At 74.2% G+C, this 53230-nt stretch carries 59 protein-coding genes and 3 pseudogenes (1 of these 62 cut by a window edge); 21 read left to right on the top strand and 41 right to left on the bottom strand.

What is annotated here, in order from left to right; genetic code table 11:
* Positions 1-72 carry the start of an excinuclease ABC subunit UvrA gene (locus tag AB0G11_RS44305; RefSeq protein ID WP_357592917.1) on the bottom strand. Its footprint begins 2220 nt before the window's first position, so the window shows 72 of its 2292 coding nt (coding positions 1-72); its start codon is at positions 70-72; the stop codon falls past the left edge of the window.
* A 101-nt stretch (positions 73-173) separates the two neighbouring features.
* Between AB0G11_RS44305 and AB0G11_RS44300 the strand changes: the two genes are divergently transcribed.
* Both AB0G11_RS44300 and AB0G11_RS44295 read left to right on the top strand, forming a co-directional pair.
* Positions 174-863, top strand: coding sequence for a MerR family transcriptional regulator (locus AB0G11_RS44300; RefSeq protein WP_357592915.1), 690 nt, complete (start codon positions 174-176; stop codon positions 861-863).
* An 81-nt stretch (positions 864-944) separates the two neighbouring features.
* Positions 945-2051 carry an ABC transporter substrate-binding protein gene (locus AB0G11_RS44295; RefSeq protein ID WP_357592913.1) on the top strand — a complete coding sequence of 369 codons (1107 nt, stop codon included), beginning with the start codon at positions 945-947 and terminating at the stop codon, positions 2049-2051.
* 18 nt (positions 2052-2069) lie between these two features.
* On the opposite strand, the gene AB0G11_RS44290 is transcribed toward AB0G11_RS44295, so the two are convergent.
* From AB0G11_RS44290 to AB0G11_RS44265, 6 genes are all read right to left on the bottom strand, one after another.
* Positions 2070-2471, bottom strand: a complete 402-nt coding sequence (locus tag AB0G11_RS44290) for a hypothetical protein (protein ID WP_357592911.1) — start codon at positions 2469-2471, stop codon at positions 2070-2072.
* Entirely contained in the window at positions 2468-2869 is a 402-nt protein-coding gene (locus AB0G11_RS44285; protein ID WP_357592909.1) for a hypothetical protein, read from the bottom strand. The genes AB0G11_RS44290 and AB0G11_RS44285 overlap by 4 nt, the downstream gene beginning before the upstream one ends.
* A 1-nt stretch (position 2870) precedes the next feature.
* Positions 2871-3407, bottom strand: coding sequence for a dihydrofolate reductase family protein (locus tag AB0G11_RS44280; protein ID WP_357592907.1), 537 nt, complete (start codon positions 3405-3407; stop codon positions 2871-2873).
* A gap of 97 nt (positions 3408-3504) precedes the next feature.
* On the bottom strand, positions 3505-4149 hold the full coding sequence (locus tag AB0G11_RS44275; RefSeq protein WP_219514606.1) for a response regulator transcription factor: 645 nt from the start codon (positions 4147-4149) through the stop codon (positions 3505-3507).
* On the bottom strand, positions 4140-5237 hold the full coding sequence (locus AB0G11_RS44270) for a histidine kinase (RefSeq protein WP_219514598.1): 1098 nt from the start codon (positions 5235-5237) through the stop codon (positions 4140-4142). The genes AB0G11_RS44275 and AB0G11_RS44270 overlap by 10 nt, the downstream gene beginning before the upstream one ends.
* Positions 5221-5838 carry a DedA family protein gene (locus AB0G11_RS44265; RefSeq protein ID WP_357592905.1) on the bottom strand — a complete coding sequence of 206 codons (618 nt, stop codon included), beginning with the start codon at positions 5836-5838 and terminating at the stop codon, positions 5221-5223. The genes AB0G11_RS44270 and AB0G11_RS44265 overlap by 17 nt, the downstream gene beginning before the upstream one ends.
* A gap of 100 nt (positions 5839-5938) precedes the next feature.
* On the opposite strand from AB0G11_RS44265, the gene AB0G11_RS44260 reads away from it, so the two are divergent.
* Together AB0G11_RS44260 and AB0G11_RS44255 are read left to right on the top strand one after the other, a co-directional pair.
* Positions 5939-8683 carry a DEAD/DEAH box helicase gene (locus tag AB0G11_RS44260; RefSeq protein ID WP_357592903.1) on the top strand — a complete coding sequence of 915 codons (2745 nt, stop codon included), beginning with the start codon at positions 5939-5941 and terminating at the stop codon, positions 8681-8683.
* Positions 8680-9783, top strand: coding sequence for an SWIM zinc finger family protein (locus AB0G11_RS44255; RefSeq protein ID WP_219514593.1), 1104 nt, complete (start codon positions 8680-8682; stop codon positions 9781-9783). The genes AB0G11_RS44260 and AB0G11_RS44255 overlap by 4 nt, the downstream gene beginning before the upstream one ends.
* On the opposite strand, the gene AB0G11_RS44250 is transcribed toward AB0G11_RS44255, so the two are convergent.
* The 4 genes from AB0G11_RS44250 to AB0G11_RS44235 form a co-directional block, all read right to left on the bottom strand.
* Positions 9776-10945, bottom strand: a complete 1170-nt coding sequence (locus AB0G11_RS44250; protein ID WP_357592901.1) for a hypothetical protein — start codon at positions 10943-10945, stop codon at positions 9776-9778. The genes AB0G11_RS44255 and AB0G11_RS44250 overlap by 8 nt on opposite strands.
* Positions 10942-11442 (bottom strand): SigE family RNA polymerase sigma factor, encoded by a 501-nt coding sequence (locus tag AB0G11_RS44245; protein ID WP_357592899.1) that lies wholly within the window; start codon positions 11440-11442, stop codon positions 10942-10944. The genes AB0G11_RS44250 and AB0G11_RS44245 overlap by 4 nt, the downstream gene beginning before the upstream one ends.
* A gap of 58 nt (positions 11443-11500) precedes the next feature.
* Positions 11501-11872 (bottom strand): hydrophobin family protein, encoded by a 372-nt coding sequence (locus AB0G11_RS44240; protein ID WP_219514576.1) that lies wholly within the window; start codon positions 11870-11872, stop codon positions 11501-11503.
* A 79-nt stretch (positions 11873-11951) separates the two neighbouring features.
* A complete protein-coding gene (locus AB0G11_RS44235) occupies positions 11952-12524 on the bottom strand; it encodes a TetR family transcriptional regulator (RefSeq protein WP_219514573.1) in 573 nt (190 codons plus the stop codon).
* Between the two features lie 89 nt (positions 12525-12613).
* Here AB0G11_RS44235 and AB0G11_RS44230 point away from each other — a divergent pair, with 89 nt between their 5' ends.
* On the top strand, positions 12614-13399 hold the full coding sequence (locus AB0G11_RS44230) for an SDR family oxidoreductase (RefSeq protein WP_357592897.1): 786 nt from the start codon (positions 12614-12616) through the stop codon (positions 13397-13399).
* Positions 13400-13407: 8 nt separating this feature from the next.
* Here the strand turns inward: AB0G11_RS44230 and AB0G11_RS44225 are convergent, their stop codons facing one another.
* Genes AB0G11_RS44225 through AB0G11_RS44215 form a run of 3 tightly spaced genes read right to left on the bottom strand, consistent with a single transcriptional unit; the run spans position 13408 to position 14798 of the window.
* Positions 13408-13803 carry a VOC family protein gene (locus tag AB0G11_RS44225; RefSeq protein WP_219514571.1) on the bottom strand — a complete coding sequence of 132 codons (396 nt, stop codon included), beginning with the start codon at positions 13801-13803 and terminating at the stop codon, positions 13408-13410.
* Positions 13804-13806: 3 nt separating this feature from the next.
* Positions 13807-14418: an SRPBCC family protein gene (locus AB0G11_RS44220; RefSeq protein ID WP_357592895.1), complete on the bottom strand. Its 612-nt coding sequence runs from the start codon at positions 14416-14418 to the stop codon at positions 13807-13809.
* Positions 14415-14798, bottom strand: a complete 384-nt coding sequence (locus tag AB0G11_RS44215; protein ID WP_219514564.1) for a metalloregulator ArsR/SmtB family transcription factor — start codon at positions 14796-14798, stop codon at positions 14415-14417. The genes AB0G11_RS44220 and AB0G11_RS44215 overlap by 4 nt, the downstream gene beginning before the upstream one ends.
* Positions 14799-14867: 69 nt before the next feature.
* Here AB0G11_RS44215 and AB0G11_RS44210 point away from each other — a divergent pair, with 69 nt between their 5' ends.
* Entirely contained in the window at positions 14868-16139 is a 1272-nt protein-coding gene (locus AB0G11_RS44210) for an RNA polymerase sigma factor (protein ID WP_357592893.1), read from the top strand.
* A gap of 66 nt (positions 16140-16205) precedes the next feature.
* On the opposite strand, the gene AB0G11_RS44205 is transcribed toward AB0G11_RS44210, so the two are convergent.
* The 3 genes from AB0G11_RS44205 to AB0G11_RS44195 all read right to left on the bottom strand — a co-directional run bounded on the left by AB0G11_RS44205 (position 16206) and on the right by AB0G11_RS44195 (position 19146).
* The gene (locus AB0G11_RS44205) at positions 16206-16976 is read right to left on the bottom strand and encodes a putative protein N(5)-glutamine methyltransferase (protein ID WP_219514509.1); all 771 of its coding nucleotides are present in this window, start codon (positions 16974-16976) and stop codon (positions 16206-16208) included.
* Between the two features lie 126 nt (positions 16977-17102).
* Complete coding sequence (locus AB0G11_RS44200) at positions 17103-18530, bottom strand: aminotransferase class V-fold PLP-dependent enzyme (RefSeq protein WP_219514506.1); 1428 nt, start codon at positions 18528-18530, stop codon at positions 17103-17105.
* Entirely contained in the window at positions 18523-19146 is a 624-nt protein-coding gene (locus AB0G11_RS44195; protein WP_357592891.1) for an XRE family transcriptional regulator, read from the bottom strand. The genes AB0G11_RS44200 and AB0G11_RS44195 overlap by 8 nt, the downstream gene beginning before the upstream one ends.
* Before the next feature lie 239 nt (positions 19147-19385).
* Here AB0G11_RS44195 and AB0G11_RS44190 point away from each other — a divergent pair, with 239 nt between their 5' ends.
* Positions 19386-20207, top strand: a complete 822-nt coding sequence (locus tag AB0G11_RS44190; protein ID WP_357592889.1) for a nitroreductase/quinone reductase family protein — start codon at positions 19386-19388, stop codon at positions 20205-20207.
* Here AB0G11_RS44190 and AB0G11_RS44185 read toward each other — a convergent pair whose 3' ends face one another.
* Genes AB0G11_RS44185 through AB0G11_RS44175 form a run of 3 tightly spaced genes read right to left on the bottom strand, consistent with a single transcriptional unit; the run spans position 20208 to position 23765 of the window.
* A complete protein-coding gene (locus AB0G11_RS44185) occupies positions 20208-21431 on the bottom strand; it encodes an MFS transporter (protein ID WP_357592887.1) in 1224 nt (407 codons plus the stop codon). It abuts the gene before it with no gap.
* Positions 21428-22498 (bottom strand): MerR family transcriptional regulator, encoded by a 1071-nt coding sequence (locus tag AB0G11_RS44180; RefSeq protein ID WP_308126117.1) that lies wholly within the window; start codon positions 22496-22498, stop codon positions 21428-21430. Before AB0G11_RS44180 ends, AB0G11_RS44185 begins: the two co-directional genes overlap by 4 nt.
* A 52-nt stretch (positions 22499-22550) precedes the next feature.
* Positions 22551-23765: a PP2C family protein-serine/threonine phosphatase gene (locus AB0G11_RS44175; protein ID WP_308126116.1), complete on the bottom strand. Its 1215-nt coding sequence runs from the start codon at positions 23763-23765 to the stop codon at positions 22551-22553.
* A 351-nt stretch (positions 23766-24116) separates the two neighbouring features.
* On the opposite strand from AB0G11_RS44175, the gene AB0G11_RS44170 reads away from it, so the two are divergent.
* Positions 24117-24425, top strand: coding sequence for a hypothetical protein (locus AB0G11_RS44170; protein WP_357592885.1), 309 nt, complete (start codon positions 24117-24119; stop codon positions 24423-24425).
* 1 nt (position 24426) lies between these two features.
* Positions 24427-25641, top strand: a pseudogene (locus tag AB0G11_RS44165) (alpha/beta fold hydrolase); the annotation flags it as partial.
* Positions 25642-25730: 89 nt separating this feature from the next.
* On the opposite strand, the gene AB0G11_RS44160 reads toward AB0G11_RS44165, so the two are convergent.
* A complete protein-coding gene (locus AB0G11_RS44160) occupies positions 25731-26687 on the bottom strand; it encodes an NAD(P)-dependent alcohol dehydrogenase (RefSeq protein WP_219519839.1) in 957 nt (318 codons plus the stop codon).
* A 69-nt stretch (positions 26688-26756) separates the two neighbouring features.
* On the opposite strand from AB0G11_RS44160, the gene AB0G11_RS44155 reads away from it, so the two are divergent.
* Positions 26757-27377, top strand: a complete 621-nt coding sequence (locus tag AB0G11_RS44155) for a helix-turn-helix domain-containing protein (RefSeq protein WP_357592883.1) — start codon at positions 26757-26759, stop codon at positions 27375-27377.
* On the opposite strand, the gene AB0G11_RS44150 is transcribed toward AB0G11_RS44155, so the two are convergent.
* A complete protein-coding gene (locus AB0G11_RS44150) occupies positions 27374-28207 on the bottom strand; it encodes a TetR/AcrR family transcriptional regulator (RefSeq protein ID WP_357592881.1) in 834 nt (277 codons plus the stop codon). The genes AB0G11_RS44155 and AB0G11_RS44150 overlap by 4 nt on opposite strands.
* A gap of 18 nt (positions 28208-28225) precedes the next feature.
* Here AB0G11_RS44150 and AB0G11_RS44145 point away from each other — a divergent pair, with 18 nt between their 5' ends.
* Positions 28226-29947, top strand: coding sequence for a right-handed parallel beta-helix repeat-containing protein (locus AB0G11_RS44145; protein ID WP_357592879.1), 1722 nt, complete (start codon positions 28226-28228; stop codon positions 29945-29947).
* A 19-nt stretch (positions 29948-29966) separates the two neighbouring features.
* Here AB0G11_RS44145 and AB0G11_RS44140 read toward each other — a convergent pair whose 3' ends face one another.
* On the bottom strand, positions 29967-30362 hold the full coding sequence (locus AB0G11_RS44140) for a hypothetical protein (protein ID WP_357592877.1): 396 nt from the start codon (positions 30360-30362) through the stop codon (positions 29967-29969).
* A gap of 100 nt (positions 30363-30462) precedes the next feature.
* Positions 30463-31029 (bottom strand): hypothetical protein, encoded by a 567-nt coding sequence (locus tag AB0G11_RS44135; protein WP_219517711.1) that lies wholly within the window; start codon positions 31027-31029, stop codon positions 30463-30465.
* Between the two features lie 56 nt (positions 31030-31085).
* On the opposite strand from AB0G11_RS44135, the gene AB0G11_RS44130 reads away from it, so the two are divergent.
* From AB0G11_RS44130 to AB0G11_RS44115, 4 genes are read left to right on the top strand one after another with little or no spacing between them, the layout of a single operon-like run.
* Entirely contained in the window at positions 31086-31910 is an 825-nt protein-coding gene (locus tag AB0G11_RS44130; RefSeq protein ID WP_219517710.1) for an alpha/beta hydrolase, read from the top strand.
* Positions 31911-31970: 60 nt separating this feature from the next.
* A complete protein-coding gene (locus tag AB0G11_RS44125; RefSeq protein ID WP_219517708.1) occupies positions 31971-32309 on the top strand; it encodes a YciI family protein in 339 nt (112 codons plus the stop codon).
* The gene (locus AB0G11_RS44120) at positions 32306-33493 is read left to right on the top strand and encodes a sigma-70 family RNA polymerase sigma factor (protein ID WP_357592875.1); all 1188 of its coding nucleotides are present in this window, start codon (positions 32306-32308) and stop codon (positions 33491-33493) included. Before AB0G11_RS44125 ends, AB0G11_RS44120 begins: the two co-directional genes overlap by 4 nt.
* 28 nt (positions 33494-33521) lie before the next feature.
* The gene (locus tag AB0G11_RS44115; protein ID WP_219517706.1) at positions 33522-34136 is read left to right on the top strand and encodes a PadR family transcriptional regulator; all 615 of its coding nucleotides are present in this window, start codon (positions 33522-33524) and stop codon (positions 34134-34136) included.
* On the opposite strand, the gene AB0G11_RS44110 is transcribed toward AB0G11_RS44115, so the two are convergent.
* The 3 genes from AB0G11_RS44110 to AB0G11_RS44100 all read right to left on the bottom strand — a co-directional run bounded on the left by AB0G11_RS44110 (position 34126) and on the right by AB0G11_RS44100 (position 36494).
* Positions 34126-34914: an ABC transporter permease gene (locus AB0G11_RS44110; protein ID WP_219517705.1), complete on the bottom strand. Its 789-nt coding sequence runs from the start codon at positions 34912-34914 to the stop codon at positions 34126-34128. The two genes, AB0G11_RS44115 and AB0G11_RS44110, sit on opposite strands and share 11 nt — an antisense overlap.
* A complete protein-coding gene (locus AB0G11_RS44105) occupies positions 34911-35849 on the bottom strand; it encodes an ATP-binding cassette domain-containing protein (protein WP_308126185.1) in 939 nt (312 codons plus the stop codon). Before AB0G11_RS44105 ends, AB0G11_RS44110 begins: the two co-directional genes overlap by 4 nt.
* A 75-nt stretch (positions 35850-35924) precedes the next feature.
* A complete protein-coding gene (locus AB0G11_RS44100; protein ID WP_357592873.1) occupies positions 35925-36494 on the bottom strand; it encodes a WHG domain-containing protein in 570 nt (189 codons plus the stop codon).
* 58 nt (positions 36495-36552) lie between these two features.
* Here AB0G11_RS44100 and AB0G11_RS44095 point away from each other — a divergent pair, with 58 nt between their 5' ends.
* A complete protein-coding gene (locus AB0G11_RS44095) occupies positions 36553-37050 on the top strand; it encodes an FBP domain-containing protein (RefSeq protein WP_219517703.1) in 498 nt (165 codons plus the stop codon).
* A gap of 22 nt (positions 37051-37072) precedes the next feature.
* Here the strand turns inward: AB0G11_RS44095 and AB0G11_RS44090 are convergent, their stop codons facing one another.
* Together AB0G11_RS44090 and AB0G11_RS44085 are read right to left on the bottom strand one after the other, a co-directional pair.
* Positions 37073-37357, bottom strand: coding sequence for a DUF6204 family protein (locus tag AB0G11_RS44090; protein ID WP_219517702.1), 285 nt, complete (start codon positions 37355-37357; stop codon positions 37073-37075).
* Positions 37358-37360: 3 nt separating this feature from the next.
* Positions 37361-37999: a TetR family transcriptional regulator gene (locus AB0G11_RS44085; protein ID WP_357592871.1), complete on the bottom strand. Its 639-nt coding sequence runs from the start codon at positions 37997-37999 to the stop codon at positions 37361-37363.
* 92 nt (positions 38000-38091) lie between these two features.
* Here AB0G11_RS44085 and AB0G11_RS44080 point away from each other — a divergent pair, with 92 nt between their 5' ends.
* Entirely contained in the window at positions 38092-38673 is a 582-nt protein-coding gene (locus AB0G11_RS44080; protein WP_357592869.1) for a GrpB family protein, read from the top strand.
* Positions 38674-38677: 4 nt separating this feature from the next.
* Here AB0G11_RS44080 and AB0G11_RS44075 read toward each other — a convergent pair whose 3' ends face one another.
* From AB0G11_RS44075 to AB0G11_RS44065, 3 genes are read right to left on the bottom strand one after another with little or no spacing between them, the layout of a single operon-like run.
* Positions 38678-40399: an ABC transporter ATP-binding protein gene (locus AB0G11_RS44075; protein ID WP_219517700.1), complete on the bottom strand. Its 1722-nt coding sequence runs from the start codon at positions 40397-40399 to the stop codon at positions 38678-38680.
* Positions 40396-42216, bottom strand: a complete 1821-nt coding sequence (locus tag AB0G11_RS44070) for an ABC transporter ATP-binding protein (protein ID WP_357592867.1) — start codon at positions 42214-42216, stop codon at positions 40396-40398. Before AB0G11_RS44070 ends, AB0G11_RS44075 begins: the two co-directional genes overlap by 4 nt.
* A 31-nt stretch (positions 42217-42247) precedes the next feature.
* Positions 42248-43144 (bottom strand): alpha/beta hydrolase, encoded by an 897-nt coding sequence (locus AB0G11_RS44065; protein WP_357592866.1) that lies wholly within the window; start codon positions 43142-43144, stop codon positions 42248-42250.
* A gap of 95 nt (positions 43145-43239) precedes the next feature.
* Here AB0G11_RS44065 and AB0G11_RS44060 point away from each other — a divergent pair, with 95 nt between their 5' ends.
* Positions 43240-44283: a helix-turn-helix domain-containing protein gene (locus AB0G11_RS44060; protein ID WP_357592864.1), complete on the top strand. Its 1044-nt coding sequence runs from the start codon at positions 43240-43242 to the stop codon at positions 44281-44283.
* A 4-nt stretch (positions 44284-44287) separates the two neighbouring features.
* Here the strand turns inward: AB0G11_RS44060 and AB0G11_RS44055 are convergent, their stop codons facing one another.
* From AB0G11_RS44055 to AB0G11_RS44030, 6 genes are all read right to left on the bottom strand, one after another.
* Positions 44288-44767, bottom strand: coding sequence for a carboxymuconolactone decarboxylase family protein (locus AB0G11_RS44055; RefSeq protein WP_357592862.1), 480 nt, complete (start codon positions 44765-44767; stop codon positions 44288-44290).
* A gap of 90 nt (positions 44768-44857) precedes the next feature.
* The gene (locus AB0G11_RS44050) at positions 44858-46621 is read right to left on the bottom strand and encodes an alpha/beta fold hydrolase (protein ID WP_357592860.1); all 1764 of its coding nucleotides are present in this window, start codon (positions 46619-46621) and stop codon (positions 44858-44860) included.
* Positions 46622-46752: 131 nt separating this feature from the next.
* On the bottom strand, positions 46753-47544 hold the full coding sequence (locus AB0G11_RS44045) for an integrase (protein WP_357592859.1): 792 nt from the start codon (positions 47542-47544) through the stop codon (positions 46753-46755).
* A gap of 10 nt (positions 47545-47554) precedes the next feature.
* The gene (locus AB0G11_RS44040; protein ID WP_357592857.1) at positions 47555-48007 is read right to left on the bottom strand and encodes a cupin; all 453 of its coding nucleotides are present in this window, start codon (positions 48005-48007) and stop codon (positions 47555-47557) included.
* A 114-nt stretch (positions 48008-48121) separates the two neighbouring features.
* The gene (locus AB0G11_RS44035) at positions 48122-48991 is read right to left on the bottom strand and encodes an LLM class flavin-dependent oxidoreductase (RefSeq protein WP_357592855.1); all 870 of its coding nucleotides are present in this window, start codon (positions 48989-48991) and stop codon (positions 48122-48124) included.
* Between the two features lie 17 nt (positions 48992-49008).
* Positions 49009-49908 carry a chlorophyllase gene (locus AB0G11_RS44030; RefSeq protein WP_357592853.1) on the bottom strand — a complete coding sequence of 300 codons (900 nt, stop codon included), beginning with the start codon at positions 49906-49908 and terminating at the stop codon, positions 49009-49011.
* A 146-nt stretch (positions 49909-50054) separates the two neighbouring features.
* Between AB0G11_RS44030 and AB0G11_RS44025 the strand changes: the two genes are divergently transcribed.
* Together AB0G11_RS44025 and AB0G11_RS44020 are read left to right on the top strand one after the other, a co-directional pair.
* Positions 50055-50657, top strand: coding sequence for a TetR/AcrR family transcriptional regulator (locus AB0G11_RS44025; protein ID WP_308126183.1), 603 nt, complete (start codon positions 50055-50057; stop codon positions 50655-50657).
* Positions 50654-50818: pseudogene (locus AB0G11_RS44020) on the top strand (pentapeptide repeat-containing protein); the annotation flags it as partial. The gene AB0G11_RS44025 and the pseudogene AB0G11_RS44020, both read left to right, overlap by 4 nt.
* Before the next feature lie 89 nt (positions 50819-50907).
* On the opposite strand, the gene AB0G11_RS44015 reads toward AB0G11_RS44020, so the two are convergent.
* Positions 50908-51297, bottom strand: coding sequence for a hypothetical protein (locus AB0G11_RS44015; RefSeq protein WP_357592946.1), 390 nt, complete (start codon positions 51295-51297; stop codon positions 50908-50910).
* A 57-nt stretch (positions 51298-51354) separates the two neighbouring features.
* Between AB0G11_RS44015 and AB0G11_RS44010 the strand changes: the two genes are divergently transcribed.
* A complete protein-coding gene (locus AB0G11_RS44010) occupies positions 51355-51969 on the top strand; it encodes a dihydrofolate reductase family protein (protein WP_357592851.1) in 615 nt (204 codons plus the stop codon).
* Positions 51970-51973: 4 nt separating this feature from the next.
* Here the strand turns inward: AB0G11_RS44010 and AB0G11_RS44005 are convergent, their stop codons facing one another.
* On the bottom strand, positions 51974-52318 hold the full coding sequence (locus tag AB0G11_RS44005) for a VOC family protein (RefSeq protein WP_357592849.1): 345 nt from the start codon (positions 52316-52318) through the stop codon (positions 51974-51976).
* A 63-nt stretch (positions 52319-52381) separates the two neighbouring features.
* Positions 52382-53230: pseudogene (locus AB0G11_RS44000) on the bottom strand (DNA-directed RNA polymerase subunit beta); the annotation flags it as partial.

Genomic DNA, 53230 nt, shown 5'->3' with positions numbered 1-53230 from the left:
GCCCCGGACCTGGATGTGGTCGTGGCTGTCGGCCGCGGTGTGATCGTGAGCAGGTGAGCTTCCGCCATTCATGGCTTCAAGTTTGCCATTAAACTGCTGATATAGACTTTTGGCGAGATTTCCTGGGCTTTCACCGGGCGAACCTTAAAATCCGACGTAACCCTGGAGGTGCGGTGCGGCCCATCGACCTGGCCCGGCTGGCGGGCGTGTCGACGCAGCAGATCCGCAACTACGCCGACGAGGGCGTCCTGCCGCCGACGCCCCGCACCCCGGCCGGCTACCGCAGCTTCGACGCCCGCCACCGCCGCGCCCTGCTCGCCTACCAGGCGCTGGCCGCCGGGTTCGGCCGCGACCTGGCCCGGGCCATCATGCAGGCCGTCCACGACGGCCAGGTGCCCGTCGCCCTCACGCTCATCGACGCCGGCCACGCCGAGCTGCACGAGCAGCGCCTGGCCCTGCGCGCCACCGGCGAGGCCCTGGAAGCCGTCGCCGGGCAGGACACCACCCAGGCGCCCCGCTCCGGCCTGCGCATCGGCGAGGTCGCCGCCCACCTCGGCGTGCGCGCCTCGGCCCTGCGGCTGTGGGAGTCGGCCGGGCTGCTCAAACCCCGCCGCGAGCACGGCACCCGCTACCGCACCTACGGGCCGGCCGACGTCCGCGACGCCCGCATGGTCGCCATCCTGCGCCAGGGCCGCTACCCGTTCCCGCAGATCAGGCTCGTGCTGGACGGGCTGCGCCGCACCGGGGGCAGCGCCGCGCTGCGCGCCGCCATCACCCACCGCCAGGCCGAGCTCACCGGACGGGCCACCGCCATGCTCGAAGCCGCCGCCCGCCTGCACGCCTACCTCGGCGGCCACGACTAGACGGCGTGCGCGGCACCGGGCCGATGCTGGACCGGAGATCCCGGCATAATGCAGACAATCTGCACACGGGAGACACCACGCATGGACACGCCACCATCGCAGGCGGAGCGGATCGACGGGCCGGCCGTCCGGATCGGCGCGCTCGTCCCGCTGACCCGGCCCGGCTGGACCGAGGCGGGCCGCCACCTGCACGCCGGGCTCGAACTGGCCGCCCGCCACGTCAACGACGACGGCGGCATCGCCGGACGGCCGCTCGAACTGCTCGTCCGCGACACCGCCGCCGACCCGGGCAAGGCCGAGGCCGCCGTGGAGGAGCTGGCCGGTCTCGGCGTCGCCGCCGTGGCGGGCGAGTACCACAGCGTCGTCGCGCGCGCCGCCGCCACCCGGGCCGACGCCCTCGGCCTGCCGTTCCTCTGCTCGTCGGCGGTCCTCGACGCGCTCACCGAACAGCCCGCGAAAACGGTCGCGCGCCTGGCGCCCGCCCAGTCCCACGGCTGGCGGATCTACGCGGACTTCCTGCTCGGCGCCGGCCACCGCCGCGTCGCCGTGGCCACCGAGCCGAGCCTGTACTGGGCCTCCGGCACCCGCATCCTCCGCGAGCACCTCACACCGCGCGGCGGCACGCTCGCCGAGCTCGACATGCGCGCGCTCACCCCCGCCGCCGCGTGCGACGAACTCGCCGCCCAGGGCGCCACCGCCCTGCTGCTCCTGGTCGGCACCCCCGAGCCCGCCGTGCCGATCGTCCGGGCCGTCCGCCGCGACCCCCGCCTGGCCGGCCTCCTGATCGGCGCCCCGGCCGGACAGCCGGAGTTCGCCGGCTGGGCCGCCGCGCTGGGCGGCGACGGCGCCGCGATACCGTTCCTGCGCTACCTGCCCGAGCGGCTGACCCCGCTCGGCGCCCGCGTCGAGACCGCCCTGCGCGAACAGCTGGCCGAAACGCCGTCCTTCGTCGCCTTCGAGGGCTACGACACGATCACCGTCCTGGCCGGCGTGCTGCGCTCCCACGGCGCCGACCGGGCGCGCATCGCCGACGCCTGGCCGCACATGGACGTCGAGGGCACCCGCGGGCCGATACGGTTCTCCGACGTGCCCGGCATCAACGTCCGGCAGTGGGCGTGGCCGCCCGTCCAGGTCGCCGACCGCGACCCCGGGCACCCCGGCCGCTTCCGGATCCTGCACACCGGCTGACAAGGAGCGCGGGCGGGGTCAGATCGACTCCCGGGCCACGGCCTCGCCGCGGATCCCCGTCTCACGCTCCACGCCGGCCAGGGCCTCCCGGGCCAGCTCCCGCACCGCCGCCCACTCCGCCGCCTCGCCCAGGGCGGCGGGGGTCCACAGGCGCGCGTTCTCCTCCCCGCTCATCTCCTCCAGGCGGCGGTCGAGGCGCTCCAGCTCGCCGATGACGCCCGGGCTCAGGGTCCGGGCCTCCTTCAGGACCCAGAGCGTCGCCAGCGCGCCGTCGTACTCCAGCGCGAGCTCGTCGACCGGGAGCCGGCCGCGCCCGAGCATGGCCGCCTGCCGCTCGCCGTCACGGGCCAGCCACACCAGGATCCTGACGATGATCTCCAGGGCCAGGCCAGGGCCGGGCACGTGGCTGCCGGCGGTCACGAGCGCCCGCCCGTGAACGGCGGCTCGCCCTCCTTCAGCGGCCGGAAGCGCAGCGCCGACCACACCTCGTCCACCGCCACCTGCCCGTTGGGGCGCAGCCCGTACTCGCCCACGATGGGCCAGAGCGTGTCCCGGTTGACGTCGGCCTTGTTGCCCTTCGGGTAGGCCACCCACAGCACCGCGGGCCGGGTGAGCCCGTCGCGGTGCTCGTCGAGCAGCCGGCGCGCCTCGTCCGCGCCGGAGGCGAACAGCACCGCGACCCCCGCCTCGCCGGGCCCGGCGGCCAGGGTCACGTCCTCGGGCAGCGGGTCCAGCAGCGGCCGGTGCTCGGCGTGAGAGATCCACACCGAGGCGCCGGGCTTGATCAGCAGCTTCTCGCAGACGGTCTTGCCGGCCATGTCAGACCCTTTCGTAGGTCAGGTCCAGCACGCCGGTGCCGAACGTGGTGGAGGAGGTCAGCCGCAGCGGGACCCGCCCGGTCGCGTCGTCGAACAGCTTCTGGCCGCCGCCCACGACGAGCGGGTGCACGAGCAGGTGCAGCTCGTCCAGCAGCCCGTCGCGCAGCAGCGAGCGCACCAGCGCGGGGCTGCCGCTCATGCCGATGTCGCCGCCCGGCTCCCGCTTGAGCGCCGCCACCTGGTCGTAGCCGACGACCGTGGTGTTGTGCCAGGCGGGGTCGGCCAGGGTGGTGGAGACCACGTACTTGGGGATGTCGTTAAGCAGCTTGGCCATCGGATCCTCGTCCGGGTTCTGGTGCGGCCAGTGCGCGGCGAACTCCTCGTAGGTGCTGCGGCCCAGGAGCAGGGCCTCGCCCCGGTCCATGAGCGCGCCGACCGACCGGCCCATGTCCTCGTCATAGTAGGGGAAATGCCAGGTCTGAGGTGCTTCGACGACGCCGTCGAGCGACACGAACAGGCCGGCGATGATCTTCCTCATGGAGGGACCTCCTTCTCGGGTGGTCCCCATCCTCTAGCCGACAAAAAATTTTGTCAAGACGGCCGCAGCCCTCCCCGGAGGCGGCTCCGGGGAGGGTCTAGGACTCCAGGAAGTGCAGGATGGCCAGCACGCGGCGGCTGTAGCCGGTGGCGTGCGACAGGTTCAGCTTGTCGAACAGCGAGTTCACGTGCTTCTCCACGGCGCTCTGCGACACGTGCAGCGCCTGCGCGATCGAGGCGTTGGTCAGCCCCTGCGCCATCCGCTCCAGCACCTCGCGTTCACGCGCGGTCAGCCGCGCCAGCGGATCCACCTGCGTCGTGCGCGCCAGCAACTGGCGCACCACCTCGGGATCGAACGCCGCGCCCCCCGCGCCCACCCGCTCCAGCGCGTCCAGGAAGTCGCCCACCTGCGCCACGCGATCCTTCAGCAGGTAGCCGACCCCCGCCACGTCCGCGCTCATCAGCTCGGTGGCGTACTTCTTCTCCACGTACTGCGACAGCACCAGCACCCGCACGCCCGGCCAGCGCCGCCTGATCTCCAGGGCCGCGCGCAGCCCCTCGTCGGTGTGCGTGGGCGGCATCCGCACGTCCACCACCACGATGTCCGGCACGTGCGCCGCCACGGCCGCCACCAGCGCCTCGCCGTCGCCGACGGCCGCGGGCACCTCGTGGCCCTCCTCCAGCAGCAGCCGCACCAGGCCCTCGCGCAGCAGCGTCGAGTCCTCGGCCAGGATCACCCGCACGGCAGCACCGCCGTCACCAGCGTCGGCCCGCCCGGCGGGCTGTCGACCTCGAAGACGCCGTCCAGCGCCGCCACCCGCCGTCCCAGCCCCGACAGGCCGCCGCCGGCGGCGCTCGCGCCGCCCGTCCCGTCATCTCGTACGCGCACGACGAGCATGCTGCCATCGCGGCGCACGTCCACCTCGACCAGGGCCGCCGACGCGTGCTTGGCCGCGTTGGTGACGGCCTCGCTCACCACGAAGTACGCCGCCGTCTCCACCGCCATCGGCGGCCGCTCCGCCAGCTCGCACGACACCCGCACCGGCACCCCGGCCCGTTCGGACACCCCGGCCAGCGCCTCGCCCAGCCCGAACGTGTCGAGCCCGCTCGGGTAGACCCGCCAGGCCACCTCGCGCAGCTCGGCCAGCGCCCGCTGCGCCTCGTCGTGCGCCTGGTCCAACAGCTCAGGGCGGCCCCGGCGGGAACGTCCGATCAGCATCGACAGCGCCACCAGCCGCTGCTGCAGGCCGTCGTGCAGGTCACGCTCGATCCGCCGCCGTTCGGAGTCGACGGCCGCGACGATGCCCGCCCGGCTCTCGGCCAGCTCGGCGATGCGGCGCTCCAGGGCGAGCGTGCGGTCGCCGGCCAGCAGCCGGCTCGCCAGCCAGCGTTCGAGGACGTGTACGCCCACCAAGCCCGACAAGAGCGAAAAAAGTGCGACAAGTCCGACGAGGAGGAAGTAACCGCCGATCGTCCACGACGGCGCCATCCCGTCGAACGGCTCCCCGTGCCCCCAGCTCCACAGCAGCGCCACGACGCTCTTGACGCCGTAACCCACTAGGAACAGCAGCAGCCCGCCCAGCACCCCCACGGGCGCCCGGGCGGCCAGATAGCGCAGCAGCCGGTCCCGGTCGCCCTGGACCAGCGCGTCCAGCTCCGAGACCTCCAGCCGCAGCCGCCTGGCCTCCAGCGCGGCCAGCCGGCGGGCGGCCCCGTCCGCCCGTCCTCCCAGCAACGGCGCCACCAGCAGGAAGATCAGCTCCACCGGCGCGGTGAGCGCGCCCAGAGCCACCCTGCCGGCGACCCGCGCGCCCTCAACGACCGGCCGCATGCCGTCCCTTGCGGCGCTCGCTCAGCCGTACGCCGATGAAGACCAGCACCGCCAGCGCCACGAGGCCGAGCACGATCTTCGACCCGATGCCCGCGTACGTCTCCACCAGGTGCCAGTTCTCGCCCAGCAGGTAGCCGGCCATCACGAACACCGTGTTCCAGATCGCGCTGCCGATCAGCGTCAGCAGCGTGAACTGCATCAGCGGCATCCGCTCGACCCCGGCCGGGATCGAGATGAGGCTGCGGAAGATCGGGATCATCCGCCCGAAGAACACCGCCTTCTTGCCGTGCTTGAGAAACCACGCCTCCGTCTTCTCGATGTCGGAGATCTTCACCAGCGGAAGCTTGCCCGCGATCGCCAGCGTCCGCTCCCGGCCCAGCGCAGCTCCCACCCCGTAGAGCGCCAGCGCCCCCACCACCGAGCCGAGCGTCGTCCAGATCAGCGCGTCGACCAGACCCATCGACCCCTTGCTGGCCGTGAACCCCGACAGCGGCAGGATCACTTCGCTCGGCAACGGCGGGAAAAGGTTCTCCAGCGCGATCGCGATTCCGGCCCCCGGCGCTCCGAGGGCGTCCATCAACTCCACTACCCAATCAACCATGCGCATAAGGGTACGGAAGATCAACTCTACCTGGGATGAGGATCGCTGCCGAGGTTGGGTGCGGAAAACCACACCCATACGTACCGTACACTGTACGGTCGTGAGTCTTCCACAGGATTCGGTACGGCACGCGGTCGTCTTCGAGCCCGGCGATCCCCCCAGGAGCGGGCGGATGGCCTTCCTCGACCCCGGCGGCGACACCACCCTAACCGTCGCCCGCCCGGACGGGACCCACGAGGTCGCGGCCACCCGCGTCCTCGTGGCCGACGCCGTCGCCGCGCTGGCCAGGGCCCGCGCCGACGAATCCGCCCACCCCGCCGCCCGGTTCTGGGGAGCCGCCGCCCTGGTGGCGCTGCAGCTCGTCGCCCGCGGCCGCGTCCTGCCCGGCGTCACCGGCCAGGACCACGACTCCTGGCGCGCGGGCCCGTTCGACGCCGCCGACGCCCGCCGCATCCGCGAGCTCGCCGACGCCATGCCCGCCGAAGCCCGCGCCGTCCCCCTTCCCGCGACCGGCGAAGGAGACACGGGGGCAGAGACAGGGACGGGGGCGGGCGCCGAGCCGCGCCTGCCCGACGCCGAAAGCCACGTACGGGCGTTCCTGGACGCGGTCGCCGACGCCATGCCGCGTTCCCCCGGAGCCGTCCGGGCCACCGGCACCACCGCCTACGCCGCCGCCCGCCCCGTCAAGGTGCCCCGGCTGCGCCCCTGGGCCGAGGAGGTGTCGGCCGGGCTCGACTCCGGCGTGCGGCTGTCGCTGCGCCTGGAGGCCGACGACCCCGCACGCGGCGAGTTCCGCGCCGTCATGCAGCTCCACAGCCTCGCCGACCCCTCACTCGTGGTCGACGCCGCCGACCTGTGGGAAGGCCGCGACCCCGGCCTCGGCGGGCGCGCCAGGATCGAGGCCACCCTGGCCATCCGCCGCGCCGCCCGCGCCTGGCCCCGCCTCGAACGGCTGCTGGAAAGCGCCGTCCCCGACGAGCTCCCGCTGAGCGACGCCGACCTCGAAGAGCTGCTCGCCGGCGCCGCCAGCCGCCTGGACGCCGCCGGGGTCGAGGTCCACTGGCCCAAGTCCCTGGTCAGCGGCCTGACCGCGCGCGCCGCCGTCGGCCTGCGCGACACCGCCCCCTCCGACCTGCCCTCCTTCCTCGGCGGACACCACCTGACCAGCTTCGACTGGCAGCTCGCCCTCGGCGGCGAACGGCTGACCGCCGCCGAGATGGACCACCTGGCCGAGACGCACCGGCCCGTCGTCCGGCTGCGCGACCAGTGGGTCCTCATCGACCCCGGCGTGGCCCGCAAGGTCCGCAGCCACCTCAAGCCGATGACCGCGCTCGACGCCCTCGGCGCCGCGCTGACCGGCACCGTCGAGGTCGACGGCGAGCACGTGCCCGTCGAGCCGAGCGCCTGGCTGAGCGAGCTGCGCGACCGCCTCGCCGAGCCCGCCGACGTCGGTCCGCCGCCCGGCCTGGCCGCCACGCTGCGCGACTACCAGCTCCAGGGGCTGCGCTGGCTGGCCAGGATGACCTCGCTCGGCCTCGGCGGCTGCCTGGCCGACGACATGGGCCTGGGCAAGACCATCACGCTCATCGCCCTGCACCTCACCCGCCAGGGCACCGGACCCACACTCGTCGTCTGCCCGGCCTCGCTGATGGGCAACTGGGAGCGGGAGATCTCCAGGTTCGCCCCCGGCGTCCCGGTACGCCGCTACCACGGCGCCCAGCGCACCCTGGCCGACGACGGCTTCGTCCTGACCACGTACGGCACCATGCGGCTGGACGCCGCCCGGCTCGGCGAGCACCCCTGGGGGCTGCTCGTCGCCGACGAGGCCCAGCATGTCAAGAACCCCGCCTCCGGCACCGCCAAGGCGCTGCGCGAGATCCCCGCCGCCGCCCGCGTCGCCCTCACCGGCACCCCGGTGGAGAACAACCTGTCGGAGCTGTGGGCCATCCTCGACTGGACCACGCCCGGCCTGCTCGGCCCCCTCACCCGCTTCCGGTCCCGGTGGGCCAAGCCGGTCGAGTCCGGCGACAAGGCCACCGCCGAACGGCTGGCCCGCCTCGTCGGCCCGTTCCTGCTGCGCCGCCGCAAGTCCGACCCCGGCATCGCGCCCGAGCTGCCGCCCAAGACCGAGACCGACCGCCCCGTCCCGCTCACCACCGAACAGGCCGGCCTGTACGAGGCCGTCGTGCGCGAGATCATGACGCAGATCGAGAGCGCCCAGGGCATGGCCAGGCGCGGCCTCATCGTCAAGCTGCTCACCGGGCTCAAGCAGATCTGCAACCACCCCGCCCAGTATCTGCACGAGGCCGACCCGCGCCTGCCCGGCCGCTCCGGCAAGCTGGAGCTGCTCGACGAGCTCGTCGACACCATCGTCGCCGAGGACGGCGCCGTCCTGGTGTTCACCCAGTACGTCCAGATGGCCCGCCTGCTCGACAAGCACCTGTCCGCGCGCGGCGTCGGCACCCAGCTCCTGCACGGCGGCACCCCCGTCGCCCGCCGCGAGGAGATGGTCCGGCGCTTCCAGGACGGCGCCGCCCCGGTGTTCCTGCTGTCGCTCAAGGCCGCCGGCACCGGGCTCAACCTCACCCGCGCCGACCACGTCATCCACTACGACCGCTGGTGGAACCCCGCCGTCGAGGACCAGGCCACCGACCGCGCCTACCGCATCGGCCAGACCCGGCCCGTCCAGGTGCACCGGCTCATCGCCGAAGGCACCATCGAGGACCGCATCGCCCAGATGCTCGTCGCCAAGCGCTCCCTGGCCGACGCCGTGCTCGCCTCCGGCGAGGCCGCCTTCACCGAGCTGACCGACGCCGAACTCGCCGCCCTCGTGGAGCTGAGATGACCGACGCCCGCGGCTTCGCCGCCTTCCCCCCGCAGCGGACCGGCGCCCGCTTCGCCACCTCCTGGTGGGGCCGCGCCTGGATCAAGGCGCTGGAGGACACCTCCCTCGACCACACGCTGCTGAAGAACGGCCGCGCCTACGCCAAGACCGGCCAGGTCGGCCCCATCACCGTCAGCCCCGGCCGGCTCGCCGCCGTCACCGAGCACGAGTACGACACCGTCGTCCGCGTCGAACAGCTCACCGACGCCGCCTGGGAACGCTTCCTCGACCAGGTCGCCGCCAAGGCCGGGCACATCGCCGCCCTGCTCGACCGCGACATGCCGCACGACCTGGTCGAGGCCGCCGAGGACGCCGCCGTGCCGCTGCTGCCCACCGTCGGCGACCTGGAGCCCGAATGCTCCTGCCCCGACTGGGGCCACCCGTGCAAGCACGCCGCCGCCCTGTGCTACCAGGCGTCCTGGCTGCTCGACGACGACCCGTTCGTGCTGCTGCTCCTGCGGGGGCGCGGCGAGCGCGAGCTCATCGACGGGCTCCAGCGCCGCGACGTGCCCGCCACCGCCCCGCAGGGCGTCCCCGTCGCCGACGCCTACGCGCTCGGCGTCCCGCCGCTGCCCGACCCGCCGCCGCTGGACGTCACGTTCACGCCGCTCGGCCTGGAGCCTGCCCCCGGCGTCGACGTGGCCGCGCTGGAGGTGCTCGCCGCCTCCGCCGCCTCCCGGGCCCGCGAACTGCTCCTCACCGGCGCGTCCACGCCGCTCACCGAATACCAGGACCGGGTACGCCTGTCCGCCGAGTTCGGGCTCGACCTGGGCCTCGACGCGGCGGTGGCCGCCTGGCGGCACGGCGGCGCCGGTGGCCTGGACGCGCTCGAGAGCCCGTGGACGCCGCCCAAGCAGGACCTGGCCCGCGCCCGCGCGCTGCTGGAGGCCGGCTGGGAGGGCGAGCCGCCGATGGTCGAGGCCTGGCGCAACCAGTGGACCGTCGGCGACCGGCAACTGCGCTACGGCCGCGACGGCCGCTGGTACCCGTTCGCCCGCCGCGACGGCGCCTGGTGGCCTGACGGGCCGCCGGAACGCGACCCGTCGGCCCTGCTCACCTGATCGCCTTCAGATCCACCACGACCTGCTCGCCGTCCCGCGCGTAGACGAGCAGACCGGGCGTCCGGTAGTCGAGGACCGGACTGTACACGGTCGGACCCAGCGTTCCCGACTTCCCGGTGGCCAGGTCGTACAGCACCTCGCTCGTCCGCTCGTGGGAGACCACCACGAAGCGGTCGAGCGCGGGCACCGACATCATGGTCGGGCCCGGCAGCTCACGCCTGCCGCCGCCGTCGCGGCGGGAGGCGGTGCGGCCGTGCACGCACCACGTGACCGCGCACACCCCTCCGGCGACGGACGCCCGGCTGCGCTCCCCCGTGCGCAGATCGACCAGGCCGCCGAACGCGGCCTCCTTGGTCGGCCGGTTGCCGGGCCTGGGGCGGGCGGCCCACGGCCACGCCAGCAGGGTGTGCCCGGCCGAGCCGGCCACCTGCTCGGCTCTGCCGCCGGTCAGCGGCATCCGGTAGACGCCCTCGCGGCCCCACGGCGACCACACCAGCCGGCCGCCCGCGATCTCCAGGTCGATGCCCTGCGGGGCGTTCTTCAGCGTGGCGACCTGGCGCTGCGTGCCGCCGGTGACCGGGGCCGTCCAGATCTCCACCACGCGCACGCCCGCGTGGCGGCGCAGCGTCCACCAGGCCAGCAGCCCCTCACCGACCGCGACGAACGGCGAGGTGACCACGGTGCCGCGCGGCGAGCGCACGTCCACCAGCCGGCGGGCGGTCCGCTTCCTGACGTCGTAGGCCCACAGCGCGTGGATCCTGTCGCCGTCCTCCGTCCGCACCAGCAGCGACCGGTCGTCCAGGTACCGTTCCGGCCGCATGGGCTGCCCGTTCGGCAGCTTCTCGGGAACGGTGCGGACCACGCCCGGCCACACCTTCTCGACGGGCGGCGGCACCGGGTGGGCCCGCGGCGAGGCCGGGGTGGCAGGCGCGAACGTCGGCGAGGGCCGCGCCGCCACGACGCGCTCGCCCGGCGGGACCATCACCGCGGCGACCGCCGACAGCACCGCGACCGTGGCCGCCGCCGACAGCACGGACCCCCTGCGCCGTCGCCGCCGGTGCCCCGTCTCGATCCGCGTCCGCAGGTCGGCCGCCGGCCGCGGCGCGTGCCCGGCCGCCCGCGCGAACTCCTCGCGCAGCCGCCGTTCCAGCTCGGCGCTCACGTCACGCTCCCCAGGCTCTCGACGATCGCGGGGACGTCACCGCGCAGCTTGTCCAGGGCCCGCGACGCCTGGCTGCGCACCGTGCCGCGCGAGATGCCCAGGACGACGGCGATCTCGGCGTCGCTCAGCTGCTCGTAGTAGCGCAGCACCAGCACCGCCCGCTGGCGGCGCGGCAGCCGCGCCAGCGTGTCCCACAGCGGCGACCCCTCGTACGGCCGGTCCCGCCAGGTCCGGTCGGGCGGCTCGGCCGTGACGTGCTCGCGCCGCCGCAGCCGCCAGGCGTTGACGTGCAGCCGGCTCATCGTCGTCTTGACGTACGCCTCCGGGTCGTGCTTGCGCCGCACCCGCTCCCACGCTCCGCGTAACCGCACCAGGGCCTCCTGCACCAGATCGGCCGCGTCGTGCGGATTGCCGGTCAGCACGTAGCCGTAGCGGAGCAGCACGTCCACCCGGTCGGCGACGAACCGCTCGAACAGCTCCTCGTCCTGCACGTCCACGCCCTCCTGTCATGGTCATCCCGACTGAGACGGCCGGAGGGCGCCAGGTGTTGCACCGTCAGGGCGCCGGTCTGGGCGGGTTGGGGAGCTGGGCGATCTCCTCGGGGGTCAGGGCGCGGCAGCCGAGCGCGATCACGCCGCTGAAGGAGTTGTTCTCGCACATCACCGCGACGGTCGCGCAGGTGGCGGCGATCGTGGCGGCGATGACGCGGATCGGGTTGCAGGTCAGGCCGATCTGTCCCTTGGGCAGGGCCGCCGCGGGCAGGCCGAGCAGGCTGAGGAGCAGGGCCGTGCTGGGCGCGGTGGCCGTGGTCGTGATCACGCAGCACTGCGGCGCGGGGTCGGCGTGGGCCGCCGGGGCGGCCAGGACGAGGCCCGCCGCGGCTGCGGTGGTGGCCGCGGCGGCGGCCAGGGTCCTGCGGATGCGCATCAAGAGCTCCGTACGTAAGGGACGATCATTACGATCAGCCACGTACCCCCAACAATGTGTTACGCATCAACAGAACTGGTCAAAGCCGGTCGGCTATCGCGGTGGCCAGCTCGATGACGGCGGCCCGGCGGCGGGCCAGCGCCTCGGCGGGGTCGGGCTCGTCGAGGATCAGGCGGCGCAGTTGCGGCACCGAGAAGTTCCACGCGACCAGGCCGATGAGGGTGAACAGCCAGTCGCGCGCCCGCCGCTCGTCGGGCATGCCGGCCTCCATCAGGGCACGGACGTTGGCCCGGTAGCCCTCGACGCGCTCCCCCTCGCCCGGCACCGGGCCGTCGCCCGACTCCAGCGCCTCCCACAGCAGCAGCCTGACCAGGTCCGGGTTCTCCTGGTAGCGGTCGAACAGCTGGCCGGCGATCTCGGGCAGCTTGCGCGGGTCGAGGTCGAGCGTGTGGCAGATCTCCTGCAACTGCGCGGCCACCACGGCGCCGAACAGCTTCTCCTTGTTGCCGAAGTAGAGGTAGATCGCCTGCTTGTTGGCGCGCGCGGCGGTCGCGATGCGCTCGATCCTGGCCCCGGCCAGGCCGTGCTCGGCGAACTCCGCGCTGGCCGCGGCGAAGATCCGCTGCCTGGTCGCCTCGGCGTCGTACGTCATGGAAGGAATTAAACCATCCGGTTGACATGCAGGCCGAATCACGCCACGATCTAAACCAACCAGATGGTTTATTACTGAAGGAGACCACCATGTCCGTCGCCCCCATGCCCGTCAGCACCCCGCTGCCCGCCGCGCTCGCCGGCCGCACCGTGCTCGTCATCGGCGGCAGCTCCGGCATCGGCCTTGCCGCCGGCGAGCTGCTGCGTTCACTCGGCGCCCGCGTCGTCCTCGTGGCCCGCGACAAGGCCCGCCTGAACGCCGCCGTCGCCCACTGCCTGGCCGTGCCCGGCGCCACGCATGACGACCCCGTGCTCGGGATCGCCGCCGACGCCGGCGACGAGCGGGAGCTGGACCGCGTCTTCGAGCAGGCCGGCCCCATCGACCACGTGCTGGTGACGGCAGGCGGCTTCCAGGTCGGCCCGCTCGACGCCACCCCGCGCGCCGACGTGCAGGACGCCGTCGACAGCCGGCTCTGGGGCGCCTACGCCGTCGCCCGCGCCGCCGCCCCCCGCCTGCCCGCCGGCGGCTCCATCACGTTCACCTCCGGCCTCTACGCGACCCGCCCGCTGCCCGGCATGGCCGCCGCCGTCGCCGCGATCGGCGCTGTCGAGGCCCTCACCAAGGCGCTGGCCGTCGAGCTGGCCCCGCGCCGGGTGCGCGTGAACGCCGTCCGCTACGGCGTGTTCGACACGCCGCTGGCCCGCGGCGCGCTGGGCGCGGCCACCGACGAGGCCGTCGCCGAGGCGGGCCGCGCCTTCCTGCCCGGCCGCCTGGGCACCCCCGCCGAGGCGGCCGCCGCCCCGATCTTCCTGATGTCGGACAACTACGTCTCCGGCGCCGTCATCCCCGTCGACGGCGGCCAGAGCCTCGTCTGACCCGCCCCTCAGGCCAGGTTGAGCTGCCAGGACACGCCGAACCTGTCGTTGACCCAGCCGAAGCGCTTGCTGAAGCCGTGGTCGCCCAGCGGCATCAGCGCCGCGCCGCCCTCCGACAGAGCCGCGTACAGCCGCTCGATCTCGTCCGCCGACTCGCACTGCACGTACAGCGACATCGACGGCGTGAACGTGAAGTCGTGGCGCACCGCGCTGTCGATGGCCATGTACTCCTGCCCCGCCAGCCGGAACGTGGCGTGCAGCACGCTGCCCTCCGCGCCCGGCCCGTCCGGGCCGTAGCGGGTGACGGAGACGATCTCCGCGTCGTCGAACAGCGACACGTAGAAGGTCATGGCCTCCTCGGCCTTGCCCTCGAACATGAGAAAGGTGGTGATTTTCTGGGACATCGACTACTCCGGTTCCGGTGCGTAGAAGGCGGTCGTCGCCTCGGTGGCCGCCGCGACGAGCCCGGCGTCCGCGCCCGAGGCGAGGTACGCCTCGCCCCAGGCCCGGCTGCTGGCGACGATGGCGGCGCGCCCCTGTTCGGTCTCGTGGAAGTGCTCGTGGTCGGGGATCGGCAGGCCCGCCAGATGCATGGCGAGACCGAGCACGGACAGGTCCCAGCCCACCCCCACCGCGCCGGGGCCGTACCGCGACCAGAACTCCGCCGCCACGACGGCGGTGTGCGTCAGCTCGAAACGGGTGCCGTCGCCGTCGGGCGCCAGCGTCACCTCGACCTCCGAGGCGGGCGCGTCGCCGAAGACCCACGTCACCCTCAGCAGCTCGGGCGGCTCGCAGGCCAGGATCTCCCCGCCGGCGTTGCCCTCAAGCTGGTACGTGCCGCCCAGGCGCAGGTCGCCGCTGATCGGCAGCAGCCAGCGGCTGATCCGCTCGGCCGTCGTGAGGGCGTCCCACACGTCCTCGGCCGCGGCGTCGTAGTGACGGGACAGGACGACGGACTTGGTCTCGCCCTTCTCGGTCACCGCGCGGTGGGCGCGGGTGACCTCGTCGATGATGTTCATGCGGACTCTTCCTTCGTGGTGGGCCCGGGCGTGGTCGGCTCGGGCGGGCCGGCGGCGCGGCGGGCGCGCTTGCCGCGGGCCAGCTCCGTCGCCAGGGCGTCGAGGCGCTGGCTCCAGAAACCGCGGAAGCGCTCCAGCCACCGGTCGACCTCGCGCAGCGGCTCCGGGTCGACGGCGTAGAGCCGCCGGGTGCCCTCGGCGCGCACGGTGGCGAAGCCGTTGTCGCGCAGCACCTTGAGATGCTGCGAGACGGCCGGCTGGGAGATGCCGTGCTCGCGCTGGATGACGGCGGTGACCTCGCCGGAGCTGCGCTCACCGTCGGCGAGCAGCTCCAGGATCCGGCGCCGGACCGGGTCACCGAGTACGTCGAATGCATGCACGACCTCACTATTTCAGTCGCAGCTTATATAAGTCAAACCCGGTATAATGTGGCGGGCTAGGGTCGGAGCGTGCAGGACGTCGAGGAGGCCGTCACCCGGGCGTTCCAGGAGGAATGGGGGCGCGTCGTCGCCACCGTCATCCGCATGACCGGCGACTGGGACCTGGCCGAGGAATGCGCCCAGGACGCCTTCGCGCAGGCGCTGCGCCACTGGCCCCGCGACGGCGTCCCGCGCAGGCCTGGCGCGTGGCTGACCACCGCCGCCCGCAACCGCGCCACCGACCGGCTGCGCCGCGAGGCAGTCGGGGCGGCCAAACTCCGCCAGGCCGCCCTGCTCGCCCCGCAGTCCGAGCCGGACGGCGACGGCGGCGACGCCGACGACAGCGGCGTGCCCGACGACCGGCTGCGGCTGATGTTCACCTGCTGCCACCCGGCGCTGCCGTTCGAACAGCGGGTGGCGCTCACCCTGCGCACCCTCGCCGGGCTCACCACGGCGGAGATCGCGCGGGCCTTCCTGGTGTCGGAGGAGGCCATGTCGCAGCGGCTGGTACGCGCCAAGCGCAGGATCCGCCAGGCCGGCATCCCCTACCGGGTGCCGCCCGCCCACCTGCTCCCCGAACGGACGCGTTCCGTCCTGGGCGTGCTCTACCTGCTGTTCAACGAGGGCTACTCCGCCAGCGGCGGCGACGACCTCGTCCGGCGCGGGCTCAGCGGCGAGGCCGTCCGCCTGGCCCGGCTGCTCACCGGACTGCTGCCCGGCAAGCCCGAGGCCAAGGGGCTGCTCGCGCTCATGCTGCTGCACGACGCCCGCGCCGCCACCCGCACCGGGCCCGACGGCGCGCTGGTGCCCCTGGAGGAACAGGACCGCTCCCGCTGGGACGCCGACCGCATCGGCGAAGGCGTCCGGCTGCTGGAGGACGCCCTGCGCCAGGGGCGGGCCGGGCCCTACCAGATCCAGGCCGCCATCGCCGCCTGCCACGGCACCGCCCCCACGGCCGCCGACACCGACTGGCCCCAGATCGCCGCCCTGTACGACCGGCTCGCCCGGCTCGTGCCCTCCCCGGTGGTCGAGCTGAACCGGGCGGTCGCCATCGGCATGGCCGAAGGGCCCGCGGCCGGGCTCGCGCTCGCCGACCGGCTGCGCGAGTCCGGCGCGCTCGCGGGCTACCACCTGCTGCCCGCCACCCGCGCCGACCTCCTCCGCCGCCTCGGCCGCCCCGGCGAGGCAGCCGACGCCTACCGCGAAGCCCTCAGCTCCGCGCCGACCACCCCCGAACGCCGCTACCTGACCCGCCGCCTGAACGAAGTCCGCGCCCAGCAGGACACCACCCGAACGGCCTGACACCGCCCACCAGGGCGACGCCGCCGGGTGGTCGGTGGCCGGTGGAAGGGCCGGTGTCGTGGGGGGTCAGCGGGGGCGGGTGGCGATGATCACGGTGGCGGCCCATGCGTCGGAGCGGGCGACGCGCGGCGCCAGGCCGTGGCGGGCGACGGCCTCCAGGGCGGGCGGGACCTGGCGGTCGCTGGTCTCGAACAGCAGATGCCCGCCCGGGGCGAGCCAGCCGGGCGCCCCGGCGGCCACCCGGCGCAGCACGTCCAGCCCGTCGGCGCCGCCGTCGAGCGCGAGCCGCGCCTCGTGCAGCCGCGCCTCGGCGGGCAGCAGCCCGATCTCCCCGGTCGGCACGTACGGCACGTTGGCCAGCAGCAGCCCGATCCGCCCGCGCAGGTCCGGGGGCAGCGGCTCGTACAGGTCGCCCTCGTGGACGCGGTCGGCGGGCAGGTTGCGGCGGGCGCAGGCGACGGCGGCCGGGTCGAGGTCGGCGGCGTGCAGCTCGGTGCCCGGGACGGCGGCGACCAGGGCGGCGCCGAGCGCGCCGGTGCCGCAGCACAGGTCGACGGCCACCGTGCCGGGTGCGGCGAGGGCGATCGCCTGCTCGACGAGGAACTCGGTGCGCGGGCGCGGCACGAAGACGCCGGCGTCGACGGCGACGCGCAGGCCGCGGAACTCGGCCCAGCCGAGGACGTGTTCGAGGGGCTCGCCGGCGGCGCGGCGCTCGACGAGGGCGTCGAGCGCGGCGGGGGTGCGGGCCGCGCCGGCGAGCAGGCGGGCCTCGTCTTCGGCGAAGACGCAGCCTGCGGCACGGAGGCGGGCGACGACGGCGGGCGGAGAGAGTGACATGAGCGCCTTTCGGGATGAACGGGGCGCTCTCCCGGTCGCCTCAGGAACGGCGGGCCGCGTGAGGTGAGAGCACCCGGACGGAACAAGCGGGAATGGGTCTCACCTCCTCGAATTTCGGCTGCGACACTATCGGAGCCCCGCGGAGCCCGGCAAACCGGTCAGCTCTTTGGCGGCGGTGCGGATCTCGTGCAGCAGCACCGCCAGGTCGTCCTCGGTGGTGGCGGGGCTCAGGACGCAGGCGCGCAGCGCGTCGGCGCCGCCCAGCCGGGTGCCGGTGAGGAACGTGACCCCGCGCCGCTGCACGGCCGCCGGGAGGGCGCGGTTCACCAGGTCGGGATCGCCTGAGCCCGGGCGGTAGCGGAAGGCGGCGATGGAGGTGACGACGGGCGCCATCAGCTCGAAGTCGGCGGCGTCCTCGACCATCGCGCCGAGCGTGCGGGCCAGCCGGGTGGTGTGGCCGACCAGGCGCTCGATGCCGTCGCGGCCAAGGTGCGACATCGTCGCCCACGTCTTCAGCGCGCGGAACGGCCGCGTCTGCTCGGGCCCGTACTCGGCGAACCAGCCCAGCTCGTCGGCGTTCTCGTCCACCAGGTACGACGGGACGAGGCTGAAGGCGGCACGCGCCTCGGCGGGGTCGCGCAGCAGCGCGCAGCCGCAGCCGACGGGGACGCCGAGCCACTTGTGCGGGTCGAGGGCGAGCGAGTCGGCCAGCTCGAGACCGGCGAAGGCGGACGGGTCGGCCAGCACGCCGAGCGCCCCGTAGGCGCCGTCGACGTGGAACCAGAGCCCGTGCTCGGCGGCGACGGCCGCGATGTCGGCGAGCGGGTCGACGGCGCCGCTGTTGACGGTGCCCGCGCTCGCCGCCACGCAGAACGGCCGCAGCCCGGCCGCCACGTCCTCGGCGACCATCGAGCGCAGCGCGGCCACGTCCATCCGGTAGGCGGCGTCGACCGGGACGGTGCGGATGCGCCGGGAGCCGATGCCGAGCAGTTCGGCGGCCTTGCGCAGGCAGCTGTGCCCTTCGGCGGACACGTACACGACCATCGGCGGGCGGCCGGACAGGCCCTCCTCGCGCACGTCCCAGCCGTCGGCGAGGGCGGCGCGCTGCCGGGCGGTGGCCAGGCAGATGATCGTCGCCATGGAGGCGCCGCTGGTCAGCAGCCCGCCGCCGGGCCGGTGCGGGAAGCCGACGAGGCCGGCCAGCCAGCGCACGACCGTGCGCTCCAGCAGCGGGCCGGCGTGGTCGCCGCCCGCGCAGCTCGGGTTGAGCGCGGCGGCCAGCGGCTCGACGAGCACGCCGGCCGGGTTGGGCGGCGAGTTGACCCAGCCGAAGAAGCGCGGGTGCCCGTTGCCCATCGGGTAGGGCAGCACCCGGGCGCGGACGTCGTCGAGCAGTTCGTCGAGGCCGCGCCCGGTCCCGGGCAGGTCCTGGCCGGTGAGCCAGAGGCGGTCGGCGTCGGCGACGGGCCGCCAGACGGGCTCCTCGCGGAGGCCGCCGAGGTGGTCGGCGGCGAGGCCGGCGGCCCGGCCCGCGGCGTGGCGCAGCTCATCCAAGGTGGGTCTCCGTTCGCTGGTCGTGGTGCGTGACGGCGGGCCCGCCCAGCTCCATGGCCAGGTAGTACACGCAGTCGGTGGCGTCGTCGTCGTTGGCGAAGGCGTGGCGGCGGTCGCCCGGGTAGTAGGCCGAGTCGCCGGCGCGCAGCACGTGGGCCCGGTCGTAGACGGTCAGGCGCAGGCTGCCGGACTCGACGGCGACGTACTCGCGCGAGCCTGGCGCGTGCGCGGCGAACTCCCCCGCGTCGACGCCCGGCCCGATCGTGGTGCGCATGAACTCGAACTCCACGTTCGGCAGCACCGGTGACAGCACCCGGCGCTCCCATCCGGACGGGTCGCGCACCACGCGCTGCTCGGCGTGCCGCAGCACGGCCGGCACCTCGCGGACGGGCTCGTCGAGCAGCCGCGCGATCGACGTGCCGAGGGCGGTGGCCAGCCGGTCCAGGACGAGCACGCTGGGGGTCTTGGCGCCCCGTTCGACCTCGGAGACCATGCTGCGGCTGATGCTGCTGAGCTCGGCCAGCCGGTCGATGGACAGCCCGCGGGCTCGGCGCTCGGCGCGGACGCGGGCGCCGAGCTCGGCCATCGACAGGCCGGTGGAGAGAACGCCATCCATGTTGTCCACTATAGGGGTGGTTTGTCCGCGATAGTGGTGATGTTGACAGCTGAGGTGAGGCCGCGTGTAATGATCCGGCAGGTCGCGTGTCGTCGCCCGGTGGACGGCGGGGGCATGGAGGCCGTGACAGCAGGGGGACGATACCGTGACTTCACAGCTCACAGGCAGCGCCTGATCCGACCGCGCCCGCGCGCCCCCTCATCACCGGCATTCCCGCACGCCTGACAGAGAGCTTCAGCATGTCCAACGGCTTCAACCAGTCCATCATCGACCAGTTCCGCGCCAGCAACGGCAGGGTCGGCCCGCCCTTCGAAGGGGCCCGCCTCATCCTGCTCACCACCACCGGGGCCAGGAGCGGCGCCCGCCACACCACCCCGCTCGGCTACCTCGCCGACGAGGGCAACAGCCGGATCTTCGTCATCGCCTCGGCCGGCGGCTCGCCCCGCCACCCCGCCTGGTTCCACAACATCCTGGCCGACCCGCGCGTCACCGTCGAGGACGGCGCGTTCACGTACGAGGCCACCGCGGTCGTCCTGGACGGCGCCGAGCGCGACGAGATCTTCGCCCGCGCCGTCGAGGCCGACCCCGCCTGGGCCGACTACGAGACGAAGTCCGGGCGCACGCTGCCCGTCGTCGCCCTCACCCAGACCGCCGGCGGCCCGCCCGACCTGCGCGGCGGCGACTTCCTCAAGGTCGTCCACGACGCCTTCCGCCGCGAGCTCGCGCTGATCCGCGAGGAGGTGGCCGAGTCGGGCGCCGGCCTGGGCGCGCAACTGCGCATCAACTGCCTCAACCTGTGCCAGGGGCTGCACTTCCATCACACGATGGAGGACACGCGCATGTTCCCGCACCTCGACGGCGCCCGCCCCGACCTCGCCCCCGTGCTGGCCCGGCTCCGCGAGGAGCACCGCGTCATCCAGGAGCTCGTGGACGAGCTGCAGAAGGTCGTCGCGAGCGGCGGCGGCGACGTGCTCGCCGAGGTCGAGCGCCTCACCGCCGAGCTGGAGGCCCACCTCGACTACGAGGAGGAACACCTCGTCCCCGTGCTGAACGGCGGCTGATCAGCCCGCGTAACGCCGCAGCCCCGGCGCGGCCCGCGCGATCAGGGCCACCGCCGCCACCGTGAGCAGCCCGCCGGCGCAGATCGTCACCTGCGGCCCGTACGCGGCCGCGGCGGTCCCGTGCAGCAGGTTGCCGATCTGCGGACCGCCGACGAGCACGACCGTGAGCGAGCCCTGGACCCGGCCGCGCACGGCGTCGTCGGTGTGCGCCTGGGTGATGGCGTTGCGGAACGTGCTGAGCAGGAAGCTGGCGGCGCCGCCGAGCAGCAGCGCCGCCAGCGCCTGCCACAGCTGCCCGGCCAGGCCGAGCAGCACCACCGTCACCCCCCACACGGCGGCGGCCCACGCCATCAGCGCGCCCTGCCGCCGCGCCCGGGTGAACGTCCCCGACAGCAGCCCCGCCGCGAACACCCCCGCCGGGTAGGCCGCGTAGAGCAGCCCCAGCTCCACGCCGCCGCCCGCCGGGCCGCCGTGCACCGTGCCGGCCAGCTCGGGCAGGACCGCCGACGGCATCCCGAACACCATCGCGGCCAGGTCCACCGCCAGCACCGCCACCAGCACCCGGTTGCCCGCCAGGTAGCGGAACCCGGCCAGCACCTGGGCGGGCGTGGAGCCCCTGCCGCCCTCCGGAGCCGGGATCGGCGGCAGCCGGAACACCGCCCACACCACCGCCAGCAGCGCGAGCGCGTCGAACAGGTAGAGCGAGCCCAGCCCCGTCACCGGGATCAGCACGCCCGCCAGCAGCGGCCCGATCACCGAGCCGGAGTAGCGGGCCAGCGAGCTCAGGCTGTTCGCGGCGGCCAGCAGCCCGGCGGGCACCAGCCGGGGCACCACCGCGCCCGTCGTCACCATGATCGTCCCGAACGTGGCGCCCTGGCAGGCCACCAGCGCCAGCAGCACCGCGACCGACCTCAGCCCGGCGGCCTGCTGCGCCCACAGCCCCGCGTACGTCAGCGCCAGTCCGCAGTGCGCCGCCAGCAGCAGCCGCCGCCGGTCCATCACATCAGCCCGAGCCCCCGCCCACAGTGACGCCGTCACCAGCGCGCCGAACGACACCCCGGCCGCCGCGCCCACCGCCGCCGACGAGCCCGTCATCGCGAACAGCTGCGCCGGCACCGCCACCACGCTGAACGACCCGCCGACCGCGCACACCGCCGAGGCCGTCCACAGCCGCCGGAACGCCGGGACGGCCAGCGGCCGGCGGTCCAGCGTGAAGCGGCTCACAACGCCACCACGTCGGCCACGACGCACGCGATGTTGTCGGGCGCGCCCGCCGCGTACGCCAGGGCGAGCAGCGCGTCCAGGGCCGCCTCCGGGCCGTCGGCGCCCGCCAGCGCCGCGTGCAGGGAATCGGGCGCGACCACGGCCGACAGCCCGTCGGAGCACAGCAGGTAGCGGTCCCCGGCCTCGGCCGCGTGCAGCGACAGGTCCGGCTCCGTCCCGCCCTCCCCCGTCAGCGCGCGGGCCAGCATCGACCGGCTCGGGTGCGAGGCCGCCTCCTCCGGCGTCAGCCTGCCCTCGTCGACCATCGCCTGCACCAGCGTGTGATCGTGGGTGATCCGGAACATCTCGCCGCCGCGCAGCACGTACGCGCGCGTGTCGCCGACGTGCACCAGCGCCAGCCGTGACCCCGACCGCAGCAGCGCCGTCAGCGTGGTCGCCGGCCCGCGCGCGGACGCCTCACCCGGGCCGGCGAGCTCCTTGATCGCCTCACCGGCCCTGGCGACCGCGTCGGCGAGCGCGCCGAGCAGGTCCCCTTCCGGTACGGCCAGCGTCTCCAGCGGCTTGAGCGCCTCGATCGCCGCCGCGCTGGCCAGCTCGCCGCCCGGCCCGCGCACCCCGTCGGCCACCGCCAGCAGGCGGGCGCCCGCGTAGGCGGCGTCCTCGTTGCTGGTGCGCACCAGCCCGGACGCGGTCCTGGCCGCGTAACGGACGCCCACGGTGTGGTCGGCGGCGGCGCCCCCGCCGGACAGGTGGTCGACGAGGAACGTCGCCAGCCTGCCCCGGGCCGCCGTCTCGGCCTCCACCCGCGCCCAGTGATCGGCGACCGCCTCGGCGGCGGCGCCGGGCTCCAGGTCGCACACCTCGCGGATGCGGGCCAGCGGCATGCCCAGCCGCCGCAGCCAGGCGATCAGCCGGGCCCGCTCCACCTGGGCCGGATCGTAGAAGCGGTATCCCGACTCCCCGTCGACCAGGGCGGGCCGCAGCAGCCCGAGCTCGTCGTACAGCCGCAACGCCTTCGGCGACAGGCGCACGGCACGCGCGAACGCGCCGATCGTCAGTAGTTCCACATCGGACATGCTGGACCTTCCCCCAGGGGCAAAGTCCAGCGGGCCGTGGCGCTCAGATGGTCATCGTGGCCTGCCGGTCGGCCTGCCACTCGACCGTCACCACCGTGGCGTCGTCCTGGAGCCGGCCGCGCTGGTGGTCCAGGATCGAGTTGATCAGGCGGCGCAGCGTCTCGGGAGCCGACAGCCCGCCCGCCTCGTGGCGCACGATGAAGTCCACGAACCGCTCCAGCCCGAACTGCTCCCCGGCGGGGTTCTGCGCCTCGATGATCCCGTCGGTGTAGAGGAGCAGCCGGTCGCCGCGCTGCAGCTGATAGCGCTCCAGCCCCGACGACAGGCCCAGCCCGAACCCCATCGGCGGCGACGGCAGCTCGCTGTCGAGGCTGGCGACCAGCCGGCCGTCCCGCACCACCAGCGGCGGATGGTGGCCGCGGTTGATCCAGGTGAGCTCGCCGGTGTCCATGTCCAGGTCGGCCAGGATGCCGGTGGCGAACCGGGTGCGGCCGAACTGCTCGCCGATCGCCGCGTCGATCCCCTCGCTCGTGGCCAGCAGGTCCTTGCCGGCGAGCCGGCTGTTGCGGCAGGCGCCGATCGCCATCGTCGCCGTCAGCGTCGCCGACAGGTCGTGCCCCATCGCGTCGAAGATCGACACGTGCAGGTTGTCGCCCGCGATGCCGTAGTCGTAGGCGTCGCCGCCCACCTCGTAGGCCGGCTCCAGCGCGGCGCTGAACACCACCCGGTCGTTGGCGAAGCTGCCGTGCGGCAGCAGGTTCCACAGCACCTCGGCCGACAGCAGCATCGGCTCGCCGCGCACCAGCGCCGCCCACGAGTCGCTGGAGCCCCGCTTGCTCACCAGGATGAGCGCGACCAGCGAGGCGAGCTGCCTGGCCCGCCACTCGACGGTCTCGTCCACGGTCTGGACCGTGGCGCCGAGCACGCCGATACGCTCGGTGCCGTCGATCAGCGGCACCCACAGCTGCACGGCCGCCGGTTCGTCCTCGGCCTTGGCCCGCACGACCTCCACGTCGCGGAAGGACCGCCCCGGCATCGTGGTGTCGATCGACACCGGCGTCAGCGGCACGCCCCGGGCGTCCACCTGGCCCGGCAGCGGCACCAGCGTCAGCTGCCGCAGGTCGCACACGTACACCTTGGTGTGGGTGAAACCGGACAGGGCCGCGTGGCCGGCGATCAGGGGGACGGTGTCCTCCAGCGTGGCCGTGTGGCTGGCACGCAGGAGCCCGCCCAGCATGCGCTCGCCGTCGCTCAGCACCGTGCCGCCTCCCCTCCGACGAGCTCTTACCCGCGCGCGGGCGATCCTGCACCGGCCTCTCCCAGGAGGCCCCGACGCCTGTCGCAGCACCGGCTACGATCACCTGGTGCTCGCGTCCCTGCACCTGCTCGCCGGCGCCCCGGCAGCGGGCAAGACCACGCTGCTCCCCCACCTGCTCGACGCGGCGGACGGGCTGGTCGTGATCGACATGGACGAGCTCCTGGAGGACGGGAAGCTGATCGGCGTCCCCATCGCCGACCCCGCGGCGGCCCCCGCATGGCCGGCCTACGACCGCATGTGGGACCGCATCGTCACCATCGTCCGCCGGGCCGGGCACCCGGTGCTCCTGCTGTGCCCCGTGCCCGACCCGGCGAGCTCGCCCCGGGCGGGCGGTGGGCGCCGCCGGTGCGGTGGGCGTTGCTCGACTGCCCCGACGAGGTGCGGATGCGCCGGCTGGCGGCACGCGGCGCGCCCCCGGAGTGGACCGCCGGCGCGATGGCCGACGCCGCTCAGGGGCGCTCCCTCGCCACCACCGTCTTCACCGGCGACGGCGACCTCGCCGACCTGGCGGCGCGGGTTCTCGCGTGGGCCCGGGACGCGGAGCCTTCCATGCCGGCGCCCGGTGACGGAGAAAAGCCGCATGATCAGACGTTGACGTGACATGGACGATTCCGGGGACTTAGCCGGCAGCAGGCGGACGGGCGCGGGGGCGCGGGCGGTGGCCGGGCTGCTCCTGGTCGTGGCGGTCCTGCTCGGCCTGGTGGCGGGGCTGGGCGCGCTGTGGGCCGCCGCCGAGGCGAGCGGCAACCGGTACGTGGCGGTGACAGCGGCCGCACTGGCGCTGGCGGGCGTCACCTGGTGGCTGTGCCGGGCCGCGCTGCGCCGGGTCGCGGGCCCGCGGGTGCGGCGCTGGGCGCCGATCGCGGTCGCCGTCGTGGAACTGGCGGCCGTCGCCGTCCCCGTCGCGGGCCTGCTGTCCGGCGGGCCGCCGGACCGGCCGATCGCGGCCGCGCCCGGCACCCGCTACTGGGACCTGCCGACCGGCTCGCGCATCGCCTACACCCGCACCCCGGCCCGGGGCGAGCCCACGGGCATCCCGGCGATCCTCGTGCACGGCGGGCCCGGCGCGCCGGACCCCGACCGGCCGCTCCCGGCGCTCGCGCTCGCCGCCGAGGGCTTCGACGTGTACGCCTACCACCAGGTGGGCGCGGGCCTGTCCAGCCGCCTGCCCGACGCACGCGGCTACACGGTCGCCCGGCACGTCGCCGATCTGGACGCCGTCCGGGCCGCGATCGGCGCCGAGCGCGTCGTGCTGGTCGGAGCCTCCTGGGGCGGCACGCTCGTCGCCGCCTACCTGGCCGCGCACCCGGACCGGGCCGCCGCCGCGATCGTGGCCTCGCCGGGACCGATCTGGGCTCCGGCGTACCCCGGCAACCGGCACATGACGGAGAGCGGGCTACGCGACCAGAACCGGCTGCTGTGGGAGCACCACCCGCGCCTGCTGCTGGCCGCCGCGCTCGTCGAGGTCGCCGGGCCGCGCACCGCCCGCGCGCTGCTGCCGGACGAGACGATGGACGGCGAGTTCGGCTCCCTCGTCGGCGGCCTCGACCTGCGGGCGGGCTGCCCGGGGCAGCCGGTGCGGGAAAGGCCGCCGGGGGTGGGGTTCTGGGCCAACGTCATGACCGGCCGCGACGCCCGCCAGGTCGCCGACCCCCGGCCCGCGCTGCGCCGGGTCACCGCGCCCGTGCTGGTGCTGCGCGGCTCGTGCGACTACCTGGCGCCCGCGGTCGCCCGCGAGTACGCGGCCGTGCTGCCCGGCGCCGTCTTCCGCGCCGTCGAGGGTGCCGGCCACGCCATCCCCCTCGACCGGCCGGAGGAGTACCGCGAGCTGGTCACCGCGTTCCTGCGCGACCACCCTGCGCGCGGCAAGGGGGCCGGGGTCCTGGGGCCGGGCCGCCCGGCAGGTCACACGACGCGGATGACGATCTTGCCGCGTACGCCGCCCGTCTCCAGGGCCCGGTGGGCGGCCGCGATGCCGGAGAGCGGGAAGACCGTGTCCACGACCGGGCGGATCGCCCCGCTCTCCACGTAGCGGGTGAGATCGGCGAACAGCCGGTGCTTGGGGTTGCCGCTGAAGAACCGCATCCGGCGCGGCCCGTACACGGTCGAGGCGGCGATCGCGGCCAGCGACGCGAGCGGGCGGTCGATGTCGAAGGCGATGGCCACCATCCGCCCGCCCGGCGCGAGCAGCCGCCGGAAGTCGGGCAGGCGGGTGCCGACGGTGTCGAGGATCACGTCGAAGGGGCCGAGCGCGGCGGGCTCGGTGGTGGCGTAGTCCAGGGCCTCGTCGGCGCCGAGCTCGCGGACGAGATCCAGGCTGCGGGTCCCGGCGAGCGCGGTGACGTGCGCGCCGAGCGCCCGGCCGAGCTGGACGGCGACGCTGCCGACCCCGCCGCTCCCGCCCCGGACCAGCAGCCGCTCCCCCGCCCGCAGGCGTGCCTTGTCGCGCAGCGCGGTGATCGCGGTCGTGCCCACGCCGGGCAGGGCGGCGGCCTCGACCAGGTCCAGCCCGGCGGGCGCGAGCGCGAGCTGCCGGGGGCGGACGGCGACGTACTCGGCGGCGCTGCCGAAGGTGCGCGGCAGCCCGCCCCACACGCGGGTGCCCGGTGCGAGCCCGGAGACGCCGGGGCCGAGGGCGGCGACCTCGCCGGCGAAGTCGAGCCCGACACGTTTGGGGAATCCGCGCTCGATCGTGTCGGTCACCAGCCTGACCCGCCCGGCCCGGCCGTACGACTCGCCGCCGTTGACGCTGGCGGCGTGCACCCGCACCAGCACCTCGCCGGGGCCGGGCTCGGGGCGGGGCAGCGTGCCCTCGTAGAGCACCTCGGGGGGCCCGTAACGGTCGAAAAGAGCGGCGCGCATGTTCGTCATGGCTGGGAGGCTAGCCAGCTAACCGGACGCTACCGCCCACTTACGGGTAATGTGAGAGACATGTCCGACGGTTCGTCTCGGATGTTGCGCGCCGACGCCTCGCGCAACCGCGGCCGGATCCTGCGGGCCGCCCGCCACCTGTTCGCCACGCGCGGCATCGACGTGCCGATGGCGGCGATCGCCCGCCGGGCGGGGGTCGGCACGGCCACGCTCTACCGGCGTTTCCCCACGCGGGAGTCGCTGGTGACCGAGGTGTTCGCCGACCAGCTCGCGATGTGCGTGGGGGCGCTGAGCGAGGCGCTGGCCGACGACGACCCGTGGCGCGGCTTCCGCACGGCCGTGGAGAAGGTGTGCGCGATGCAGGTCGTCGACCGGGGGTTCACCGCCGCGTTCCTGACGGCCTTCCCGGGCGCGTTCGACCTGGAGCGCAAGCGCGCCGAGGCCGAGGACGAGCTGGCCGAGCTCATCCGGCGGGCCAAGGCCGCCGGCCGGCTGCGCGCCGATTTCGTCCTGGCGGATCTCATGCTGCTGCTCATGGCCAACGGCGCGGTGGTCGCCGGGGCAGGGGACGCGGCCGCGACGGCGTCGCGGCGGCTCGTCGCCTACTTCCTGCAGTCGTGGGAGGCCGGGCACGCGGGGCCGCTGCCGCCCCCGCCGGCGGAGCTGCGGTACGTGGGTTAGGCGCCGCTCTTGCGCTGCCGGTAGGCGCGCTGGCGGCAGGCCCGGGAGCAGTACGCGCGCGGCCGCCCCGATTCCGGCTGCTCCACCGGTTCACCGCACACCTGACACCGGGTTTCGTCACGCCTTTCGTCACGTCTGGCGGTGATGAGCAGCTCGATGCCGTCGAGCAACCGGGCCAGCCCGAACTCGAACGGGTCCTCCGGGTGGTCGTAGCCGCCCTCCTCCCACAGCCGGGTGAGCGTCGGATAGCGGTCCAGCCGGGCGAAGAGCGTGTCGCGCGAGCCCCACCACTCCTCCTCGCTCACGCCGCTGCTGCGCTCGGCGTGCGCGGTCTCGGCCAGCACCAGCGCCTCGGCGTCCACGAACCGGCCCACCAGCCCGACCGCGGCGATCATCTCGGCCGGGGTGAGCCCGGTGCCGGCGACCGTGCTCAGCATCGCGTCGTAGTAGGCCACCGCGTTGGGCCCGGGCACGTGCCTGCTGCCCCGGATCTCCGCCAGCCACGGATGGCGGCTGCGCAGCTCCCAGCCCTGCCGGGCGCACGACTCCAGCCGGGCCCGCCAGCCCTCCCCCTCGGGCGCCGGCAGCCCGGCCATCACCGCGTCGCGCATCAGGTCCACCAGGTGGGCGCGGCCGGGGACGTGCCGGTAGAGGGACATGGTGGTGAAGCCGAGGCGCTCGGCGACCTTGCGCATCGACAGCCCGGCCAGCCCTTCGGTGTCGGCGACCTCGACGGCGGCGCGGACGATCCGGCCCAGGCTCAGCCCGGCCCCCGGCCCCTCGTCCCACAGGAGCTCCACCCCGCGGTCCGGATCAACTGCTTCGCTCATGGTTTAGGGTATATACCCGTGTACGCCATAAACAACGAAATCCTGTACGTTTCCCCGCACGGCGACGACGCCGCCCCCGGCACCCTGGAGCGTCCCTTCGCCACCCTCGGCCGGGCCGTCGGCGCGGCCCGCGCGCTCACCGGCGACGTCGTCATCAGCCTGCGTGCCGGCACCCACACCCTCGCCGCCCCGCTCGAACTCACCGAGGACGACGCCCGCCTCACCGTCCAGCCCCACGGCTACGGCACCGCCGAGCAGGAGCAGGCCGTCATCAGCGGCGGCCGGGAGATCACCGGTCAGGTGGTCGGCGGCGTCTGGACGGCCGACGTCGGCGACCTCGACACCCGGCAGCTCTACGTCGAGACCGGAGGCGTCCTCCGCCGGGCCGAACGCGCCGGCATCGACGCCCTGCCCGGCGACGCCACCAGAACCGTCACGGGTTACGTCACGGACAGCCCGCTCGACTGGCACAGCCCCGCCGACGTCGAGTTCGTCTACCGGGGCGTCTACCCGTGGACCGAGGCCCGCATCGGCGTCGCCGAAGTCACCTCCGACGGCGAACGCACCCACGTCACGATGGCGCAGCCCGCCTTCGCCCGCGCCGTCGAGCTGTACAACTTCACCTGGGAGGAGCACACCCAGGAAGGCCCCGCGCTGCCCACCAGGATCGAGAACGACGCCGCCTTCCTCACCGAGCCCGGCACGTTCGTCCTCGACCGCTCCCGCCCCGGCCACCACGTGCTGCGCTACCTGCCCCGCCCCGGCGAGCGGCCCAGGATCGTCGCCCCCGCCCTGGAGACCCTGCTGCGCGTCACCGGCTCCCGCGACGTCACCTTCCGCGGCCTGACCTTCGCCGACGCCACCTGGCTGCGCCCCAGCGGCCCGGAAGGCTTCCTGCACTACCACGGCAACGGCCACTACGACGGCGGCCCGGTCGAGAAGGTCGTACTCGTCGAGGGGCAGGCGTGGGTCACGGTGCCGTCCCGCTCGGCGACGATCCCCGCCTGCGTGACCGTCGACGGCGGCGCCGACGTCCGCTTCGAGCGGTGCCGCTTCACCCGGCTGGGCGCCACCGCGCTCGGCCTGACCGGCGGCGAACGGCACGTCGTGCGCGGCTGCGACTTCGACACCCTGTCCGCCTCCGCCGTCAACGTCACCGGCGGCCACGACACCCTCATCGAGGACAACCTGGTACAGCACATCGGCCTCGACCACTCCGGCTCCCCCGGCATCGCCCTGCTCGGCACCGAACGCTGCACCGTCGCCCACAACCACGTCCGCGAGGTCCCGCACTGCGGCATCGTCGCCGGGCCGGGCCGCGGCACCCGGCTCCTGCGCAACCTCACCACCGGCACGATGAGCGTCCTGGCCGACGGCGGCGGCCTCTACCTGTCCGGCCCGCAGGGCAGCTCGCACGACGACGGCGCCCAGATCCGGGGCAACGTCGTCAAGGACACCCGCACCCCGTACAACTTCGGCCTCTACACCGACTACGGCGCCGCCTGGGTCACCGTCGAGGGGAACGTCGTCACCGGCGCCGACAGCACCGCCGTGCTGCAGGTGTCGCCGCCGCTGGAGAACGTCGTCTACCGGGGCAACTTCTGGGACGCCGACCCCGCCGGCAGCGACGCCGTCCCGGCCGGGGTCACCTACGAGGGCAACACCACGCTGGCGGAGGGCCTGGACGCGGCCACGGCCGAGATCCAGGCCCGCGCGGGGCTGCTGCGGCCCCGCGGCTGACCACACCAGGAGACGAAGGTCAGCTGCAGCCGCCGCGTCCGCAGATGGACCAGGCGCGCAGCTGGCCGTTCTCCCACAGGTCGACGAAGACCGCGGTGGCACCGCCCCGGACGTCGGCCTCCAGGGTGAAGCCGTGCCCGACGGTGCCGTTGCAGGCGCTCCTGACCTCGCGCGACACGATCGCGTCGTTCACGTAGGCGGTGTAGACGACGTCGCGGCAGCCGGAGGCGGCCCGCAGCTCGCCGCCGACCCGGACCGAGCGGTTGTACCAGATGAGGTTGCCCTTGACGTAGGAGTTGCCGTACTGGACGTCGTAGCGCGTTTGCGGGTAGTCGGCGGCCCGGGCCGCCGTGGTGGCTCCGGCCGTGAGGACGGCCGCCGTTCCGATCGCGAGAAGTGCCCGTGCGATGCGCATGTTCCCTCTCTTCCGATGCAGGACGTTCGCTCAGCAAGGACGATGGAACACGCGGCCGGGCCGGCCAAGGGGTGATCGCGGATGTTCGCCGGCCGTTGGCTCAGGGTTCGCCGCGCAGCCGGCTGCGCTGCACCTCCCGGGCCAGCGCGCGCCGCACCGACGCGGGGGCGGGGGCGGTGACGCGCGCGGGCAGGTCGAGGCCGCGGCTGATCCGGTCGTAGGCGGCCCGGCAGCCCGCGGGCAGCCGCTCCCGGTGCAGGCGCAGGTCCTCCTCCACGAGGCGGCGCAGCTCGTCGACGTGCTGGGGGGTGAAGCGCTTCCTGCCGCGCGCGACGGCGTGGACGTGACGGGCGCAGCGGGCGCCGTCGCACGTCTCGGCGATGTGCTCGGCCAGGCCCCACAGGCGGCCTTCGAGCCAGGGGACGTCGTGCTGGTCGAGCGTCAGGTCCAGCGGCGGACGCGGCTCGGCGGCCCGCAGCTTGGTGACGTGCTTGCTCACGGCGGGCTGGCTCATGCCGGTGAGCTGGGCGATCCGGTCCTGGGTCCAGCCGAGGCCGGCGAGGGTCACGATCATCTCGGCGCGGAGCCTGCGCATGTCGTCGCCCGCGCGGATGACGTCGTTCATGTCGGCGATCATCCGCCCGGCCTGCTCCTCGGTCAGCGTCATGCCACAGATCATAACTTGGTTGTATAAATCGGTTATATGCGTCAGAGTCCTGGGTCATGCCCACTTTCACCGCGCCGGACGGCACCCGGCTGGCCTACCGCACCTCCGGGACCGGCGACCCGCTCGTCTGCGTCCCGGGAGGCCCCACGGACGCCGGCTACCTCGGCGACCTCGGCGGCCTGTCCGCGCACCGGCGGCTCGTCCTGCTGGACCCGCGCGGCACCGGCCGCTCCGCCAGGCCCGCCGACCCCGCCTCCTACCGCTGCGACCGCCAGAGCGACGACCTCGAGGCCCTGCGTGAGCACCTCGGGCTCGACCGGCTCGACCTGCTCGGCCACTCCGGCGGCGCCAACGTCGCCGTGACCTACGCGGCCCGCCACCCCGCGAACGTCGGCAGGCTGGCCCTGATCACCCCCGGCTGCGCCGCCGCCGGCATCACCGTCACCGGCGCGACGCGGCGCGAGCTCGCCCTGCGCAGGAAGGCCGAGCCGTGGTTCCCCGCCGCGTTCGCCGCCCTGGAGGCGATCATCGAGGGCCGGGGCGGCGACCGCGACGCCATCACGCCCTTCCTGTGGGGCCGCTGGGACGCCGCCGCGCGCGAGCACCCCGCCTCCCGGCCGCCCGACCCGGCGATCGCCGCCGCCTTCGCGGCCGAGGGCGCCTTCGACCCGCCGCGCACCCGGGCCGCGCTCGCCGCCCGGCGCGGCCCGGTGCTGGTGCTGGCCGGCGAGCACGACCTGAACAGCCCCCCTCGGGCGACGGCCGAGTACGCCCGCCTGTTCCCCGCCGCCTCGCACGTCGTCCAGGCCGGGGCCGGCCACTACCCGTGGGTGGACGACCCCGGCCGGTTCGCCGAGGTCGTCGCGGCTTTCCTGCGCTGACCCGGCGCGGGGTGTCGATCCGGGCAGGAGTCATTCGTATAAGGGGTGAAGGAGGACAACATGCAGAAGTACCTGCTCAGCATCTACCAGCCCGACGGCGACCCGCCCCCGCCGGAGGTCCTGGAGCCGATCGTCCGCGACCTCGAGGCACTGAACGACGAGATGCGCGCTGCCGGGGCGTGGGTGTTCGCCGCCGGGCTGCACCCGCCGGGCACCGCCACCGTGCTGCGGCCCAAGAGCGGCGACGTGCTCATGACCGACGGCCCCTACACCGAGGGCAAGGAGCACCTCGGCGGGTTCACCGTCATCCAGGCGCCCGACCTGGACGCCGCCCTCGCCTGGGGGCGCCGGCTCGCCGCCGTCACCACGCTGCCGGTCGAGGTGCGTCCGTTCCAGTGAGCGTGGAGCGGGTGTTCGCCCAGGAGTACGGGCGCGCGGTCGCCGTCCTGGTCCGCGTCTTCGGCGACATCGACATCGCCGAGGACGCGGTCCAGGACGCCTTCACGGTCGCGGTGCGGCGCTGGCCCGCCGAAGGGACGCCGCCGAGCCCGGCCGGATGGATCATCACCACGGCCCGCAACCGCGCGGTCGACCGGCTGCGCCGCGAGGCCGCGCGGCAGGACAAGCACGCCCAGGCCGCGCTGCTGCACGCCGGTGACGCGCCGGCGGAGGAGGGACCCGTGCCCGACGACCGGCTCCGGCTGATCTTCACCTGCTGCCATCCCGCGCTGGCCAGGCCCGCCCAGGTCGCGCTCACGCTGCGGCTGCTGGGCGGGCTCAGCACGGCCGAGATCGCCCGGGCGTTCCTGGTGCCGGAGCCGACGATGGCCCAGCGCCTGGTCCGCGCCAAGGGCAAGATCCGTGACGCGCGGATCCCGTACCGGATCCCGCGCGAGGCCGACCTGCCCGAACGGCTGGAGCCCGTGCTGGCCGTCATCTACCTGATCTTCAACGAGGGCTACCTGCCCCGGTCCGGCGACCGGCTGGTGCGCGAGGAGCTGTGCGCCGAGGCGATCCGGCTCGGCCGGCTGCTGGCCGGGCTCATGCCGGACGAGCCGGAGGCGATCGGGCTGCTGGCGCTCATGCTGCTGCTGGAGTCGCGCCGCCCGGCCCGCACCGCGCCCGGCGGGACGCCGGTCCGCCTCGCCGACCAGGATCCCCGTCTGTGGGACCGCGCCCTGGCGGCCGAGGGCCGGGAACTGGTCCGGCGGTGCCTGCGCCGGGGGCGGCCGGGGCCGTACCAGATCCAGGCGGCGATCAACGCCGTGCACAGCGAGCCGCCGACGGACTGGCGGCAGGTGGTGGCGCTGTACGACCAGCTCATGGCGCTCGCGCCGAGCCCCGTCGTGGCGCTCAACCGGGCCGTCGCGGTGGCCGAGGTCGCCGGGCCCGGGGCGGCGCTCGCCCTGGTGGACGACCTGGACCTGGACGGCTACCACGTCTTCCACGCCGTACGGGCCGACCTGCTGCGCCGCCTGGGCCGGGACGCGGAGGCGGCACGGGAGTACGACGCGGCGCTCGCCGGCACGGGCAACGAGGCCGAACGCGCCTTCCTGCGCCGGGCCCGCGACCCTCTAGACTAGTCAAAGTTGATTAGAGGAGGGTGCGGCGATGTCGGCGATCCGGCTGCTGGTGCTGGGCGCGGTGCGGCTGCGCGGGCGCGCCCACGGCTATCAGGTGCGCAACGACCTGGAGTTCTGGGGGGCCGACCGGTGGGCCCACACGAAACCGGGCTCCATCTACCACGCGCTCAAGCAGATGGCCAAGCAGGGGCTGCTGCACGCGTACGAGACGGCGCCCAGCACCGCCGGCGGGCCGCCCCGCACCGAGTACGAGGTGACCGAGAAGGGCGCCGCCGAATACTTCTCGCTGCTGCGCCGGTCGCTGACCACGCCCGGCGAGAGCGACCTGCTGGCCGCCGGGGTCGGGTTCATGGTCGACCTGCCCCGGGAGGAGGTCGTCGCGCTGCTGCGGCAGCGGATCGCCGCACTGGAGGAGTGGCGCGGCTCCGTCACGGCCCACTACACGCCCGAGGACGGCCCCGGCCAGCACGGGCACATCGGCGAGATCATGCACATGTGGGTGACCGCCGCCGACGACGGCGTGCGCTGGACCGGTGACCTGATCGCCCGCGTCGAGGGCGGCGCGTACGCCTTCGCCGGGGAGGAGGGCGACCCGTTCGCCGGGACCCTCTCGCAGGAGGGCCCCGGCGAGGTCACCTGCTGAGGCCGCGGAAGCGGGCCGCCGCCATCGGGCAGGCGATCGCCAGCAGGACGAGCGGCCACAGCACGGCCAGCAGGTGGGCGTTCTCGGCGGCCCACGAGGTGCCGGCCACGCCCGGGTTGCCGAACAGGTCGCGCACCGCGGTGGCGCTGGCCGTCATCGGGTTCCAGTCGGCGATGGTGCCGAGCCAGCCGGGCATGGTCTCCGGCGAGGCGAACGCGCTGGAGCTGAACGCGACCGGCCACACCAGGATCTGCACGGCCATGACCAGGTCCGGCCTGCCGACGATCAGCCCGAGCCAGATGCCGCACCACAGCATCGCGAACCGCAGCAGGAGCAGCAGCCCGATCGCGGCGACCGCCTGGGAGGGCGTGCCGTGCCAGCGCCAGCCGATGGCCAGGCCGGCGCCGATCATGACGGCCAGGCCGGCGATCGACTCGAGCATGTCGGCGACGCCCCGGCCGACCAGCACCGCCGACGGCGCCATGGGCATCGACCGGAAGCGGTCGAGGACGCCCTTGCCGAGGTCCTGGGCGATCGCGGTCATCGTGCTCTCGAGCCCGAAGGCCATGGTCAGCACGAGCATGCCCGGGACCAGGAACTCCTTGTAGTCGCCGCCGCCCGCGACCTGCATGCCGCCGCCGATGAAGAAGGCGAACATCACCAGCATCATCACCGGGAAGGTCAGCGAGATCACCGCCCCCCACGGGTGGCGCGCCCAGCGGGCCAGCTCGCGCCGCGTCATGGTCCAGGAGTCGATCAGCCACCAGCGCAGGCTCATGAGCGCTCTCCCGTCAGATGCATGAACACCTCGTCCAGCGTGGGGCGGCGCACCGCCAGGTCCTCGGCCTCGATGCCGGCCTCGTGCAGGGCCCGCACCAGGTGGCTGAGGGCCGCCATCCGGTCGGCGACCGGCGCGCTGGCCCTGCGCCGGTCCTCGTCGAGCTCGACCGCGCCCGCGCCGGGCACCCCGGCCAGGACGCCGGCGACGGCCGGCAGCAGGGCGGCGTCGTGCACGACCACGTCGACGCGGTCGCCGCCGACCTTGGCCTTGAGCTCGTCGGCGGTGCCGTCGGCGATCACCCGGCCGTGGTCGATGACCGAGATCCGGTCGGCGAGCTGGTCGGCCTCCTCCAGGTACTGGGTGGTCAGCAGCACGGTGGTGCCGCCGCCGACCAGTGAGCGGACCGCGTTCCACACCTCGGTCCTGCCGCGCGGGTCGAGGCCGGTGGTCGGCTCGTCCAGGAACAGCACGCTCGGCTCGACGATGAGCGAGGCCGCCAGGTCCAGGCGGCGCCGCATGCCGCCGCTGTAGGCCTGGACGGGTTTGCGGCCGGTGTCGGCCAGCCCGAACCGCTCCAGCAGCTCGGCCGCCCGCGCCGCCGCCCGGCGCGCCCCCAGGTGGTAAAGGCGGCCGAACAGCTCGAGGTTCTGCCGCCCGGACAGGTCCTCGTCCACCGCCGCGCTCTGCCCGAGCAGCCCGATCCGCCGCCGCACCTCGGCCGGGCGCTCGGCCACGTCGATCCCGGCGACGCGCGCCCTGCCCTCCTCCACGCGCAGCAGCGTGGCCAGCGTGCGGACGAACGTGGTCTTGCCGGCCCCGTTGGGGCCGAGCACCCCGTGCACGGTGCCGCTCGGCACGGTCATCGTCAGTCCGTCGAGGGCCTTCTTCTCGCCGTACGTCTTCCGCAGCCCTTCCGCGACGATCGCAGGCACGTCCCCTCCTTTGCTAGTCAAGTTTGACTAATCGGACGGAGCGTAGCCGTGGCCTCCTTCATTAGTCAAACTTGATTAGCCGATGGACCGGCACCTCAGCGCGAGGTCGAGCGTGTCCAGCGCCCAGGCCCAGGAGGCGTCGGCATCCCTCGGCGTGTGCCGGAACCCGCCCGCCAGCTCCAGGCTCACGTAGCCGTGGATCGCCCCGCCCAGGAAGCGCACCGCGTCGGTCTGGTCCGGCTCCGGCAGGTCGTAGCCGCGCAGCAGCGCCCGGATCATCTCCGAGTGCCGGGGCCCCGCGCTGCGCGCCGCGGTCTCGGGGTCGAGCTCGAACCGGGCGGCGGCGTAGCGGCCCGGATGCTCCCTGGCGTAACGGCGGTAGGCGTCGGCGAACGCCACCAGCGCGTCCCTGCCCGCCCGCCCGGCGAGCGCGCCGGCGGCCCGCGCGGCCAGTTCCTCCAGCGCCAGCAGCGCCACCCGCACCTTCAGCTCGCGGGCGTTGGCGATGTGCGCGTACAGGCTCGGCTCCTTGACGCCCAGCCTGCGCGCGACCGCCGACCCGGTCACGTGCTCGAAGCCGATCTCGTCGGCCACCTCCGCCGCCGCCAGGGCGAGCCGTTCGGCGGTGATGATCGCGCGAGCCATGCGTCCTCCGTCAACTAAACAAATTAACGATTTGCCTAATTGTATTAGCCTGGAAGCCATGAAACCCATCACCGAACGCGACATCCGCAGGTCGTTCGTCAACTGCTCCAAGGGCGAGGCCCAGCGCCTCGGCATCCCCCGCGACCTGGCCGAACAGCCGTGGGACGACCTCGACTTCCTCGGCTGGCGAGATCCCGGCGCCCCCGATCGCGGCTATCTCGTCGCCGAACGCGACGACGGCGGCCTCGTCGGCATCGCGCTGCGGGCCACCCCCGCCACCGGGCGCGGCTTCACCTCCCGCAGCATGTGCTCGCTCTGCCTGACCACCCTCGCCGGCGGCAACGTGGCGCTGATGACCGCCCGCCGCACCGGCGAGGCCGGCCGCCTGGGCAACACGGTCGGCCAGTATCTCTGCGGCGACCTCGCCTGCTCCCTCTACACGCGGGGCAGGAAGCAGGCGGTGGGCGGCGACTTCGACGAGACGCTGACCGTGACCGAGAAGATCGCCCGCACCCGCGGCAACCTGGCGGCCTTCATCGAGAAGGTGACCGCCTGAGCACGGGCGCCGGCCGGACGCCTCAGCGGCGGCGCACCTTGATGTCGCGCATGTCGGTCGCGGCCACCCGCAGCACCCGGTACGGCACCGCGTACGCGTCGAGGGCGGCCACGGCGGCCGCGACCGCCTCCGGCTCGCCGTCGTCCGGCCCGGCGGGCACCTGGCAGCGGAACGTGAACGCCGTCAGCCCGGCGTCATGGCTGAACGTGCCCGCCTCGGTGAAGGCGAGGTCGGCCGCCCCCAGCACGGCGGCCCGGCCGGCCTCGTCCAGCTCGCCGAACTTCCCGGAGATCGTCACCCGGAACATGGATCAGTCCTTTCTCACGGCGTAACCGAGGACGCGCTCGCCGAGCACGTCCTCGGTCGCGTCCAGCAGCTCCAGCACCGCCCCGGCGATCGCGTCGGGGCCCTCTCCCCCGGCCGTGCGCCGGCCGATCTCGGCGAAGACCATCGCGTGGAACGACCCGAGCTGCCAGGCCACCACGCGCGGCAGCGGGTCGCCCGGCGCGGCGCCGGTCTCCTCGGCCAGCGTGGCGGCCAGCTCGTCGGTCATCCGGCGGCCGAGGTCCTCCAGCCGCGCGGTGAGCGTCGGCGCGGCCCGCATCATCTCGAAGACGCGCCCGAACCCGCCCGTCAGGCCCAGCTTGCGGTCACGGTCGCGCACCTCCTGGCGCAGGCGGCCGAGGATCGCCCCGGCCGCGCCCGTGCCCGGGGGCCGCTCGCGCACGATGTCGGCCAGCCGCCGCGGCGACGCCTGGTCGGGCGGCAGCACCAGGTCCTCCTTGACCGGGAAGTAGTTGTAGACGGTGTTGACCGACACCTCGGCCGCCGCCGCGACGTCGGCGACCGTCACGTGGTCGAAGCCGCGCGCCACGAACAGGCCGATCGCCACCTCGGAGATCCGCTGCCGCGTCTGCCGCTTCTTGCGCTCCCGCAACCCTTCGGTCATGCCGAGGAAGTTTAACCGAACTCCAAACTTGGAGTGCACTCCATTTTTGTCCGGGATCGGATCCGGGCCGAGGAGCGGAAGAATGGACCCCCGTGAACGATCTTCCGCCCGAGGGGGCGCAGTCCGACGAGGACATCGCCCGCGCCCACGTCACGACCCCGGCCCTGCACAACGCGACGATCCAGCTGGACGACCCCGACCCCGCCTGGCCGGCCCGCTACGAGCGGACCGCCGCGGCGATCCGCGCCGCACTCGGCGACACCGTCCTGCTGCTGGAGCACGTCGGCTCCACCTCGGTGCCAGGCCTGCCCGCCAAGCCCATCCTCGACCTGCTGCTGATCGTGGCCGACCCGGCGGACGAGGCCGCGTACGTCCCGCCGCTGGAGTCGATCGGCTACGTGCTGACGATCCGCGAACCCGACTGGTTCGAGCACCGCGTGCTGAAGCTGCACGAGGGCGAGATGCCGGTCAACCTGCACGTGCTGCCCGACGACTGCCCCGAGACGCGCCGCATGCTCGGCTTCCGCGACTGGCTGCGCGAGCACGACGACGACCGCGACCTGTACGCCCGCACCAAGCGCGACCTCGCCCGGCGCACCTGGAAGTACGTGCAGAACTACGCCGACGCCAAGAGCGAGGTCGTGGAGGCGATCATCGCCCGCGCGGGCCTGTGACCGGCTAGCCCCGCGCGGGGCCGGGCAGGGCGGCGGCGATCTCCCAGAAGGCCGCGTACCGGCCGCCCCGGCCCAGCAGCTCGTCGTGGCCGCCCTCCTCCACGACGCGGCCGCCGTCCAGGAAGGCGACCCGGTCGGCGCGCTGGACGGTCCGCATCCGGTGCGCCACCATCACCACCGTCCGACCCGCCATCAGGCGCTCGATCCCCTCGTGCACGGCCGCCTCGTTCACCGGGTCCAGCGCCGAGGTCACCTCGTCCAGCAGCACCACGGGCGCGTCCTTGAGCAGCGCCCGCGCGATCGACACCCGCTGGCGCTCGCCGCCCGACAGCAGCGCGCCGCCCTCGCCGACGTGCGCCGCCCAGCCGCCGGGCAGCCGCTCGATCACCTCGTCCAGCCGCGCCGCCGTCGCCGCCGCCCGCACCTCGGCCTCGCTCGCACCGGGACGGCCGAGCCGGACGTTCTCCTCGATCGTGCCGTCGAAGAGGTAGACGTCCTGGAAGACGATGGCGATCCGCGCCATCAGCGCCTCGGTGCTGACCTCGCGCACGTCCACGCCGCCCAGGCGCACCGCGCCCGCGTCCACGTCGTGGAACCGGGCGAGAAGCTGCAGCAGCGTGCTCTTGCCCGCCCCCGACGGGCCCACGACCGCGAGCCGCTGCCCCTGCGGCACCTTCAGCGACAGGCCGTCGATCACCGTACGGCCGCCGTGCCGGAAGGTGACGGCGTCGAACTCCAGGTCGTGGCGTTCGGGCAGCACCGGCTCGGCGGGCTCCGGCAGCGGCTCCGTACGCAGCACCGCGTCGAGCCTGACCAGCTCGGCCCGCGCGCCGCGCAGCTTGCCGCCGATGTCCGACAGCGACAGCAGCGGGTCGGCGCAGCGCGCGGCCAGCACCAGGATCGTCAGGACCTCGGCCGCGCCGACACCCCCGCCCAGCGCCAGGTACGCGCCGAGGACCAGCACCGCCGTGAAGATCGCCTGCACGGTCAGCGTCAGCCCGACCGCGCCGGGCAGCGTCGCCAGCACGGTGCGCCGCGAGGCCCCCTGCACCTCGCGCAGCGCGGCGTCGAGCGCCTCGAAACGCTCGCCGGTCCGGCCGCCGGTCCGCAGCACCGGCTGGGCCTGGAGGTACTCGATGACGCGGCCGGCGGCCTCCTTGTCGCGCTCGTGCCGGTCGGCGTCGGCGGCGGCGGTCGAACGCGCCGTCCACGCCTGGATGGCCGCCACGACCGGGGCCGCGGCCAGCGCCGCCAGCCCGAGCTGCCAGTTGAACGCCAGGATCACCACCACGATCGTCACCGGCGTCACCAGGGCCGAGACGAACGGCGCCAGCAGGTGCGCCGACACCCCCATCGCCTGCAGCAGGCCCCGGCTGGCCAGGACCGACACCTCGCCGACGCGGCCCGCGCCGTACCAGCCGATCGGCAGCCTGGCCAGGTGCTCGCCCAGCCGGTGGTACATGCCGCGCAGCATCGTCGTCCCGACGCGCATGCCGGCCAGGTCGCTGGTGTAGCGCAGTCCGGCGTAGGCCGCGACCGCGGCGCCGAACGCGGCCAGCCACGGCCAGGCGTCCGAGGGCGAGCCGCCGAGCAGGGCCGCCAGCACCGGCACCAGCAGCGCGTAGGACAGCCCCTCGACCACCGCGGTGATCGTCATCAGGGCGACCGTGCGGCGCATCGCCCGCGCGTACTCGGGTCCCAGCACGCGCAGCAGCATGCGGATCATGCGGGCTCGTCTCCTTGTCCGATGAGGCCGGGTCCGACGAGGTCGGGTCCGGCGGGGTGAGGGCCGGCGGGGTGGGGGCCGGTGCGGTTGGCCTGCCAGAACGCGGCGAACCTGCCGCCGCTCGCCAGCAGCTCGGCCGGGCTGCCCCGCTCGACGATCACGCCGTCCTCCAGCATCACGACGGTGTCGGCGTCGGCGACGGTCTCCAGCCGGTGGGCGATGACCAGCACCGTGCGCCCGCCCGCCGTCCCGGCCAGCGCCCGGCGCACCGCCTGCTCGGTCTGCGGGTCGGCGAAGGCCGTCGCCTCGTCGAGCACCAGCACGGGCGCGTCGGCCAGCAGCGCGCGGGCGATCGAGATCCGCTGCGCCTCGCCGCCCGACAGCTCGGCCTCCTCGCCGAGCACCGTGTCGTAGCCGCGCGGCAGCTCCAGGACGCGCTCGTGGATGCCGGCCAGCCGGGCGGCGCGGACCACGTCCTCGTGCGCGGCCTCCGGCACCGCCAGCGCGATGTTGTCCGCGACCGAGGCGCGCAGCAGGCGGACGTCCTGGAAGACGAACGAGACCCGCCGGTAGAGCTCCCGGCTGCCGATGTCGCGCAGATCGGCCCCGCCGAGCAGCACGGCGCCGTGCGCCGGGTCGAAGAAGCGCGGCAGCAGCCGCACCAGCGTGGACTTCCCGCTGCCCGACGGCCCGACGACCGCGGTGACCGTGCCGGGCTCCAGCACCAGGTCGACGCCGCGCAGCACCTCCCGCCCGTCCTCGTACCCGAACCGCACGTCCCGCAGCTCCACCCGGTGCCCCTGCGGCACGACCGGGCGGGCGGGCTCCGGCAGCGGCGGCACGCCGAGCACGTCCCTGATCCTGGCGACCGCCCGCCCGGCGGCCTGGAGGTCGTCGAAGCCGTGGCCGAGCGCCGCGACCGGCGCGGTCAGCCCCAGCCCGAGCAGCAGGAACGGCAGCAGGTCCGCCGGCGCCATGCTCCCGGACGCGATCAGCGCCGCGCCGCCGGTCAGCACGACCAGCAGCACGAACGGCGGCGACAGCGCCACCTGCATCCCGGCGGCGACCGCGGACATGCCGCGCACCCACCGGTTGAAGGTGGCGACGAAGTCGTCGGCGGCCGTCAGGAACCTGCGGTGCGCGCGCTCGGCCCCGCCGAACGCCTTGACCACCGCGATCCCCTGCACGAACTCCACGACGGAGTTCGCGATCCGGCCCATCGCCGCGTCGTACTCCTCCTGCTCGCGGGTGCGCGCGGGCAGCATCAGCAGCGGCACCAGCGCTATCGCCAGCACCACCGGGATCAGCGTGATCAGCGTCAGCCGCCAGTCGACGGTGAACAGGTAGACCAGCGACACCAGCGGCACCACGAACGCGGAGACCAGCTCGCCCGGGGCGTGCGCGATGAACGGGTGCACGGCGGCCACGTCCTCGCCCACGACCTTCGCCAGCTCGCCGGTGCGGCGGCGGGAGAACCAGCCGATCGGCACCCGGCCCAGCCGCTCGGCCAGCCTGCGGCGCAGCGTGAGCTGCACCCGGCCGTCCAGGACGTGCCCGAGCCCGGACGAGGCGGCCGTGAACAGCAGCCGCACGAACAGGCCGGCCGCCCCCGCGAACACCACGAACCACACGTGACCGCTGTCGACCGGGCCCGGCGACAGCAGGACCCGGCCCAGCTCGGCGACCGCCAGCAGCGGCGCCAGCCCCGCGACGGCGCCGACGACCTGCAACAGGACGACGGCGGCGAAGCTCCCCGCGTGCGGGCGCAGCAGCGGCTCCGGCCGCTCGCTCTCCCGGGCGAGACCGGTGATCGTCATCTTTCTCCCGTCCTCGTACGCTTCCAGCGGGTCAGCCGGCCAGCGCGCGGCGCAGCGCGGCGCCCAGCTCGGCGATCTGCCGCTGCGACACCTCGGCCGACACGATCGCCTGGGACCCGTGGAAGGTGCCCGACCACTGGTGCAGCTCGACCGAGACGCCCGCCTGGAGCAGGCGCGAGGCGTACTCGATGTTCTCGTCGCGGTTCGGGCACAGCTCGGCGCTGGCGATGTAGGCGGGCGGCAGGCCGGACAGGTCGTCCGCCCGGGCCGGGGCCGCGTACGGGGTGGCGGGGGCGGAGCCCAGGTAGTGCCGCCACGCGATGGCGACCTTGTCGCGGTTCATCCAGGGCGTGTCGGTGAAGTTGCGCTGCGACCACGTCTGCTGCCGGTCGTCGAGCCCCGGCTGGTTGAGAAGCTGGAACCGGATCGGCGGCCCCTGCTCGTCACGCGAGCGCAGCGCCACCCCGGCCGCGAGCCCGCCGCCGGCGCTGTGCCCGCCGACCGCGATCCGGTCCGGGTCGACGCCCAGCTCGGCCGCGTGCTCGGCCGTCCACTTCAGCACCGCGTACACGTCGTCCAGCGCCGCCGGGAACGGATTCTCCGGCGCCAGCCGATAGCCCACCGAGATCACCACCGCGCCGGAGGCGTCCGCGAGCCGGGCCGCCCACGGATGCTCGGTGTCCACGCTGCCCATGACCCAGCCGCCGCCGTGCATCCAGAGGACGGCGCCCTCGGCATGGCGGGGACGGTAGATCCGCACCGGCACGTCAGGATCGGCGGGCACCGCGAGGTCCTCGATCTCCATCTCCGAGGTGTCCGGCGGCGGCACCGACGCGGCCAGCGCGGCGAGCTTCCCGCGCTCGGCGACCGGGTCGGTCAGGTCAGCGTCGGGAATCAACGGGATGAACGCTTCAAGTTCCGGATCCATGCCGTCATCCTCACAGCCGGCGACCCCTGCCCTCATCCGCCATCTGTCGGGCATCTCCTCCGAATCGCCCGCCGATCGGCGCATACGCTTGGGGCATGGAGGCACTGGCCGTACGACTGTCGCAGCTCGACGCGGAAGCCGGAGGGGCGATCCGGGTCGTCATGTTCTACGACACGCTGATGCGCCGCCGGGTGGATCTCCCCGCGCTCGCCCGCGCCTCGGCCGGCCTGGCCGAGTGCGTGGTCGGCATCCGGCTGCACGACACGGGCCGGGTGATCCGCTTCGGCCCCGACGGCAGGCCGGCGTCCGGCCCGCCCGCCCCCGCGTCCATCACCTCGCCGCTCGTCCTCGACGAGGAGGAGATCGGCGCGGTGTGGCTGGAGCGTCCCGGCCCGCCCGGCCTGCCGGGCTCGCTCGACGACCTGCTGCTCGACCGGCTCGGCATCGCGGTCATGGCCGTCGTCGAGAGGTACGGCCCGGCCCGCACCACGATGGCCGACCCGGCGCTCGTCGAGCTGGCGATCAGCCCCGACAGCGACGAGGCCGCCAGGGCCAGGGCGCTGCGCCTGCTGGGGTTCGCCGCCGGGCAGCCCGTGCACGTGCTCGCCGTGCGCTCGCACCTCCCGCTGGACAAGGTCGGCGGCGCGATCTGCCCGGCCCGCCCGGTCAAGGCCGCGCCGCTGGCCGACGTGGGCGTCATCCTGGCCACCACCGTCAACCCGGCCCGGGTCCCCGAGGGCGTGCGCGCGGGCATCGGCGGCACCGAGAGCCTCGACCGGTCCTGGCAGCAGGCCCGCACCGCCCTGCGCTTCACCACGCCGCGCCGGCCCGTCGTCCACCACGACGACCTGGGCGCGCTGGCGCTGCTGGCCGAGATCTCCCGGGACGCCGCCCGCGGCAACGCCGACGTGAGCGCGATCATCCGCGTGGCCGAGACCCCGGAGGACCTGGAGACGCTGGACGCCTACTGCGCCACCGGCTCCCTGCGCCGCGCCGCCGACCTGCTGCACCTGCACCACAGCAGCGTCGCCCGCCGCATCGAGCAGCTCGGCCGGACCCTGGGCATCGACCTCACCGAGCCGACCGGGCTGACCAGGGCCAGCCTCGCCCTCACCGCCTGGCGGCTGCTCGACGCCTGACGGGCTAGGCGTGACCGAACTGGCCCGGCTGGTAGTCGCCGGCGGGCTGTTGGACGATCACGTTCATCCGGTTGAAGGCGTTCATCAGGGCGATCAGCGACACCAGGGCCGCGAGCTGGTCCTCGTCGTAGTGCTTGGCGGCGTTCGCCCAGACGTCGTCGCCGACCCCGCCGGCCGCGTCGGCGATGCGGGTGCCCTGCTCGGCCAGCTCCAGCGCGGCGCGCTCGGCGTCGGTGAACACCGTCGCCTCCCGCCAGGCCGCCACGAGGTGGAGCCGCACCGGGCTCTCCCCCGCGGCCGTCGCCTCCTTGGTGTGCATGTCGACGCAGAACGCGCAGCCGTTGATCTGGCTGACGCGGATCTTGACCAGCTCCTGCGTCGTGGCGGGCAGCGACGACTCGAGCGCGGCCTTGCCCGCCGCGACGATGTACTTGGCGAACTTCGCCCCGACCGGGTTGCCGAGGTAGTCGAATCTGGCTTCCATGTGCGTCTCCTTGCCGTTCCAGGCTGTCTCTCACCTGACGGGACGGCGGCGCGGGATGTGAGGTCCGGCCGGGCGTGACCGGTGCGGGCCCTACTCGAAGGGGGCGCCGTCGAAGGTGCCGGATACGGATTGCCGTGTGGAGAACGCCGTCCAGGACAGCGTCACCTCGTGCGTGCGTCCGCCGGTCTCGGCCGTGAGGGTGGCGTTCGCGTGGCCGTCCGGGGTGAGGGCGACCCGGCCGCTGACCTTCAGGTCGCGTACGAACCGCACGCCGTCGAGGGTGATGTCCTGGCCGAAGGTGACCTGGCCGCCGCGCAGGCCCGGCTCGCTCGGCCGCCCGAAGTAGTAGAAGGCGTGCGGATTGCGGCGGGCGGTGGCGTCGGCGGCGGTGGCGAAGGCGGCCGCGAGGATCCGCCGCCGGCTCGGGCTGAGTTCGCCTGCCGGGTGCGGTGCCACGTCCCTGAGCTCCCGCGGGAAGGCGCCGACGGCGCGGTAGTTCTCACCGGTGCACTTCCGGTCGACCACCCGCTTGGTGGTCAGGAAGGTACGCAGCATTCCGCGTATGCACTCACCCATCGGCGACGGGAGGAAGGACTGCGCGTGAATCCCGAACGGGATACGGATCACGGTCGCGTTCGGGAAGACCCGGAGCGAACGCGCCACCTCGGCGGGGCGTTCGACGTCGAAGTCCCCTGCCACGACCAGGATGGGCAGGCTGGGCAGCGCCTTTCCTCGCGGGAGCGGCGGGCTGTGGCGCGGAGTCGGCCAGTTGACGCACCACTCCTGGGCGGCGATCGCATCGGTGGCGAAGACGTCGGTGGGCCTGAAGGGCGCCATCGGGCGCTCTCGCTCGTAGTGCCGCTCGGCCTGCGCTTGACGCTCGGCTGCCGACGCCAGCCGGTCGAAGGGGAACGAGCCGTCGCCGCAGCGGAAGGCCACATGCCCCGCAAGCCACGGCGGGTCGAACGGCGGGATGGCATTGGGGGTCAGCCGGGCCAGGCGGCGCAGGGGGGCCGGGTCGCCGTTGAGGTAGGCGTGTGCGGCTGCGACGTTCTCCCGGCCGAGCACCGCTTCGGCTGGCTCGCGCAGGGTGAGTGCCTGGTGCAGCGTCACCTCCGGGTCGGGCCGCTTGCGCAGGCGGTCCACCAGCCTCGTCCATGTGCCGGAGGCTTCGCCCGGCAGCGCGTCGCATGCCTTCGACCGCCCGCAGACGAGATCGAGGTAGTCGAGCCGGGCGTCGAACCTCCGGTCCACGTAGCCGTCGCCGCCGATGACCATGGAGCTGTCCAGGAAGACGGCGTCCAGGCTGTCCGGGTACCTGGCCGCGTACGCCTGGGCGTACAGGGTGCCGTAGGAATTGCCGAAGTAGCTCATCTTTCCCAGGCCGAGCGCTCGCCGTACCGCGTCGAGGTCGTGTGAGGCCTGGTCGGCGGTGAAGTAGGCGCCCCGCGGGCCCACGTTCCTGGCGCAGGCGGCGATGGTCGCCGGCTTGAAGGGGTCGGCTCCCGGGCACAGCAGTGGCGAGGACTTTCCCATCCCGCGCGGATCCATGACCAGCAGGTTCTTCCGGTCCAGGACGGGCCCGAGGACTTGCTGGATCGTGGGTATTTCCGGCAGAGCCGGCTGTGGCCCCCCGCGGTTGGCCGCCACCGTGCCGTCGGCGTTCTTGGCCGGGATGAAGGTGAAGGCTACGGAGATGCGTTCGGAGGAGGGGCTCTCCCAATTGAGGGGGACCTCGATGCTGCCGTCGCAGCGGGTGGTCGCGGTCGCGCACTCATGCAGGCCGGTCGGAGGGGGCGGAGCAGCGGGCAGCAGGGCCGCGGCGAGGGCCAGCCCCAAGGTCTTGGCGATCATGCTTCCCAGCCTCCCTGCCCTTCCGCCGGGTTTCCTCAGCACCAAGAAGGGTCGGGCTGTGGGAGCCTGCTCCTAGCCGTCTGCCACTGTGGGCCGACGCTTCCCCCAGGGCCTTCGTGTACGGGTGACGGTCAGGGGGCGTCCAGGGCGGTGCAGTAGGCGATGGTCGCGTCGTCGGCCGCCACGGCGTGGCGCGCCTCGGCCTGCCGTACGCGGCCGATGATCGCGCCGGGGCCGTCCGCCGCGAGGGCGGCCATGACCTCCGGCCAGCCGGCGAGGGCGAAGCGGTCCACGATGCGGCTCGCGCCGTTGCTGAACAGCGCCGCGCCGGTCAGCCCGGCGACCGGGCAGGAGCCGGTGACCGCCTCGGCCGCCGCCCGGGGGTCGTCCTTGGCCACCCAGAAGCCGCCCGGCCGGTTGCGGTGGGCGCGCAGGTCGCCCAGGATGCGCCGGTGTTCGTCGCTCCCCTCGGGGACGTCACGCAGCGCGGCCTCGTACCGGCTGCTGATGACCACCTCGCGCGGGTCGGTGACGACGAGCGGCGCGCTGCCGGCGCGGTCGAGCACGACGGTCGCGTCACCGAGCACCAGGTGCTCGGCCCGGCCGCCGGTCAGGCGCAGGACGGCCACGGCCGCCGACGGGCTGATCGGGGAGGTGACGTCGCAGGTGTCGCGGTGCTCGCCGGTCACCTGCTCGATGGCCTCGCCGAGCAGGTCCGCCAGGCCGCGCCCCGGCGCGTGCCAGAGCAGGGTGAGCAGGCCGCCGCCCAGCCGGGCGGCGTACCAGGCGACGCCGTGGCGGCAGAGCGATCCGGCGCCGGGGATGCCCGCGCCGTCGACCAGCACCGCCGCGGCCGGGACGGCGCCGGTGAAGTCCTCGTTCGCGCGGCCCGCGTGGGGGTCGGTCGCCATCGTCACCCGCATGCCGCGCTCGTCACCCCTTCGCGACCGGTCCGGTCTGGTTCCCCCACAGACTGCCATGCGGGAGCGTGACGGTCAGGACGTCGCTGGGGATGTCGGGCTCGACGCGGTGCCGCCGCCCGCGCGGGACGATGGCGGCCGTGCCGGCCACCAGCCTGACCACCTCCTCGCTCTCCCCCGGCCGTTCCGGGCGCACGTACAGGCGGATCTTCCCGATGAGGCAGGAGACGACAGTCTCGGCCTCGGGGTGGACGGTCCAGCGGCCGAGCCGGTCGTCGCCGGACCTGGCGTAGGTGGCGGTGAGGCGCCACCAGTCCCGGCCGGGGTCCGCGTCCGGATCGCCGGTGTGGATCTCACCGCCCTGTCCGAGGTGGACGGCGGAGGCGTAGAGGTCGATCGGGGTGATCGTCGGGCCGGAGCGTGCTTGCCGCCCGTCCGGGCGGGGCGGCGGCGAGTCGGGATCCATGCGGCCCATCCTCACCGCCGCCGCCCGCCGGGACATCCGCCATCCGTCGGGCATCTCGCCGGGAACGCGCGCCGTTCGGCGACGCGGTCGCCGCCCTTGTCGGCTACTCGCCGGTTAGATGCGGCCGGTCGTCGCGGTGACGAGCTCGCCGGCGACCCACCGCGCGACGCCGTCCGGGTACGGGGCGGGCAGCCCCAGCACGACGTGCCCGAACCCGGCGGCGACCGCCTCGCCGATCGCCTCCCGGGTCTCCCCGGGCCGGTCGTAGGAGACCGGCAGGTGGATCGAGCGGGTGATCGAGGCGGGGTCGCGGCCCAGCTCGGCGCAGTAGCGGTCCAGCAGCGCGCCGCGCCGGACGGCGTCGCCGAGGTCGCCGCCCGGGACGTTCCACACGTCGGCGTGCTCGGCGGCCACGCGCAGCAGCGCGGACGAGCGCCCGCCGAGCACGATCGGCGGGCCGGGCCGCTGGACCGGCTTGGGGTTGCAGAAGGCTCCCGTGAGCCGGACGTGGCGGCCGTCGAAGTCGAACGGCTCCGGTTCGGTCCACAGCCGCCGGATGACGGCGCACGCCTCGGCGAGGCTCTCCATCGAGTGGGCGAAGTCGTGGAACGGCAGGCCGTGCGCCTCGTACTCGCGCCGGGCCAGCGGGTGGGAGGGACGCGAGCCCGCGCCGAGGCCGAAGTCGAGCCGCCCGCCCGAGACGACGTCGACCGTCGCGGCGATCTTGGCCAGCATCGCGGGCGGCCGGAAGCGGTTGCTGGTCACCAGCACGCCCACGCGCAGCCGCCGGGTCTGCGCGGCGAGCGCCGCGAGCAGCGTCCAGCCCTCGAAGGCGGGCCCGGTCAGGGGGCCGCCGATCGGCAGCAGGTGGTCGAACAGCCACGCGTGCTCGATCTCCGGGACGGCGTCGGCCTCCCGCCAGACCCGCAGGACGTCGTCGTAGCCGACCTGCATGGGCGCGGTCATGATCCCGAAACTGGTCATGGCGGCGGGGGCTCCCGTCACTTGGAGGTGATCCGGCCGAGCGGGCCCGCGCTCGCCGCCTGCCAGGCGGGGTCGCCCGGGTGCAGCGCGCCGCGCAGGTAGGCCGTGGTGAGCCGCTGGATCAGGGCGACCCGTTCCGGGTTCTCGTCGGTCGTCTCGGTGACGGCGTATCCGGAGATCCCGCCCAGCGAGTGCTCCGCCCCGTGCAGGGTGAGCAGGCTCTTGGGCGCCGGGCTCAGCGCGTAGGCGTCGGTGAACCACTCCGGTCCCCGTACGGTCAGCGCCGACTGGTCCTTGTCGCCCGCGACCACCAGGGCAGGCGTGGTCATCCCGGTGAAGTCCGGGTTCATGAACGGGAAGTGCTCGGCGGCGAACGGCGTCAGGTCGGCGCCGCCGGTGCCCGGCAGGGCGAGCAGCACCCCGGCCTTGACCCTGGGGTCGGTCAGGTCCTCGCCCGGAACGCCGCCGGCGTCGAGGACCCGGGCGCCCAGCAGCATGCTGGCGCTCTGGGCGCCCCAGGAGTGGCCGGCGACGGCGACGCGGCCGTGGTCGAGGCGGCCCGCCAGGCCGGGGACGGCGGCTTCGAGGACGTCGAGCCGGTCGAGGACGAGCTTCAGGTCCCCGACGCGCAGGCGCCAGATCTCCGGCTGGCGCGGGTCGTCCGGCGTCAGGCCGAGCTTCCTGGAGTCGAGGTGGGTGGGCTGGACGACGACGAAGCCGTGCGCCGCCCAGTGGTCGGCGAGCGGGGCGTATCCGTCCAGCGACTCGCCGAAGCCGTGCGAGAACACGATCACGGGCAGATCGCCGCCGGTCACCGGGGCCGACACCCGTACGTGCAGGTCGTCGCCCCGATGCGGGGCAGGCAGCGGCACGGGGCGCAGCGAGAGGACGGGAACGGCGTGGGCGGGTCGGGACATGGGTCTCTCCTGGGGAGGCGGAAGGGGTGTGGCCTGGCGAAGGAGCGCCTGATCTGGCATCATGAGCCAAGCGGATCGACGTTCCGCTTATGAATATACGGATCAGCGTTCCGTTTAGCAACACGGGTGATGGAGGCAGCAGCGCAGTGGCCGGCACAGGCAACGGATCGAAGTCGACAGCCCCCCGCAAACGGGCCGACGCCCGGCGCAACGAGCAGACGCTCCTGGAGGCGGCCGCCGAGGCGTTCATCGCCTCCGGCGTCGACGTGCCCGTACGCGACATCGCGGCCCGGGCCGGGGTGGGCGTCGGCACGATCTACCGCCACTTCCCCACGCGGGCCGAGCTCATCGTCGCCGTCTACCGCCACCAGGTCGAAGCCTGCGCCGAGGCGGGCCCCGCCCTGCTCGCCGGCAGCGACTCCCCGCACACCGCGCTGACCCGCTGGATCGACCTGTTCGTCGACTTCCTGGTCACCAAGCACGGCCTCGCCGAGGCGCTGCAGTCCGACGACACCACGTTCGCCGCCCTGCACGCCTACTTCCTCGACCGGCTCGTCCCGGTCTGCGCCGACCTGCTCGCGGCCGCCGCCCGAGCCGGCGAGATCCGCACCGACATCGGAGCCCTGGAGCTGATGCGCGGCGTCGGCAACCTGTGCATCGGCGCCGGCAAGGACCCCCGCTACGACGCCCGCCGCCTGGTCGCCCTCCTCCTCGCCGGCCTCCGCCTCCCCCCGGGCCGGCCATCATGAACGACCAGGTCATCCGCGGCGAGCTCCGCGACCAGCGCTTCCCCGGCGACTCCCCCGGCGTGATCTTCGACCGGGCCCGGCTGTCGAACGTGGACTTCTCCGGCATCCGCTTCACCGGTTTCCTGGCGTACGGCACCGAGTTCGAGGGGTGCGACTTCTCCGGCGCCGCCTTCGAGCGGCCCCTGCTGGGCAGCACCGGCACCGGCCTCGACGGCCGGCCGTGGGACGGCCTCTCCTGGCCGCAGACCGTCTACCGGAACTGCACCTTCGGCCGCACCCGCAGCCGCCGCGCCTCCCGGGCCAGGTCCCGCAGCGCGGTGATGCGGCCGGTCTCCCACTCCTCCAGCAGCTCGGCCTCGGCGTACGCGCGCAGCCGCGCGTCGTCCACGCCGGCGAGCGCGGCGACGGTCTCCGGCGCGATCCGCTCCACGCCCGCCACCTCACCGTCGTCCACCACGGTCTCGCTGTCGCCGAACTCGCTGAGGTCACGCCCGCTGATCTCGGCGACCAGCACTTCGAGCTCGTCGACCCAGCCCTTGCAGTCGACGTACGGCAGCTTCGCGCCCGCCGGCCCGCCGGTCAGGGCCTGGCGGGCCACCTGCTCGGAGCCCGTGGCGAAGTAGTCGACCAGAACGCCCATGGCCGATCACCTTACTGGCCGCCCCTGGCAGCGGAGGGCGGCCTAGTCTGTTGAGGCATGACGCGCATCATCGCCGACATCTCGGTCTCCATCGACGGCTTCGTCACCGGACCGCGCCCCGGCCCCGACAACGGGCTGGGTGACGGCGGCGAGGCCCTGCACACCTGGGCGTTCTCCGACGACCCCGACGACCGCCGGATCCTGCGCGAGGCGACCGCCCGCTCGGGCGCCGTCGTGCTCGGCCGCCGGCTCTTCGACGTGGTGGACGGGCCGCACGGCTGGGACGACACCTCCGGCTACGGCGCCGGCGAGGCCGGCAAGCCGGCGTTCGTGGTGGTGACGAGCTCGCCGCCGGAGCGGGTGCGGCTCGACGAGCTCGACTGGACGTTCGTGACCACCGGCCTGGCCGACGCCGTCGACGCCGCCCGCGAGCGCGCCGAGGCGGCGTCGGCGGCCGGCGGCGCGGACCTCGACGTCTTCCTCATGGGCGGCGGCGCCACGGTCGGCTCGGCGCTCGCCGCCGGGCTGGTCGACGTGCTGACGCTGCACCTCGCGCCCGTGATGCTGGGCTCGGGGACGCCGCTGTTCGCCGGCGGGCCGCCGCGCCCGCTGACGCGGCGGAGCGTCACCGTGACCTCGACGGCGACGCACCTGACCTACGACGTCGGCTGACGGGTCACGGGGCGGGCGCCTGGGCGAGCGACAGGCTGTTGCCGTCCGGGTCGATGATCTCCACGTGGCGCACGCCGTTGCCGTAGGTCTCCACGGGCTCGTGCTCGATGCCGTGCGCGGCCAGCCGGGCCAGGATGTCGTCGAGGTCGGTCACCCCGAACGTGATCATCGTGCCGCCCACCCGTGAGGCCCGGACCGGCCGGTCGTCGAGGACGACCCACGCGTTCTCGCCGACCTGCCACAGCAGCTCGTCACCGATGATCTCGTCCGCGGGCCGCCCGAAGAACGCCTCGAACCACTTCCGCGATCTCTCCAGGTCGCTGACGCACACCACGCTGTGCAGGTCCACGGGAACCAGCTCCTTCCGTCCGTTCGCGGGGTGAGACCCGCCCCGCGCCGGAAACTCATCGCCTCAGACTTCCTCCACGCTGCTCGGCTCACGCCGGGACAGGTCGATGCCGAGCTCCTCCGCGGCGCGGAAGACGTCCTCGTCGGCGTCGCGCATCTCGATGGACATGCCGTCGCTGGAGAGCACCTCGACGTTCAGGCAGAGCGACTGCATCTCCTTCATCAGCACCTTGAAGGACTCGGGGATGCCGGGCTCGGGGATGTTCTCGCCCTTGACGACGGCCTCGTAGACCTTCACGCGGCCGGCGACGTCGTCGGACTTGATCGTCAGGAGCTCCTGCAGGGCGTAGGCGGCGCCGTACGCCTCCAGCGCCCACACCTCCATCTCACCGAAGCGCTGGCCGCCGAACTGGGCCTTACCGCCGAGCGGCTGCTGGGTGATCATGGAGTAAGGGCCGGTCGAACGCGCGTGGATCTTGTCGTCGACCAGGTGGTTCAGTTTGAGGATGTAGATGTAGCCCACGGCGATGGGATAGGGGAACGGCTCGCCGCTGCGGCCGTCGAACAGCCGCGCCTTGCCGCTGCGCTCCACCAGCCGGTCGCCGTCGCGGTTGGCGATCGTGCTGCCGAGCAGGCCGATGATCTCCCGCTCGCCGGCCCCGTCGAACACCGGTGTCGCCATCTTGGTCCGCGGTTCGACCCGTTCGAGGCCCTTGTCGCGCAGCCGCTCGGCCCAGGCGTCCTCGATGCCGGAGATGTCCCAGCCCTGGGCGGCGATCCAGCCGAGATGGGTCTCCAGGACCTGGCCGATGTTCATCCGGCCGGGCACGCCCAGCGGGTTGAGGATGATGTCGACCGGGGTGCCGTCCTCCAGGAACGGCATGTCCTCGACCGGCAGGATCTTGGAGATGAC

The sequence above is a fragment of the Nonomuraea sp. NPDC023979 genome, from assembly GCF_040639085.1.
In the GTDB taxonomy this organism is placed as follows: Bacteria; Actinomycetota; Actinomycetes; order Streptosporangiales; family Streptosporangiaceae; genus Nonomuraea; species Nonomuraea ceibae.
Note: the sequence above shows the minus strand (reverse complement) of the source record. Positions and strands in the feature narration are given on the sequence as shown.

What these genes read in the sequence shown, in the direction of transcription:
- AB0G11_RS44135 (WP_219517711.1), bottom strand. Translation starts at nt 31,029, where the DNA reads ATGACGCTGACCGAGGAGCAGGCCGGGCGGATGATCGCCGACATGAAC.
- AB0G11_RS44010 (WP_357592851.1), top strand. Translation starts at nt 51,355, where the DNA reads ATGACGCGCATCATCGCCGACATCTCGGTCTCCATCGACGGCTTCGTC.
- AB0G11_RS44295 (WP_357592913.1), top strand. Translation starts at nt 945, where the DNA reads ATGGACACGCCACCATCGCAGGCGGAGCGGATCGACGGGCCGGCCGTC.
- AB0G11_RS44075 (WP_219517700.1), bottom strand. Translation starts at nt 40,399, where the DNA reads ATGATCCGCATGCTGCTGCGCGTGCTGGGACCCGAGTACGCGCGGGCG.
- AB0G11_RS44235 (WP_219514573.1), bottom strand. Translation starts at nt 12,524, where the DNA reads ATGACGTACGACGCCGAGGCGACCAGGCAGCGGATCTTCGCCGCGGCC.
- AB0G11_RS44190 (WP_357592889.1), top strand. Translation starts at nt 19,386, where the DNA reads ATGTCCAACGGCTTCAACCAGTCCATCATCGACCAGTTCCGCGCCAGC.
- AB0G11_RS44220 (WP_357592895.1), bottom strand. Translation starts at nt 14,418, where the DNA reads ATGAACATCATCGACGAGGTCACCCGCGCCCACCGCGCGGTGACCGAG.
- AB0G11_RS44095 (WP_219517703.1), top strand. Translation starts at nt 36,553, where the DNA reads ATGAAACCCATCACCGAACGCGACATCCGCAGGTCGTTCGTCAACTGC.
- AB0G11_RS44035 (WP_357592855.1), bottom strand. Translation starts at nt 48,991, where the DNA reads ATGACCAGTTTCGGGATCATGACCGCGCCCATGCAGGTCGGCTACGAC.
- AB0G11_RS44255 (WP_219514593.1), top strand. Translation starts at nt 8,680, where the DNA reads ATGACCGACGCCCGCGGCTTCGCCGCCTTCCCCCCGCAGCGGACCGGC.
- AB0G11_RS44240 (WP_219514576.1), bottom strand. Translation starts at nt 11,872, where the DNA reads ATGCGCATCCGCAGGACCCTGGCCGCCGCCGCGGCCACCACCGCAGCC.
- AB0G11_RS44050 (WP_357592860.1), bottom strand. Translation starts at nt 46,621, where the DNA reads ATGATCGCCAAGACCTTGGGGCTGGCCCTCGCCGCGGCCCTGCTGCCC.
- AB0G11_RS44060 (WP_357592864.1), top strand. Translation starts at nt 43,240, where the DNA reads ATGGAGGCACTGGCCGTACGACTGTCGCAGCTCGACGCGGAAGCCGGA.
- AB0G11_RS44055 (WP_357592862.1), bottom strand. Translation starts at nt 44,767, where the DNA reads ATGGAAGCCAGATTCGACTACCTCGGCAACCCGGTCGGGGCGAAGTTC.
- AB0G11_RS44150 (WP_357592881.1), bottom strand. Translation starts at nt 28,207, where the DNA reads ATGAGCGAAGCAGTTGATCCGGACCGCGGGGTGGAGCTCCTGTGGGAC.
- AB0G11_RS44230 (WP_357592897.1), top strand. Translation starts at nt 12,614, where the DNA reads ATGTCCGTCGCCCCCATGCCCGTCAGCACCCCGCTGCCCGCCGCGCTC.
- AB0G11_RS44115 (WP_219517706.1), top strand. Translation starts at nt 33,522, where the DNA reads ATGTCGGCGATCCGGCTGCTGGTGCTGGGCGCGGTGCGGCTGCGCGGG.
- AB0G11_RS44160 (WP_219519839.1), bottom strand. Translation starts at nt 26,687, where the DNA reads ATGCGCGCCGCTCTTTTCGACCGTTACGGGCCCCCCGAGGTGCTCTAC.
- AB0G11_RS44030 (WP_357592853.1), bottom strand. Translation starts at nt 49,908, where the DNA reads ATGTCCCGACCCGCCCACGCCGTTCCCGTCCTCTCGCTGCGCCCCGTG.
- AB0G11_RS44040 (WP_357592857.1), bottom strand. Translation starts at nt 48,007, where the DNA reads ATGGATCCCGACTCGCCGCCGCCCCGCCCGGACGGGCGGCAAGCACGC.
- AB0G11_RS44265 (WP_357592905.1), bottom strand. Translation starts at nt 5,838, where the DNA reads ATGGTTGATTGGGTAGTGGAGTTGATGGACGCCCTCGGAGCGCCGGGG.
- AB0G11_RS44285 (WP_357592909.1), bottom strand. Translation starts at nt 2,869, where the DNA reads ATGGCCGGCAAGACCGTCTGCGAGAAGCTGCTGATCAAGCCCGGCGCC.
- AB0G11_RS44090 (WP_219517702.1), bottom strand. Translation starts at nt 37,357, where the DNA reads ATGTTCCGGGTGACGATCTCCGGGAAGTTCGGCGAGCTGGACGAGGCC.
- AB0G11_RS44015 (WP_357592946.1), bottom strand. Translation starts at nt 51,297, where the DNA reads ATGGGCGTTCTGGTCGACTACTTCGCCACGGGCTCCGAGCAGGTGGCC.
- AB0G11_RS44045 (WP_357592859.1), bottom strand. Translation starts at nt 47,544, where the DNA reads ATGCGGGTGACGATGGCGACCGACCCCCACGCGGGCCGCGCGAACGAG.
- AB0G11_RS44205 (WP_219514509.1), bottom strand. Translation starts at nt 16,976, where the DNA reads ATGTCACTCTCTCCGCCCGCCGTCGTCGCCCGCCTCCGTGCCGCAGGC.
- AB0G11_RS44155 (WP_357592883.1), top strand. Translation starts at nt 26,757, where the DNA reads ATGTCCGACGGTTCGTCTCGGATGTTGCGCGCCGACGCCTCGCGCAAC.
- AB0G11_RS44085 (WP_357592871.1), bottom strand. Translation starts at nt 37,999, where the DNA reads ATGACCGAAGGGTTGCGGGAGCGCAAGAAGCGGCAGACGCGGCAGCGG.
- AB0G11_RS44140 (WP_357592877.1), bottom strand. Translation starts at nt 30,362, where the DNA reads ATGCGCATCGCACGGGCACTTCTCGCGATCGGAACGGCGGCCGTCCTC.
- AB0G11_RS44195 (WP_357592891.1), bottom strand. Translation starts at nt 19,146, where the DNA reads ATGGATGGCGTTCTCTCCACCGGCCTGTCGATGGCCGAGCTCGGCGCC.
- AB0G11_RS44130 (WP_219517710.1), top strand. Translation starts at nt 31,086, where the DNA reads ATGCCCACTTTCACCGCGCCGGACGGCACCCGGCTGGCCTACCGCACC.
- AB0G11_RS44070 (WP_357592867.1), bottom strand. Translation starts at nt 42,216, where the DNA reads ATGACGATCACCGGTCTCGCCCGGGAGAGCGAGCGGCCGGAGCCGCTG.
- AB0G11_RS44270 (WP_219514598.1), bottom strand. Translation starts at nt 5,237, where the DNA reads ATGCGGCCGGTCGTTGAGGGCGCGCGGGTCGCCGGCAGGGTGGCTCTG.
- AB0G11_RS44225 (WP_219514571.1), bottom strand. Translation starts at nt 13,803, where the DNA reads ATGTCCCAGAAAATCACCACCTTTCTCATGTTCGAGGGCAAGGCCGAG.
- AB0G11_RS44110 (WP_219517705.1), bottom strand. Translation starts at nt 34,914, where the DNA reads ATGAGCCTGCGCTGGTGGCTGATCGACTCCTGGACCATGACGCGGCGC.
- AB0G11_RS44065 (WP_357592866.1), bottom strand. Translation starts at nt 43,144, where the DNA reads ATGGATCCGGAACTTGAAGCGTTCATCCCGTTGATTCCCGACGCTGAC.
- AB0G11_RS44280 (WP_357592907.1), bottom strand. Translation starts at nt 3,407, where the DNA reads ATGAGGAAGATCATCGCCGGCCTGTTCGTGTCGCTCGACGGCGTCGTC.
- AB0G11_RS44100 (WP_357592873.1), bottom strand. Translation starts at nt 36,494, where the DNA reads ATGGCTCGCGCGATCATCACCGCCGAACGGCTCGCCCTGGCGGCGGCG.
- AB0G11_RS44125 (WP_219517708.1), top strand. Translation starts at nt 31,971, where the DNA reads ATGCAGAAGTACCTGCTCAGCATCTACCAGCCCGACGGCGACCCGCCC.